The 54,539-nt window shown below is 51.0% G+C and carries 69 protein-coding genes (2 of these 69 running past the window's edge); 11 read left to right on the top strand and 58 right to left on the bottom strand.

Annotation, left to right across the window (positions count from 1 at the left end; translation table 11 throughout):
- From GJV52_RS11510 to terL, 24 genes are all read right to left on the bottom strand, one after another.
- Positions 1-153, bottom strand: the 5' portion of a protein-coding gene (locus GJV52_RS11510) for a hypothetical protein (protein ID WP_097784572.1). It extends 96 nt beyond the left edge of the window; the window shows 153 of its 249 coding nt (coding positions 1-153); the start codon lies at positions 151-153; the stop codon falls past the left edge of the window.
- Positions 153-761: a hypothetical protein gene (locus GJV52_RS11505; protein WP_154212906.1), complete on the bottom strand. Its 609-nt coding sequence runs from the start codon at positions 759-761 to the stop codon at positions 153-155. Before GJV52_RS11505 ends, GJV52_RS11510 begins: the two co-directional genes overlap by 1 nt.
- Positions 762-2,264 carry a tail fiber protein gene (locus tag GJV52_RS11500; protein ID WP_154212905.1) on the bottom strand — a complete coding sequence of 501 codons (1,503 nt, stop codon included), beginning with the start codon at positions 2,262-2,264 and terminating at the stop codon, positions 762-764.
- A complete protein-coding gene (locus GJV52_RS11495) occupies positions 2,261-2,830 on the bottom strand; it encodes a YmfQ family protein (protein WP_100563289.1) in 570 nt (189 codons plus the stop codon). The genes GJV52_RS11500 and GJV52_RS11495 overlap by 4 nt, the downstream gene beginning before the upstream one ends.
- 3 nt (positions 2,831-2,833) lie before the next feature.
- On the bottom strand, positions 2,834-3,886 hold the full coding sequence (locus tag GJV52_RS11490) for a baseplate J/gp47 family protein (RefSeq protein WP_100563291.1): 1,053 nt from the start codon (positions 3,884-3,886) through the stop codon (positions 2,834-2,836).
- A 13-nt stretch (positions 3,887-3,899) separates the two neighbouring features.
- Positions 3,900-4,247 (bottom strand): phage GP46 family protein, encoded by a 348-nt coding sequence (locus GJV52_RS11485; RefSeq protein WP_097784601.1) that lies wholly within the window; start codon positions 4,245-4,247, stop codon positions 3,900-3,902.
- A gap of 133 nt (positions 4,248-4,380) precedes the next feature.
- On the bottom strand, positions 4,381-5,043 hold the full coding sequence (locus GJV52_RS11480) for a phage baseplate assembly protein V (protein ID WP_097784600.1): 663 nt from the start codon (positions 5,041-5,043) through the stop codon (positions 4,381-4,383).
- Positions 5,040-6,248: a phage baseplate assembly protein gene (locus GJV52_RS11475; protein ID WP_229439425.1), complete on the bottom strand. Its 1,209-nt coding sequence runs from the start codon at positions 6,246-6,248 to the stop codon at positions 5,040-5,042. Before GJV52_RS11475 ends, GJV52_RS11480 begins: the two co-directional genes overlap by 4 nt.
- Complete coding sequence (locus GJV52_RS11470; protein ID WP_097784599.1) at positions 6,238-7,569, bottom strand: DNA circularization protein; 1,332 nt, start codon at positions 7,567-7,569, stop codon at positions 6,238-6,240. Before GJV52_RS11470 ends, GJV52_RS11475 begins: the two co-directional genes overlap by 11 nt.
- Complete coding sequence (locus tag GJV52_RS11465; protein WP_100563293.1) at positions 7,566-9,803, bottom strand: phage tail tape measure protein; 2,238 nt, start codon at positions 9,801-9,803, stop codon at positions 7,566-7,568. The genes GJV52_RS11470 and GJV52_RS11465 overlap by 4 nt, the downstream gene beginning before the upstream one ends.
- A gap of 139 nt (positions 9,804-9,942) precedes the next feature.
- The gene (locus tag GJV52_RS11460) at positions 9,943-10,095 is read right to left on the bottom strand and encodes a TetR family transcriptional regulator (protein ID WP_095503837.1); all 153 of its coding nucleotides are present in this window, start codon (positions 10,093-10,095) and stop codon (positions 9,943-9,945) included.
- Positions 10,095-10,502, bottom strand: a complete 408-nt coding sequence (locus GJV52_RS11455) for a hypothetical protein (RefSeq protein ID WP_097784597.1) — start codon at positions 10,500-10,502, stop codon at positions 10,095-10,097. The genes GJV52_RS11460 and GJV52_RS11455 overlap by 1 nt, the downstream gene beginning before the upstream one ends.
- A gap of 3 nt (positions 10,503-10,505) precedes the next feature.
- Complete coding sequence (locus GJV52_RS11450; protein ID WP_097784596.1) at positions 10,506-10,883, bottom strand: phage tail protein; 378 nt, start codon at positions 10,881-10,883, stop codon at positions 10,506-10,508.
- A 65-nt stretch (positions 10,884-10,948) separates the two neighbouring features.
- On the bottom strand, positions 10,949-12,364 hold the full coding sequence (locus GJV52_RS11445; RefSeq protein WP_100563295.1) for a phage tail sheath subtilisin-like domain-containing protein: 1,416 nt from the start codon (positions 12,362-12,364) through the stop codon (positions 10,949-10,951).
- Entirely contained in the window at positions 12,364-12,564 is a 201-nt protein-coding gene (locus GJV52_RS11440) for a DUF2635 domain-containing protein (RefSeq protein WP_097784594.1), read from the bottom strand. Before GJV52_RS11440 ends, GJV52_RS11445 begins: the two co-directional genes overlap by 1 nt.
- Positions 12,551-13,204 (bottom strand): phage protein Gp37, encoded by a 654-nt coding sequence (locus GJV52_RS11435; protein ID WP_097784593.1) that lies wholly within the window; start codon positions 13,202-13,204, stop codon positions 12,551-12,553. The genes GJV52_RS11440 and GJV52_RS11435 overlap by 14 nt, the downstream gene beginning before the upstream one ends.
- Positions 13,188-13,616, bottom strand: a complete 429-nt coding sequence (locus GJV52_RS11430) for a gp436 family protein (RefSeq protein WP_097784592.1) — start codon at positions 13,614-13,616, stop codon at positions 13,188-13,190. Before GJV52_RS11430 ends, GJV52_RS11435 begins: the two co-directional genes overlap by 17 nt.
- The gene (locus GJV52_RS11425) at positions 13,616-14,026 is read right to left on the bottom strand and encodes a hypothetical protein (protein WP_095501704.1); all 411 of its coding nucleotides are present in this window, start codon (positions 14,024-14,026) and stop codon (positions 13,616-13,618) included. The genes GJV52_RS11430 and GJV52_RS11425 overlap by 1 nt, the downstream gene beginning before the upstream one ends.
- Positions 14,027-14,090: 64 nt before the next feature.
- Complete coding sequence (locus GJV52_RS11420; RefSeq protein ID WP_097784591.1) at positions 14,091-14,999, bottom strand: Mu-like prophage major head subunit gpT family protein; 909 nt, start codon at positions 14,997-14,999, stop codon at positions 14,091-14,093.
- Positions 14,999-16,057, bottom strand: coding sequence for a phage protease (locus tag GJV52_RS11415; protein ID WP_100563298.1), 1,059 nt, complete (start codon positions 16,055-16,057; stop codon positions 14,999-15,001). Before GJV52_RS11415 ends, GJV52_RS11420 begins: the two co-directional genes overlap by 1 nt.
- Before the next feature lie 218 nt (positions 16,058-16,275).
- Positions 16,276-16,692 (bottom strand): phage virion morphogenesis protein, encoded by a 417-nt coding sequence (locus GJV52_RS11410; RefSeq protein WP_070749459.1) that lies wholly within the window; start codon positions 16,690-16,692, stop codon positions 16,276-16,278.
- A gap of 110 nt (positions 16,693-16,802) precedes the next feature.
- On the bottom strand, positions 16,803-18,092 hold the full coding sequence (locus GJV52_RS11405) for a phage minor head protein (RefSeq protein WP_097784605.1): 1,290 nt from the start codon (positions 18,090-18,092) through the stop codon (positions 16,803-16,805).
- The gene (locus tag GJV52_RS11400) at positions 18,079-19,638 is read right to left on the bottom strand and encodes a DUF935 domain-containing protein (protein WP_100563300.1); all 1,560 of its coding nucleotides are present in this window, start codon (positions 19,636-19,638) and stop codon (positions 18,079-18,081) included. The genes GJV52_RS11405 and GJV52_RS11400 overlap by 14 nt, the downstream gene beginning before the upstream one ends.
- Positions 19,638-21,272, bottom strand: a complete 1,635-nt coding sequence (gene terL, locus GJV52_RS11395; protein ID WP_097784607.1) for a phage terminase large subunit — start codon at positions 21,270-21,272, stop codon at positions 19,638-19,640. Before terL ends, GJV52_RS11400 begins: the two co-directional genes overlap by 1 nt.
- A gap of 162 nt (positions 21,273-21,434) precedes the next feature.
- On the opposite strand from terL, the gene GJV52_RS11390 reads away from it, so the two are divergent.
- On the top strand, positions 21,435-21,797 hold the full coding sequence (locus GJV52_RS11390) for a hypothetical protein (protein WP_229439423.1): 363 nt from the start codon (positions 21,435-21,437) through the stop codon (positions 21,795-21,797).
- On the opposite strand, the gene GJV52_RS11385 is transcribed toward GJV52_RS11390, so the two are convergent.
- The 26 genes from GJV52_RS11385 to GJV52_RS11275 form a co-directional block, all read right to left on the bottom strand.
- A complete protein-coding gene (locus tag GJV52_RS11385; protein WP_097784608.1) occupies positions 21,794-22,300 on the bottom strand; it encodes a DUF1804 family protein in 507 nt (168 codons plus the stop codon). The two genes, GJV52_RS11390 and GJV52_RS11385, sit on opposite strands and share 4 nt — an antisense overlap.
- A 2-nt stretch (positions 22,301-22,302) precedes the next feature.
- Positions 22,303-22,512 (bottom strand): hypothetical protein, encoded by a 210-nt coding sequence (locus GJV52_RS11380; RefSeq protein ID WP_095503829.1) that lies wholly within the window; start codon positions 22,510-22,512, stop codon positions 22,303-22,305.
- On the bottom strand, positions 22,509-22,763 hold the full coding sequence (locus GJV52_RS11375) for a hypothetical protein (RefSeq protein WP_095503830.1): 255 nt from the start codon (positions 22,761-22,763) through the stop codon (positions 22,509-22,511). Before GJV52_RS11375 ends, GJV52_RS11380 begins: the two co-directional genes overlap by 4 nt.
- Positions 22,763-23,104 carry a hypothetical protein gene (locus GJV52_RS11370; RefSeq protein ID WP_095503828.1) on the bottom strand — a complete coding sequence of 114 codons (342 nt, stop codon included), beginning with the start codon at positions 23,102-23,104 and terminating at the stop codon, positions 22,763-22,765. Before GJV52_RS11370 ends, GJV52_RS11375 begins: the two co-directional genes overlap by 1 nt.
- Positions 23,101-23,295: a hypothetical protein gene (locus tag GJV52_RS13340; protein ID WP_229439421.1), complete on the bottom strand. Its 195-nt coding sequence runs from the start codon at positions 23,293-23,295 to the stop codon at positions 23,101-23,103. The genes GJV52_RS11370 and GJV52_RS13340 overlap by 4 nt, the downstream gene beginning before the upstream one ends.
- Positions 23,296-23,314: 19 nt before the next feature.
- Positions 23,315-23,722: a hypothetical protein gene (locus GJV52_RS11360; protein WP_097784610.1), complete on the bottom strand. Its 408-nt coding sequence runs from the start codon at positions 23,720-23,722 to the stop codon at positions 23,315-23,317.
- Positions 23,700-23,930, bottom strand: coding sequence for a hypothetical protein (locus tag GJV52_RS11355; protein WP_097784611.1), 231 nt, complete (start codon positions 23,928-23,930; stop codon positions 23,700-23,702). Before GJV52_RS11355 ends, GJV52_RS11360 begins: the two co-directional genes overlap by 23 nt.
- A 2-nt stretch (positions 23,931-23,932) precedes the next feature.
- Positions 23,933-24,142 carry a hypothetical protein gene (locus tag GJV52_RS11350; protein WP_097784612.1) on the bottom strand — a complete coding sequence of 70 codons (210 nt, stop codon included), beginning with the start codon at positions 24,140-24,142 and terminating at the stop codon, positions 23,933-23,935.
- Positions 24,142-24,675 carry an N-acetylmuramoyl-L-alanine amidase gene (locus GJV52_RS11345; RefSeq protein WP_097784613.1) on the bottom strand — a complete coding sequence of 178 codons (534 nt, stop codon included), beginning with the start codon at positions 24,673-24,675 and terminating at the stop codon, positions 24,142-24,144. The genes GJV52_RS11350 and GJV52_RS11345 overlap by 1 nt, the downstream gene beginning before the upstream one ends.
- A gap of 154 nt (positions 24,676-24,829) precedes the next feature.
- Positions 24,830-25,264 (bottom strand): Mor transcription activator family protein, encoded by a 435-nt coding sequence (locus GJV52_RS11340; RefSeq protein WP_097784614.1) that lies wholly within the window; start codon positions 25,262-25,264, stop codon positions 24,830-24,832.
- A gap of 10 nt (positions 25,265-25,274) precedes the next feature.
- Positions 25,275-25,673, bottom strand: coding sequence for a gp16 family protein (locus GJV52_RS11335; protein ID WP_097784615.1), 399 nt, complete (start codon positions 25,671-25,673; stop codon positions 25,275-25,277).
- A gap of 210 nt (positions 25,674-25,883) precedes the next feature.
- Positions 25,884-26,414, bottom strand: a complete 531-nt coding sequence (locus GJV52_RS11330; protein ID WP_095503820.1) for a DUF4760 domain-containing protein — start codon at positions 26,412-26,414, stop codon at positions 25,884-25,886.
- Between the two features lie 258 nt (positions 26,415-26,672).
- Positions 26,673-26,867, bottom strand: a complete 195-nt coding sequence (locus tag GJV52_RS11325) for a hypothetical protein (RefSeq protein WP_154212904.1) — start codon at positions 26,865-26,867, stop codon at positions 26,673-26,675.
- Between the two features lie 12 nt (positions 26,868-26,879).
- Entirely contained in the window at positions 26,880-27,470 is a 591-nt protein-coding gene (locus tag GJV52_RS11320) for a BRO family protein (RefSeq protein ID WP_095501884.1), read from the bottom strand.
- Between the two features lie 157 nt (positions 27,471-27,627).
- Entirely contained in the window at positions 27,628-27,798 is a 171-nt protein-coding gene (locus GJV52_RS13120) for a hypothetical protein (protein WP_195690042.1), read from the bottom strand.
- Positions 27,799-28,146: 348 nt separating this feature from the next.
- A complete protein-coding gene (locus GJV52_RS11315) occupies positions 28,147-29,028 on the bottom strand; it encodes a recombination-associated protein RdgC (protein WP_100563304.1) in 882 nt (293 codons plus the stop codon).
- Positions 29,029-29,058: 30 nt separating this feature from the next.
- Entirely contained in the window at positions 29,059-29,583 is a 525-nt protein-coding gene (locus GJV52_RS11310) for a host-nuclease inhibitor Gam family protein (RefSeq protein WP_097784623.1), read from the bottom strand.
- Entirely contained in the window at positions 29,576-29,986 is a 411-nt protein-coding gene (locus tag GJV52_RS11305) for a hypothetical protein (protein ID WP_229436959.1), read from the bottom strand. Before GJV52_RS11305 ends, GJV52_RS11310 begins: the two co-directional genes overlap by 8 nt.
- Positions 29,983-30,468 carry a hypothetical protein gene (locus GJV52_RS11300; RefSeq protein WP_097784622.1) on the bottom strand — a complete coding sequence of 162 codons (486 nt, stop codon included), beginning with the start codon at positions 30,466-30,468 and terminating at the stop codon, positions 29,983-29,985. The genes GJV52_RS11305 and GJV52_RS11300 overlap by 4 nt, the downstream gene beginning before the upstream one ends.
- On the bottom strand, positions 30,465-30,788 hold the full coding sequence (locus GJV52_RS11295; protein ID WP_097784621.1) for a hypothetical protein: 324 nt from the start codon (positions 30,786-30,788) through the stop codon (positions 30,465-30,467). Before GJV52_RS11295 ends, GJV52_RS11300 begins: the two co-directional genes overlap by 4 nt.
- A complete protein-coding gene (locus GJV52_RS13115; protein ID WP_195690041.1) occupies positions 30,788-30,952 on the bottom strand; it encodes a hypothetical protein in 165 nt (54 codons plus the stop codon). Before GJV52_RS13115 ends, GJV52_RS11295 begins: the two co-directional genes overlap by 1 nt.
- Positions 30,949-31,635, bottom strand: a complete 687-nt coding sequence (locus GJV52_RS11290; protein WP_095503824.1) for a DUF2786 domain-containing protein — start codon at positions 31,633-31,635, stop codon at positions 30,949-30,951. Before GJV52_RS11290 ends, GJV52_RS13115 begins: the two co-directional genes overlap by 4 nt.
- 188 nt (positions 31,636-31,823) lie before the next feature.
- Complete coding sequence (locus GJV52_RS13110; RefSeq protein WP_195690040.1) at positions 31,824-31,985, bottom strand: hypothetical protein; 162 nt, start codon at positions 31,983-31,985, stop codon at positions 31,824-31,826.
- A gap of 105 nt (positions 31,986-32,090) precedes the next feature.
- Positions 32,091-32,315, bottom strand: coding sequence for a hypothetical protein (locus GJV52_RS11285; RefSeq protein WP_100563306.1), 225 nt, complete (start codon positions 32,313-32,315; stop codon positions 32,091-32,093).
- Between the two features lie 26 nt (positions 32,316-32,341).
- Positions 32,342-32,584 carry a toxin PIN gene (locus GJV52_RS11280; protein ID WP_100563308.1) on the bottom strand — a complete coding sequence of 81 codons (243 nt, stop codon included), beginning with the start codon at positions 32,582-32,584 and terminating at the stop codon, positions 32,342-32,344.
- Between the two features lie 13 nt (positions 32,585-32,597).
- The gene (locus GJV52_RS11275; protein ID WP_100563310.1) at positions 32,598-33,515 is read right to left on the bottom strand and encodes an AAA family ATPase; all 918 of its coding nucleotides are present in this window, start codon (positions 33,513-33,515) and stop codon (positions 32,598-32,600) included.
- Positions 33,516-33,560: 45 nt separating this feature from the next.
- Between GJV52_RS11275 and GJV52_RS11270 the strand changes: the two genes are divergently transcribed.
- Complete coding sequence (locus GJV52_RS11270) at positions 33,561-33,818, top strand: GntR family transcriptional regulator (protein ID WP_097784618.1); 258 nt, start codon at positions 33,561-33,563, stop codon at positions 33,816-33,818.
- A 70-nt stretch (positions 33,819-33,888) separates the two neighbouring features.
- On the opposite strand, the gene GJV52_RS11265 is transcribed toward GJV52_RS11270, so the two are convergent.
- A complete protein-coding gene (locus GJV52_RS11265) occupies positions 33,889-35,835 on the bottom strand; it encodes a transposase family protein (RefSeq protein ID WP_229439419.1) in 1,947 nt (648 codons plus the stop codon).
- 76 nt (positions 35,836-35,911) lie between these two features.
- Positions 35,912-36,088 (bottom strand): DNA-binding protein, encoded by a 177-nt coding sequence (locus tag GJV52_RS11260; protein ID WP_095501795.1) that lies wholly within the window; start codon positions 36,086-36,088, stop codon positions 35,912-35,914.
- Positions 36,089-36,196: 108 nt separating this feature from the next.
- Here GJV52_RS11260 and GJV52_RS11255 point away from each other — a divergent pair, with 108 nt between their 5' ends.
- Together GJV52_RS11255 and GJV52_RS13335 are read left to right on the top strand one after the other, a co-directional pair.
- Positions 36,197-36,556 (top strand): helix-turn-helix domain-containing protein, encoded by a 360-nt coding sequence (locus tag GJV52_RS11255; RefSeq protein ID WP_095503825.1) that lies wholly within the window; start codon positions 36,197-36,199, stop codon positions 36,554-36,556.
- A 331-nt stretch (positions 36,557-36,887) separates the two neighbouring features.
- Positions 36,888-37,625 carry a LexA family transcriptional regulator gene (locus GJV52_RS13335; RefSeq protein ID WP_229436963.1) on the top strand — a complete coding sequence of 246 codons (738 nt, stop codon included), beginning with the start codon at positions 36,888-36,890 and terminating at the stop codon, positions 37,623-37,625.
- 243 nt (positions 37,626-37,868) lie between these two features.
- Here the strand turns inward: GJV52_RS13335 and GJV52_RS11245 are convergent, their stop codons facing one another.
- Positions 37,869-39,224: a polynucleotide adenylyltransferase PcnB gene (locus GJV52_RS11245; RefSeq protein WP_100563314.1), complete on the bottom strand. Its 1,356-nt coding sequence runs from the start codon at positions 39,222-39,224 to the stop codon at positions 37,869-37,871.
- Between the two features lie 251 nt (positions 39,225-39,475).
- Between GJV52_RS11245 and GJV52_RS11240 the strand changes: the two genes are divergently transcribed.
- From GJV52_RS11240 to purE, 4 genes are all read left to right on the top strand, one after another.
- On the top strand, positions 39,476-39,661 hold the full coding sequence (locus GJV52_RS11240; protein ID WP_095503470.1) for a DUF3460 family protein: 186 nt from the start codon (positions 39,476-39,478) through the stop codon (positions 39,659-39,661).
- Positions 39,662-39,674: 13 nt separating this feature from the next.
- On the top strand, positions 39,675-40,343 hold the full coding sequence (locus GJV52_RS11235) for a class I SAM-dependent methyltransferase (protein WP_095503469.1): 669 nt from the start codon (positions 39,675-39,677) through the stop codon (positions 40,341-40,343).
- 3 nt (positions 40,344-40,346) lie between these two features.
- Positions 40,347-41,117, top strand: a complete 771-nt coding sequence (locus GJV52_RS11230) for a tetratricopeptide repeat protein (protein ID WP_095503468.1) — start codon at positions 40,347-40,349, stop codon at positions 41,115-41,117.
- Between the two features lie 82 nt (positions 41,118-41,199).
- Complete coding sequence (gene purE, locus GJV52_RS11225) at positions 41,200-41,682, top strand: 5-(carboxyamino)imidazole ribonucleotide mutase (RefSeq protein WP_095503467.1); 483 nt, start codon at positions 41,200-41,202, stop codon at positions 41,680-41,682.
- Positions 41,683-41,764: 82 nt separating this feature from the next.
- Here purE and GJV52_RS11220 read toward each other — a convergent pair whose 3' ends face one another.
- The gene (locus tag GJV52_RS11220; RefSeq protein ID WP_154143173.1) at positions 41,765-43,555 is read right to left on the bottom strand and encodes a 2-isopropylmalate synthase; all 1,791 of its coding nucleotides are present in this window, start codon (positions 43,553-43,555) and stop codon (positions 41,765-41,767) included.
- 214 nt (positions 43,556-43,769) lie between these two features.
- Between GJV52_RS11220 and GJV52_RS11215 the strand changes: the two genes are divergently transcribed.
- From GJV52_RS11215 to cysG, 3 genes are all read left to right on the top strand, one after another.
- Positions 43,770-44,885 (top strand): methyltransferase, encoded by a 1,116-nt coding sequence (locus GJV52_RS11215; protein ID WP_100563316.1) that lies wholly within the window; start codon positions 43,770-43,772, stop codon positions 44,883-44,885.
- Positions 44,886-44,950: 65 nt separating this feature from the next.
- Positions 44,951-45,427, top strand: a complete 477-nt coding sequence (locus GJV52_RS11210) for a DUF4112 domain-containing protein (protein WP_100563318.1) — start codon at positions 44,951-44,953, stop codon at positions 45,425-45,427.
- A 128-nt stretch (positions 45,428-45,555) separates the two neighbouring features.
- Complete coding sequence (cysG, locus tag GJV52_RS11205; RefSeq protein ID WP_100563320.1) at positions 45,556-46,938, top strand: siroheme synthase CysG; 1,383 nt, start codon at positions 45,556-45,558, stop codon at positions 46,936-46,938.
- A gap of 101 nt (positions 46,939-47,039) precedes the next feature.
- On the opposite strand, the gene lpdA is transcribed toward cysG, so the two are convergent.
- The 4 genes from lpdA to GJV52_RS11185 form a co-directional block, all read right to left on the bottom strand.
- On the bottom strand, positions 47,040-48,833 hold the full coding sequence (lpdA, locus tag GJV52_RS11200) for a dihydrolipoyl dehydrogenase (protein ID WP_095502800.1): 1,794 nt from the start codon (positions 48,831-48,833) through the stop codon (positions 47,040-47,042).
- 105 nt (positions 48,834-48,938) lie between these two features.
- Complete coding sequence (gene aceF, locus GJV52_RS11195; protein ID WP_100563322.1) at positions 48,939-50,612, bottom strand: dihydrolipoyllysine-residue acetyltransferase; 1,674 nt, start codon at positions 50,610-50,612, stop codon at positions 48,939-48,941.
- Between the two features lie 201 nt (positions 50,613-50,813).
- Complete coding sequence (gene aceE / locus GJV52_RS11190) at positions 50,814-53,483, bottom strand: pyruvate dehydrogenase (acetyl-transferring), homodimeric type (RefSeq protein ID WP_095502802.1); 2,670 nt, start codon at positions 53,481-53,483, stop codon at positions 50,814-50,816.
- Between the two features lie 532 nt (positions 53,484-54,015).
- On the bottom strand, positions 54,016-54,539 hold the end of the coding sequence (locus GJV52_RS11185; RefSeq protein ID WP_154212903.1) for an ISL3-like element ISPpu12 family transposase. It continues 766 nt past the right edge of the window; only the last 524 of its 1,290 coding nucleotides appear in the window; its start codon lies off the right edge, out of view — the gene reads right to left on this strand; the stop codon is at positions 54,016-54,018.

Genomic DNA, 54,539 nt, shown 5'->3' with positions numbered 1-54,539 from the left:
TGCCATTAACCAGCTTTTGGCAGAATCTGGTTTGATGGCATTACGGTAAACGCGCGCAGATAGTGTCTCATCAGGATAACCGCCTAGGAGAGTATTGATGAATTGATCAAAACCAATAGCCGTGAAACGGATGTAATGGATAACTTTAGCCATCAAGTAGCCTCCGGCGGCGCGGTGAACTCAATCTTGATTTTATCGAGCGCATCAACCGTTTTGGCCGCCCCAATCTTGCTTTGCAAGGCTTGACGTTGCCCTGCCACATGGGCAGACAAGGCGGAATAGGCCAAGGCTTTGCGCAAGGCGGCGGCCTTGAGTTTGTCAGGCTCCATGCCACGCGCGGCGGCAATGCGGTCTAACACGGGCGTGGCGGCGGTGTTGTCGGCTGCCCACGCTTGCGCCTCGGCTGATTGCAGCGGCCATGTTTGCAGCTCAAAATCGGGGATGCTATCCAAATCGGCCGCCTGATTTACAAAGGCTTGCGCGGCTGCGTTAAGCTCAACCAGCTTGGCGGCTTTGGCTTGGGCAAGATTGATGGCGGGGCTGTTTTTGGCTTGCAAAATCAGCTCGCCGTTTTTATAAACGGCGGTTTGGTTGCCGCGGCCGCACCATTGCTGATATTGACTGATGCTTAATTCGGGCAGCTCGTCGATGTTGATATCGGGATACAGCTGCGCCAATGTGCGGTCGATTAAGTCAAATTCGCCGGCCTCGTTGTTGATGCGGACGCAATATCCGCTCAGTTGTGTATTAATATCAATCATTTAATAACCCTCTACTTTAATGACCATATCGATTAATTCATCACTGTCGCCAGCCCAGCGGCGCGAGTTAAACGAGACTTTATTTTTATTTGTGCCGCGAGGATTCCAGCTGTATTTATGCTCAGAGGCCTCATGTTGCCATCTTTGCGATATATTCGTATCGGTGGCGCGTACAAATTGGATTGAGGCATAACAGACTTTATTGGGCATAGCTGTCCATAAGTCGATATCTATTAATCTCCCCGCAGTAGTATTCCCATAACCGACGGCAGCCTCTTCGAAATCAAACCAAAAGACCCTAGCATTCTTGATGTGAAAATACTGCACAACGCTGCCATCGGGACTGATGACCGTCTCGCCTGTGACGCGCATGGTTTGTTCGGTATGACCGGATGCTGTGCCGTTAATGGTGCGGCTGTAGCTGCGGCGGGTTGCGGTGGCCGCCTTAACAGCTTTGTCATAGGCGGTTTTGACGGCTCTTGATGATGCCGCTGTGCTACTGGAGGAGCTGTTTACGACATCGGATAATTGGCCGTCAGTTAAAATCGTAGACCATTTCCCCCAGTCGGATGGCTTGCTAATGGGGTTTTTATCACTGCCTCTCACCCACATATTTCCATCTGAGGCGATAATTTGGGTGCTGTCATTTCTATAGCCGATAACCATGCCGGCCACGTCTCCGCCGACTGGCAATGGGGCTGAGGCGGCGGGGTTAGTAAAAAAGCATGGCGTGGTCTGGCTGTCGAGATTGATGCCATTGCGGTTAGTTGGGTTTGCTCCATTGATTTGCTCTTCAACCCATCTCCGATACGCAACATGCTCAATGCCGTTTGGTTGCTTGTACGCAATACGGCCTTTTTCTTTTCCGTCGGCACCGATGAAAACATAGTTAAATCTAATGCCGTTATCCGTAGTCTCGCCTTCGGGGGAGATATCAAATCGCCAATAACCTGATTTTGTTGTGGCGCGCCACCTCTCCCATCGCTCGTAGTCGTTAAAAATTAAAATGCCGTCTAATGTTTGACTGCCGCTGTTGCCAAGCTTTTCATCTTGCAGTTTTTTGCCCATGGCCGCCGTCAACGCTTGGTTGGTTGCGCTGCTGGTCAAGGTATTGTTAAGCTGCACAATACCGGCCGCTGTTGTGCTGGCCTTGTCGATGGCATGGCTGTGTGAACTGGCCGCCACGGTATTGCCGCTGGTTGCGGTAATGGTTGACGGGGTGCCGAGGGCAATGGTGCGGTTGGCGGACAGATTGCCGCCGCCTGTGAGGCCGTTGCCTGCGGTGATGGTGGTGTTGGCGTTGGCTTTTTCTGCTAATGCGTTTGCAATTGCACGATACATTTGGTTTGGCACTGCCCCATTAACTTTGGCGTTCAATCCAGTAATCAAACCAACAATTTCGCCTTGCACTGCATTAAGCCAATCAGCAGTTACTACCGTACCCAACACATCACGGCCGTTACCGTCGACAAACCGTTTATCGGGCGTGTTGATTTCTTTCATTTTGTTGCTCCATAGCTAAAGCCAACCCAAGTATGAGCAGGTTTTAAGTCTTTAAAAACAGTCTCTATCACATCGTCAGAATATTCGGTTAGGCGGCTGCCTGCTACACTGCCACCCGCACGAAAACGCCAAATATTTTGACTCTCCTTCTGTACATGGACACGCCAAGTCCAAATAATATCCTCAGGGGCAACAGCATCGCCTGCACGATTGATACCGGCACGAAAGGGTTGAGGCTCTTCAATTTCAATACGGTATCCGGCGGCCGCGGCCAATTGTATAAAATAGGGTATTGATAATCCGCCAACCGCATTAATTTTAGATACAACCCTGGCTACTCGTTGCTGATAATTTTTGCCGACACCATCAATATCCAGGAGACGCTCCCAAGCAACCAGCAAGAGCCCTGCCAGAAGAGGGGTAATGCTTGCTGATGCATTATCTGCCAACCGCGATACCTGATCTAAAACCCCTCCGTCAATTTTTGCCTGTGCTCTATGGCGATTTGTATTGCGCGCATAGGACACAGGGGGCAACAACCCCAACAAAACCTTTTGGTAATCCATTATTTAAATTTCCGTGACATTTATTTCACCTAAAAAAAACCAATCCATACGGTTACTGATATCGATAATAAGGTTGTTAGTGGGAGAGGTAATGCGGCGATCGGCAATGCCATTAATATTGCTAATGACCGCTTCTATCTTAGACAAAACAAGCTCTTCCCCCGGAGCCAACCCTGCGAAATAGCTTGTTAATGACTCCCGAATGCGTTGTTTCGCCTCAATAATATCGATACCGCTAAGCCGCACCCCTACCACCACCGGCACACTGATGATAGATGGCTTCATGACCAGGACACTTTTGGCTGTGACAGGCCGCATTTTGTCAATATAGGTTTGTGTATTTTTGACGATTTCGTCACTTGGCAAACCTCCTTCCGTAGTAATAACGACATCAACCGTGCCCAGGCCCCGCCGGAGTGGGTAAATATAAGCACTTTCTACCCCGTCTACCTGTTCTGCCCAGTCTTTATAGTCATGTATGTTTCCGCCGGCAGGCGGATGCCGGATGATTCTGAGCAATCGCTTCAGCAATGACGCATCGTTTTCGGCATCGGTGCCGCCTTCGGCATTAACCACACAATCACTTGGCACACCCGCAGGCGCAGCCATAAATTGCGCTTGGCCTTTTGAAACATTGGTATTCAGGCCTTTGTCTACCGCCTTAACTGCCACACGATAATGGCCGTCCGGCTGCACAATAGTCTGCTCGGTCGTAACAAAAAAACGCTCGTCCTGCTTGATTTGCAAACCAACATCAATCACAGCACCTGACAACGCGCCGCTGCCTGTCGCATATCCGGCAGAGCCGGTTGGATTTCGGCGGCGGATACCGCGTAAATTGGCGTGGCGTTCCAGATATTCACTATCTGCCGTGTCCGGAAAAATTTGACGCGTAATCCATGCCTGATGGGCATATTGGCCAACGGCCACGCTGGCCAAACGGCTGGCGTGGACAAAATGGTCGCTGTCGCTGCTGATATCGGCAGTTGGGTCTAAGGATTGTGTGTCGCGCAAAATACTGTCGCGGATTTCCTCAAAAGTCGGAATCTGAAACATCTTTAAAACCTTTTTAAATAACCGGCACGCCGTGGCGGTAATCAAAACCACCGGCCACCGTCTCCACTCTGATATTCAGATACAGCATGCCGTTGTGTGGCTGTTCTGCCGTCACCTCAATGCGTTCGGCACGGCCGTCATCCACAATCGGCTGCAAGGCTTCTTCCGCATATTGCTTGGCTAACAAGCCCACGCGCTCAAGGTCTTTTTCACGCTCGAGCAAATGCAGCAAAGAGCCGATGTTTTTATCCGCCCACCAACTGCCCAAAGGCGTTTTCAGACGGATATAAACCGCGTTTTTCAAGCTGTCGATGGTGCGGCCGGTATAGTCACCGGTTAGCGTGTCGAGTTCTTTATCCATGCTGCCATTTTATTCATCACAAATAAGCACATAGAGCAAAGGCCTTTCAACCCTGCACGCGCAAAAAGGCCGCCTGAAACCAGATATTAAGCATTACTTAAATACTGGTTTTCAGACGGCCTTTAACAACGGTTTAAACCACTTCGCCTGTTGTCGCACCATTGGTTTCGGTGTGTTTATGACCACTGCCCACATCTTTACCGTTGTTGGTCAACGCACCGGTGGTATTCAAATCGCCGACCATCTCCACATTGCCGGTAAATTTTGCGCCGCTGCCGCCTTGCACGGCCATGCCGCCGTTGCCGTTGATTTGGCCTGCGGCCGTTACCTGCTGCGTTGCACTCAGGTTGGGTGTGTCAAACGCTGCGCCACTACTGGCCGACACCTGATAGCTTTTGCAGTTGACTTTATAGACATCGCAATCCGCTTCAATAATCCGCCCTTGCTTAATCACGATTTTGGCTCCTTCGCTGCTGTAAATCGCGGTTTCCCCGGGCTTTAAATTCTTAACCCGAAAACTGCCATGCTCAGTGGCGACAATCACACCATGCGATGTCGCACCGCCCAGCGGAATCACGATGGCTTCCGTTCCCTCCGGTGGGGCACTGGTAAAGCCAAACTCTTGCAACTGCTCCAAATCTTGCAGCGTTTCATCGGCCAAACCGCTCAACTGCACACGTTGCACCGGCTCAGACGACACCACCAGTGTAATTTTGCCGCGAAAGGCCGCGCGCACCACATCACCCACTTCACGCGCCGTCTGCCCGACACGTTTTGCCATTTTTGCCAAACTCATTCAAATACCGCCACGCCGCTTAATTTAGATTTCGACTTAGCTGCTTTGCGCCGCGTTGTGCGGGCTTTGCGCGTTTGCGTGCGCTTATTCGCAGCCGCCTGTTTACTTTTATCGCTCACGCCTTTTTTCTTACCCTTACGGGCACGAGCTTTTTCCGCTTTGGCCTGATAAGCATCCGGTGTCCACACGCCATCTTCTTTAAGGCGCAACTCGGTAATCGTGCCATCCATGCGGCTCAAGCCGAAGCGTCGACCCATCAAGAAAAACACTGCATCAATGCCTTCCTCTTCATCAATCACATGCACACGTTGCCCGGGCTGCCACAACACACCGCTTTGCGTTTTGTGGTCGCCCACCGTAATGGTCAGCGTGAATCCCTCCAGCCGCCAATCCGACAACTGCTTTTTGGCTTGCTTTTGCAAAGCAGCCAAATTTTCCGCATCGTGGATAACCACCGTTTTCGGCTTGTGCAGGCTCATGCTCGGGTCTTTATGCACCCACTTCAAATCATGCTTGCTGCTGTCGCCGCGTTTGGCATGGCTTTGCCCCAAAAAAGTGACCTCCGAATATCGGTTTTCCACGCCGCGCTCAATATTGAGCTGCTGCACATTGCGCCGTTTATCGTCACGGCTCCAGCACAAGGTTGCCACCGGCTCGCTGCTGTAATCCGCACCACCCACAACCAACACGCCATCCGGCGTAAACCAAGGGTGCAGCCCGACCGAGTTGGCAATATGCGTCAACGCCTGCCATACCGTTTCACCGGGCTCGATATCGATTTTATCCAGCGTCTCGTTTTTCTCGGCACGCAGCTCCACCTTGGCAATCTGCGGCCACGGTTCGACCAGCTTTTTCGCCGCCGCCAACACCGTCATGCCTTTAACATTCAGCTGCGGCGCAGAGCAATCGACCAACAAGCCGGCCAAATCCCGACCCGACAAGCGCAAATCACGGCGACCCTTGCTTTTATCATCGCTCTGATTGTCGATAATCCCCGTCATTACGACCTGTTCATTAATCAACACTTCGCAGCTTTCGCCCGACAAATCCGGAATCTCGGTTGCGCCATAATGCAGCCCGACCGTCAAATCAAAGGCATCGGCAGGAATCAGAAAATCACTGTCGATACTGTAAGATTCCCAGTCGCGGTGCTCTTGGTCGCCGACACGAATGGCAATAGTGTTTTGATAACTGTTATTTTGCATAAGCATTCACCAACGTATTGCGCCGGATAAAGGCAGGGTGGGTAATATGCGGATTGAGCCGCACCAACTCATCCGCACGGCCGATATCGGCATAAAACGCAAACGCAATTTGATGAATGGTGCCGTCTAAAGGTGCACGGCGCACAACCAGCGGCGGTTTCTGATTGATGGCCGCCATCACCAACGCATTCAGACGGCCTGCCGTTTCGCGCAAGGCTTCTACCGTTTGATGACATGCGCTATACACCGATTCAGCCGATACCTGTTCAGCCAAAGCCTGTTTTTCCACCTCACGCAGTGTATTAATTGTTTCCTGAATACGGTGCCGCACCGCGCGGTTAATCTGCATTAAATCAGGCGCACTCATGTCTTCACCATAGTCTTCAACCATTTCCGAGGCCATTTCAACCAGCGCACCTGTTACCCACAATGCCAATACCAGCCGCAACGGCTGCAACTGCTTATCGGTCAGGCGGGTTAAATCTGACACCGCATTGCCGTGACGATCTTGCCGCAAACGATTGGGCACAGCCAACACCGATTCCGCCGTCTCCACCGCCTCATCAAAACGTTGGCGCACCGATAAACCACCGCTTTGCACATCCAAAACCGCACCGGCATCCGCCGCCTGACGCAAACCTGCCTCAATCAACTCATCCAATTGCTCAACTGCTGTTTTCGAGGCCGTCTGAAACATGCTTTGACTATAACTGCCACCTTTAAACGGCCAGCCGATGTCATCAAAGCCAAACAGCGAGCGTATCGCCGCAAAAGAGCCGGCCAAGCCACTGTAAATCCCCAATGCGCTGCCCCATAAATCCGATAAGCCGCCTTTAACCGCCAACACCGAATCAATAAAGCCCTCAGCCATGCTGCGGTAGGTGTCGATACGCGCAATCAGCCGTTCCAGCGCCATCAAAAACGAGTTTTCAAACACCAAAATCGGCTGCGCTTCCGTGCCTTCACGAAACGTAATATCAATCGCCGCCCAATCCACATTGTCGGCCTCATGGCGGTAGCTCCAACTGGCCGGCACCATATTGTGCATACGCCCCCAAACAGGATGCACCAGCACGCCGCCGCCACTTTCTTCCAACGCCTCCAACAGCTTCAACAAACGGCTCGAATACTGCCGACCGAAAAACACCGCACTGATATTGACCTCGCGGCCGGTGTTGCCCATGTCTTCCAAATCCACGCCCGACACAAACGGGCGCGCGTGTTCGGCCAACGCCTTGCCGTTGCGCTCTTCAATATGCTCAATATCAAACGGCACGCCTTTAAACGATGCCTCTTGTAAAACTGTATGCCAGCCGCTCATTGACCCGCTCCTCGGCCAAACATGGCCACCTGATAACGCGATACCTCATTGGCAATCACGCGGCCGTCAAGATTGACCGACATATTATTGGTAATCGTCGGATTCACCGCCGCCAAGGCCGCCGATATTTGGTCAATACGCGCACCGACTGCCTCCGCATTCGCCTGTACTGCTGCCGTGTATTCGCCCGTTTGTTGTAAAATCGATGCCTGATAAGTGGCCGTTTGCTGAGTAATTACCGGAGACAGCTTTTCAGGGGGCTCAGTAGGTACAGGCGGCATAGTTGCCGCAGGGGGCGGAGTTGGCGTTTGTGCTGCCTGTGGTACGGGTGGTTTTTCGCGCACCGCATCCGTTACCGCAGCATGAATCAAACCACCCACGCCACCAATAGCCGCACCCACAGCCGTACCGATGACCGGAATCACTGAGCCAACGGCAGCTCCCAGCATGGCACCGCCTGCCGCCGATTGCGCATAACCGGCACCGCGACTATCCAAACCACCTTCGAAAAAGCGTTTATTCTCGTTGCGGTTAATCCGTTGATGAGCATCCCCCAACAGACCACCGCCAGCACCGGCTACCGGCAGCGCAACCGCACCCACTGCACCTAAACCGCCTTTTAATAAGCCACCCAGCCCACCTTTCAACAAGCCACCCGCGCCGACCATGCCGCCAATATTCAGCAAAGACATCACGCCCAGCGCACCGGCCGCAGCCGTGGCCGCAGCCGTTAAGGTTTGCATAGCAAGCGTGGCGTTCGGGTATTCCGCAGTCAGTTGTTTCAGTGCGGTTTCGGCTTCAACGGCGGCAGATACATCTTGTTTTAACAGGGCTTCGGCTTCGGCTTTTTCCTGCTGGAATGCGGCCGAGCTTTGCAATACTTGGTTTTTCTTATCAACCAAACTGGCTGCATCTTCCAAGCCCATCAGGTCTTGCATATATCCTTCTACCTGTGCCATATCTGATGCCGCCAACAGACCACCTTTGGCTTGGATATCAGGCAATAAGCTGGATAACACAACGCCTTTCATGATGTTCATTTGGCTTTCGGCAGTTTTATCGCCTGCGTCTGCTCGTTTTTTATAGGCTTGATATTCGGCATCTTTTTCCAGCATGGTATTGGCCAAGCGCGCTAAAACTTGCACCGCACTCTCACCGTTTTCCCTGCCTTTTAAAACCGAAGCCTGCCAATCGATACCTTGTCCGGGCGCATTGGGGTTGGCCATTTTGGATAACCGTTTAATCGTATCGGCAGACAACGTTTTTTCCAGCAGATTGCGTACATTGTTTGCCGCTTCGCTATTCGAGCCTGCCTTATTGGCCGCCGATTGCAACGTTGAAAGCAGGAAACCAAAACCCTGCAAACCATCCATACCGGCTGCCTTCGCTGCAGGCAACAGGGCCGGCAATTCTCGAACCATATCCGCAATTTCAAAGTTACCCTGCATACCCGATTTCATGGCGTATTCAAAGGCCTTACCCAAATCGTTGCCTTTAAAGCCGAAATCACTCAATACCTTCATCAATCTGGCAGTATCTTCGGGATTGTATTCGCCCACTTTTTCAGCACCCGCAATCATGGCTTTATGCGATGAATGTGCATTGCTTTTTACCTCGTCGTAGCTCATGCCGTTGGCCATCATACTGTTGACCAAATTCAGCGCGGCATCAGCATTGCCACCGTTGGCCTGCACCAATTCCAGCGCAAGGGCTTTGATGTCTGCCTTGCCTTGCGTGGCAATCCATTCAGCAGATTTGCTGTTGTCTTCGCCATAAGCCTGCCACGCCACTTGCGTGATATTTGCGTCTAATTGCTTGGCGTTGTTCATGGCCGGTTGCAGCACACCATAAGCCGCCATGCCACCCGCCAACATTGCACCGCCGACCGCCATACCTTTGCCAAACTTAGACTGCAAACCGAGCCCTTGATGGAGTTCGGCATTTAATTCGCGAATCTTATTGCGCGTGGCTACTGCCGCACGTTGTAAATCATTCTGTGAAGCGGTACCGCTACGCGCTAAACGACGGAAAGAAGCTTCAGTCTGTAAAATTTCACGGCGGATGGCACGCTCAGAGCGAATGCCGGCAGCCTCATAAGGCTTATTGGCACGCGCCAATTGCTGACGGCTTAATGCCGCGCGCGCAAGTTGTCGCTCGGTATCCTGCAATAAACGGACTGCACCGTTGTCTTTACCTGTTAGTGATAACACCAGATTCATGTTTCCGGCAGCCATAAAAAAGCCCTTAAACTTAAATTAACTCAAGGTCAATTATCGTTTAAAGGCTTGCCAAATCGGGATATAAGGCTTTTCAATCCTACTGCTGCAAAAAAGCCGTCTGAGAACAGTTTAAAAGCTGTTTCAGACGGCCTTTTCATTCCGGCTTCTTCCGCCGCTGCGAAATAATCACATCACCACCGCTCTCAGGCTTAACCCCCAAGCTCAGCAATACATCATCCGCCCACGCGGCGGCTTCTGCATGGCTCATGGCGGCGACTTCGGCGGCGGTCAATCCGGCTTTCGCCATTAAGATGACGCTGCGGCGGTAGCTTCGGTGGACGTGTCGGTAGTCGTAGGGGTCTCGTCGGCCGCTGCGGTGGGTTTTGGGTTCACCGAAGCGGCGGCGGATTTTGCACGCAAATCGTCCATTGCGGCCATGATCAGGCGGTAATCTTCGCCGACTAGATTATCCATCAGGTAATCGACCGTCAAGGCTTCAGACGGCAAACCGTCAATGCTGACTTGTTGTGTCCAATACGCCAATGTCAGCGCAACCGATAACGCGCTTTCGGTGAGCTCTTTACCCTCGGCATAATCGTCAAACGCCGCCAGCGCATTCAATTCACCGCCGATGGTCAAGGGGCGGCAAACGGCGTTTTTACACACTTCGCCGTCATGCGGCAAACCCCAAATCAAGGTTAAAGGCTGCTTCATGGTTTATTCCTGAATTTTATGCAACGCCTGCATCTCAATGTCGATACGCGCTTCATTGTCGGCTTCGTATTGCTCTGAAATTTCCACGGTAAAGCAGTCGAGATAAGACGTGCGGCGGTCTTCTTTGTTAATCGGGTAAATCGTGATTTTGGCCTTGGTGATGTTTGCCCAGTCGATTTTCGTGCCATCAATCGGAATGGCCGCCGTTACCGACAATTTATGCTCAGTAATGCCGTCGGCGTAGCCCAATACACGGCCTTTGCGGTTCATCGTTTTGACCGGTTTGCGGCCGGTGGTGGTTTGCGGCTTCAGGCTGACGATGTCGATTTCCGCACCGTTGACTTCCATCACAATCGCGCCTGCGTAAGTAGCGTCGCTCATGCTGTTTCCTTTTTCGTTGTTTCAGACGGCCTTTAAAGCGGCTTTAAAGGCCGTCTGAACAGGGTTTACAAAATCAAATCAATGCGACCGGCGAAAACGTGCAAGCCGTTGACCACATCAGCCGGAATCACTGCATTCAGACGGTTCGGGTCGTTTTCGGCGCGCACCATCTGCAATTTGCCTTTATTGGCTTCGGCGTTTTCGATGATTTCTGCGTCTTCCAGCTTAATCAACACGTCCAGCACTTCCGATTTCACTTTAGGCACCAAGGTATCCGACAGTTTGGCGCGTGGGAAACGCAGCGCAATACGCTCTTTCACAGCTTTGCGTGTGTAGTCGAGCGTGCGGATGGTGGTGATGTCCAGCAGGCTCGGGTCGTCCACATCGGCGGCCGACTTGGTGTAGGTCGACACCGCGCGCATAATCTGCACCTTGTTGTTGACCACGGTCAGCGGAGTCATGCCGTTGAACAGGGCGTTGTTGCACTCGGTAAACAGCGGCCAATCGGCATCCGGTGTCACGGTCAAGTCGTGTACTTCCAGCGTATTGAGTGGTTTGGCCGGGTCTTGCTCGGCGGCCAGTTGCGCCGCATAGCCTGCCGCAATCAACGCATTACCTTCAATCGCGCCTTTGTACCAAGCGCAAGTCACACGGCCGTCATTGAGTTTGGCGGCAAAGGCAATACCGGTGGCCAACGTGCCGCGCCAACCAAAGACACCAATACTGCCGCGCTGCTCAATGGCATTGGATACATCGGTCAAATGGGTGCTCAAGGCCTTGGCATTGGCATCATCCACAAACGGGCAGACAATCACATGGTAGTGTTTACCGGCCACCACAGTCAGGGCTTCGCTAATATCGGCATTTTTCTGGCCATTCGCCAACGCCGTTACATTGAAGCTCAAACCGGCCGCACCGGAATGTACCGATACGGTAATTTCATTGCCGATTTCGCCTTTGTTTTTGGCGGTTAGGCTCACCGTTGCGCCCGAGCCGCTGCCCGTTACCAAGCAGGCAGGCGAAGCAGCAAGTTTGGCGCGCAGCTTGTCGGCTACGGATTCAGCAGTGGCACCGGCGGTAACCGCAATACTGTACTCCACACCGCCAATCACCAAATCCACCGCACCGGCGGTTGTCGCCTCACCCGATACCGCCACGCTGCCAACCGCCGCCACACCGGCTTCATGGTCAGGCACACCGATAACGGTCACATCCAAATAGGCATTATTGCTGAATACCTGTTTGACCATCGCTTGCGCCCAAGAGCCTTGGCCAAACAGCTCGCCTGCCTGTGCATCGCTATACAGTTGCACCGGCGTGCGTTCAGGCTGTTTGCCGTCAGCCAACATCGGGCCGATAATCAGCAGCTTTTGCGGATTCTGCGGCAAACCCTGCACGGCAGTGCGGGTGTTGAACTCGATGTATTGGCCGGGTACGCGCACTGCGCCCGGAATCGTATCGAAAGAGATTTCTTCAGCCATTATTCAGCACCTTTTTTCTTGGCGGTTTTCAGGTCGGCCGCAAGGCCGTCTGAAACCTGAATCAAATCACCCTCGGCAATCAGGCGGCGGTAGTAGAGCGCATTGTCCACTTCCACCGGCGTATCGCCGATGTATTCGTAAGGGTTGTGCGCCATTGGCACACGCAAGCCGTCGGCGGCTTTGACTTTAATCTTGTTCATCGGATTTCCTTAAATCAAAGTGATGCGGCAGTTTTGCACCGCTGGTCGGGTCAATAATCAGGCCGTCCATGATTTCAAACGGCGCATAAGGCTCGGAAAGCTCGCCTTTGTATTTGGTAAACAGATAATCGCGGTCAGCAGGATCGTGTGTCTCTTCGGGGAAACGGCCGTTTTCCAAGGCCACGCTGTCCCAATTCAATTGGTATTCCACCGCATAAATCGATACGGCCGCATTGCTCACCAACACATGATTGGCAATCGGGCGCACCGCCTTGGGAATCAGACCGCGTGAATCATTACCGGCCACACGCTGCCCGTCGAGCAGACGGCGTACGGCGGTAATCAAATCGTTGCTGCCAATTTCGCGGCGGTCGATACCGCCTTGGCGCAAGGCCTGCTCATTACGCAGCGAGCGCGTAGCGCACATCACCACAAATTCGCCGATATTTCGATAACGAAAATTACCGCTGTCGGCCTTTTCCGTTTTGCAGCCGCCGAATGTTACCCACACCGCAGGCAGGGTATTGATTTGGCCGGCCAAATCGTCAGCCTCGCCGTTGTAGCTTTTTACACTGCGCACCATTTGCCCCAAACCGCGTGTCAGGCGGTCGGTTATCGCTTGCTCAATCTGTGTGATCACGGGTAAAAATCCTGTTTTTCGCGTTCACAAACACAATACCGTCTGCATCTGTTTCAATTTCCGCGCCATCATCATCGATGCCAAGCTGCAATTCGCCTTTGGCCAAAGCACGCAACAAATCCAGCACATCGATTTTGTAGCGATTGCGGATTTCTTCCGTAATCAAGACACCATTGGCAGCGGTCAGCCGATAGCGGGCAATGTCGCAACACAGTCGCACCAATATGGGCGGCGTTTCAGCAAATGGCCGTTTGAAGCGGCCGAGATAGGCATCGATTTCCGCTGTTGCGTCATCCAACGCCACCAACGCCACATCATCATCAATCAAGCCGTCTTGGTTGCGGTCGGTCATCTGAATCACTTCCAAATCACCAAATCGCGCCACCATATCGGCAATGCCCGCATAAGCCATTAATTGACCTCTTCGCGTTGCAAGGCAGGCTCGTCAACAATGCGCTGCCACGCTGTTTCACCGACTTCGGCACGTTTCACCACTTGCCATTGGTCGGTAAACAGCACACCGCCGCGCCACAGCTCTTTGCCTTTGGCCGCACGCACGCGCAGGGCTTCGCGGCTGTCGGTTGCCGTATCGGCCTTTACGGATTGGCCGCGCAGTGCAGCCAACTCACGCGCCAAGGCTTCTTTGCCGTCTTCGGCTTCGGCCAGTTTGGCGGTCAGGTCTTCGATTTCGGCACGCGCGGCAGCCAGTTCGGCCTGTGCTTCGTCCAGCTTTTGCTGCAAAACCGCTTCCACGCCCAAGTCTTCAGGTTTGGTTTCTGCCGTTGCAGCAACATTCACTTCTTTTTTAACGTTTTTTGTCATCGCAGACTCCCTTTTCAGACGGCCTTTAAAACCTGATTAAAGGCCGTCTGAAATCAGTTGAAAGTTACAGGTGTACCGAAACGTGCAGCTTCAGGCGGCCTTTGAAGGTGTTGGTCGTACCGTTGATTTTGTCGGCTTCCAACAGTTCGCGTGCCGTGCCTTCCAGCTCCGGCGGAACCACCAGCAGGCCCGGCTTCACATCGAGCTTGTAGCCGCCGTTGGCTTCCAAACGCTGCATCTTCACGATGATTTTTTCCAAGTTTGCCTTGTTCAAGGCCGTTTTCTCGGCCATGTGCGCCAGTTGCCACAGGCCGAAACCGGCAGCGCAGCGGCGGCGCGAACCATAGAGGTACACGTCTTCCATAAACACTTTGTCCGATTTGGCTGGGTCGAACTTGGTTTCAAATTCCGGCTCGGTGCGGCTTTGAAACACCAATGGCTTGAGCGTTTTGGTGTCGTCAATCACATACCAGGTCAAGGCATTTTCATCCGTGCCGGTGGTGATATTGGCGGTCGGCGTGTTGTCGCCTTTGCCATCTGTTTTGCTGTTGACCGGATGGTCGGTGTCGAAGAAATACTGGCCGTCATAGCAAGTGGTGGTTTTGCCTTTTTTCAACAAACCCCACACCAAATCATCGGGCAATGCTGCCGCTGATTCACCCATCGCCTGCATCATCGGGCGATACATGCCGACCTGATCGTCTTCGATATCGGTGCGCTCCACACCAACGGTCGCTTCGTATTTTTTATTGGCAATGCTCATGGCCTCAGTTGCCATTTTTTCGATTTGGCGCTCACCCACCCATTCGCGCATTTTCGGGAACTTGCCCAGCCAGCCGTAAGTATTGATTGCGGTGGTCGATGGCACAGTCATGGCGATGGTTTGGTAAGACGGTTTTACCGATTCAATACCGGTTTGAAATTCTTTGCGGAAAGCGGCGGTAATCGCCGTTAAGATGGCTGCTTTATCCATTATTCAGCTTCCTTTTCTTTGATTTTCATAAATTCGGCATGGCTCATACCGAGCATTTTGGCGGCATGTTCTTCTTCCGCCGTCAACGCGACCACCTTTTCAGGTACTTTGCCATCGGTTTGCGTGCCGGTCAGCGCAGCCACCGGTTGCGCGTTGTGAATAAAGCCGGTTAAAAATGCCAAGCCGTTTGGCTGTTTCAATACGCCTTCGGCCCATTCTTTTTGTGCCGGCAGCAATTTACCTGCACTCAAAGCAGCGGTAATCAGCTCTTGGCCTTTATCCGCTTCACGTTCGGCAGTCAGCGCGGCAACTTGTTTTTGCAGCTCGGATACCACCGACACCGGCGCGTATTGGGTCAAATCAGGCTGGCCGCCTTGCGCAGACAGCGCGGCGATTTTGTCGTCTTTATCGGCCAAATCTTTAAAGATAGCGGCAGACAAAGCCACGTCTTTCGGTTTGGCCTGCAAAAGTGCAGTCAGGGCTGCGGTTAATTCGGCTTCCTCTGCCTGCGGCAGGCCGAGCAGTTGTTGCAACAACTCTTTCATCGGGGTTTGCTCCGTTTCAGGTTTGATAAACTGTGCCGACGCAGCCGCCAACACCTCGTCCATGCCGTCCAACGCAGGATAATTGGTCAGCGCGGCATGGTAGATTTTGCGGACGTAGCCTTTATTGTCGTAAGAAAACACCGCCGAGACATAGCGGTATTCCTTGGCCGCAATCGCAGCCGCCGCTTTATCCGTCCACTCGACATCGGCGAACAAGCCTTTAGGCGTAAAATTCAGCCAGCGCATCCAACCGGCGGCAGGTGCGGGCTGGCCGTTTTTTTCCTTATAAAGCGTCTGGTGCTCATAATCGACCACCAACTGATTACGCGAAGCATTGGCCAAAGCCACGACATCATTGCCGTTTTCCTCAGTTAAAAACCAAGCCGGCACATCATTCGGGCGGCCGTCCACCGCGCGAAACTCACCATAGGGCAGCAGCTGAATGCGGCCGTCTTTCGGCTGCACTTCAAAGCTGCACGCAGCGAGACTCAGTTGTTGTTTGTCTTTAGGCATATCCACTCCTTGTCGATAGTGGCCATTTTCCGGCTTTTTTCACACCATAAAGAGCGGACACGCTTCAAACCTGCCGCCGACATTCAGCCGATAGAATTAAATCCGTTTCAGAGCCTTTTTAAATTCGCCTAGGATTGCATTTAAATCTTCTGATAGGGGTTTGCCTTACCGTCATAAAAAAACGCGCTAAAAAGCGCGTTTTTCAGGCCGTCTGAAAATCAGCCGATCAGATTGGCGAAATAATCCTGCACATCATCCATTAAAGCCTGCTTGTCGTCGTTGCTCAAAACCAAAAATTCACGCTGCGGAATGCGCACCTTGCGGCCACGTCCCGCCATGCCGCCAAAATTGTGAATCGCAGCATAAACCAGATTGGTGCCGACCAGCGCGGTATCGTTGTCGGAAAAGGTACTGAAGCTGTTGCGCAGCGCACCGGTATCGTTCAGCGGCTTGCCGTTGCGGTATTTCAGCCCCAACCATTTCGGACGGCCGCCCGCGCGGAAATTATCACGCACGCCTTTGTGCATGGTTTCCGATAAGCGGCGCATAAGCAGATAGCGGTTTTCCACGCCACTGCCCAAACGTTCGAGCTGGTTTTGCACCACAAACAGGTTGTCGATTTGGACTTCAATCATGCTATAATCATCTCAAGACATCGGAAAAGCGGTGATAATCTCGATACCGCAGCCTACCCGAAAGGGTGACCGAGAGCGTGTGCAAGTGATTTCGAGCCTTGCCCGATGTCTTACTTCAACACTTCTTTCTTTTCCATTAGTTTTCTGATTTCTTTCTCATTACTGATTCGGTACGACTGCAAATATACTTCTTCCACGTCGTCGATATACTTCAAAACCGCCCATAAATATTCCTGATTGCGTTGAGTTGTAAAAATCAACTCTCTGCCATCTCTGATAATATGGTCTGGATTAGCCAAAAATTCAGGCAGAAAAGCGTAATAATCCTCCGCAAAACCTTGCCCCTCTCGGCTATCCACCTGCTTAATCAGTGTATCGTCCGATAACCAAACAGTCGCCCGCTTCAACCCCGTACGTTGTTGCACTTCTTTACTCAACACGCCTGCCGCAAATTTCACTTGCCGAGACAACTTGTTGCGGATGTCGATTTTTTCGGCATTATCAGGCTTGCCGTCAATTTTCAGACGGCCTTTCACTGCGTAAAACTCTTCCGAAAGCTGTTTAAACACCGCCTTAAATTCCGCACCGCCCATTTCCGCCTTTGCAAACTCATGCGCCAAAGCGCGGTCGTATTGGTCTAAATTCGGCCGGTAATTCATGCGGCCGGCATTGTAGCCAAAACCACGGTCGGTGGTGTACAGGCTGCCGTCGGGTGCTTTATAGGCAATCGTCGGGTAGCTGTCGCCTTTTTTGTTGTAGACCTTATGGGTCTCCACCAAATTATGTTCGCCCGACTGGCTCAACACTTTGCCTTCACGCTGCATATCGCGCTCACTCAGCGCAATCACCGAGCAGCGGCAGCGGTAGCCGTTGGGCGGATAAAACGTTGCCCAAAACGGGTCATCATAGCGATAAACCAAGCCATCCATCGCCGCGTGTGCCGGTCGTGTGCGGTGGTCGCCCACTGCGTCATACATCCAATACGGGCGGCTGTCGATGTTGGCCATATAGCCTTGATATTGGCCGGCATTGTAAGCCGTCTGCATATTGGTGCGGTAGATATTTTCCAACCGGCGCGGCGCACCAAATACTTCGCCGCTGGTCGGGTCAATAATAACTTTGCCATCGTGGCCGTTAGGGTGCAGCCAGCCTTTGTTTTGCAGATGCTGCAAAATGCCTTTGTTCCAATCGGCAAATGATTGGCCGTCTGAAGCTGCCTTAACCATGCTCTGCTTGATGTCGTTGAGCATATCCAAGTCGGTCATACGCGCAATGGTGTATACCTTGGCAATTTCCGAATCGGTCAGATTGCGGTAATTTTCCGCCGTGACCTGCTTGGTTTTCAGCCATTCAATGGCTTTTTCAGGGGCTGAACCGAGAGCGAAGTTAATTTTTGGCATCGGCCTGTCCCAGTAAATCGCTCAAAAACAGCGCATTGCGCATATAGGTTTCCAGCTCGCGGTTGTCGAGATTCGGATACAGCGCAGTCAGCGCGGCATCGGCTTCTTCATAGCTTTCGCACGCCGCCAAAACCGCTACCGCTTGGCGCACAATCGGATTGAGTTGGGCATTAAAATCAGGCTGTGCAAACGCTTCATCGGCCGCAGCATCCAAGACTGCCTGCTCATGCGATACCGCCGCTTGTTGCGGCATGCGCGCCGACAAAGCCGCCAACGCCGCACGATTAACCGGATTATCTGCCACCGCACGCGCCAATACCTTTTCGCCTTCCGCCGCTTCCGGGATCACCAGCTTATCGCGCACCCAGCCTTCAGGGATTTGTACTCCCACATCCACCAATTTCGGCAATGCCTCGGCAAACACCGCAATATCCGCCGCTTCGCGCGTATCAAACTCAAAACGAGGCGGGCGGCCGATGTCGCCGAAATTAACCTGTAAAAACGGCAGGATAATTTGCTGTGTAATGGTTTGGGCGATTTGTTTCGCGTCCGACACCAGCAAATCACGGCGCACCTCATTGTGGATCATACCCAGCGCATGGGTGCTGGATTTGCCGTCCGCGCCACTGGTCAAGGTCTGACCTAAAATCAAACGTGCAGCCGATTTTTCGCACCAGTCGGCCATTTGTAAAAACGGATTACTGGTGGCTGTCGTGCCATTGGCCGCAGTGTGCAGCTCGATTTCCATGCCTTCCGGCATAATACCGGCAGCGTTGTGGCCGATTTCCGCCACTGCCCGTAACAGCGTGCGTTTCTCTTCTTTGGTTGCCCCAGCGCCGTATTTACCAATGCGAATTGGCATGCCATACAACTCTAAAAACTCGGCAAAGTCATGCACCGCATAATGTTTAAACATATACAGCCATGCCAGCGTGCGGAATAAACCATTACGCGCCTGTTGCACACTGCGTGATTTATGGCTGTGTACCACCCAGCCCAGCGGCCACAATGCCACGCCCATCGGGTTGTCGGGTGTTTTCAACAGCAGCGCATCGTTTTTATCCCATTTAAACCAGCCTTGCGGACGATGGGTAAAACGATGGGGCAAATACAGGCCGTCTGAAAGCCGCCACTCGATTTCGAGCGCAGCAAAGCCGTGCCCGACGGCATCCATCAGGTCAATCAGCAAATCATCAAAACCGCCCAAGCCGTCCATCATCTCAAAAGCGGCTTCGGCCAGCTTTTCTTCCTGCGGCGTGGCATTGCGCGGCGGCGATACACGCCAATCCAAGGTCAGCAACGCACGTTTGCGTGTGCCCATGTTTGCCCCGATGTCGCTGTCGCGCTCCTCAATATCTGCAAACAGTTCATGCTGGGCAGTAATGTCGCCGCTCTCCGCGTCTTCAAACAGCGCGCGCATTTTGGCGGGCGTGATAAAGTTGGACGGATGATCCGCAATCACGCGGCCGGTGGCGGTAATCTGCGCCACATCGGTTTGCAAAGCCACTTCGGGCTTTATCTTTCTGTTTTTGTCTTGTTTAGCCATTATCTCGCCCACTTACTTTTAATATCGTCGTAATCCACATCGTCATCAGCCAAGCTCTCCCACTCAATCGGGGCGGAATTGGCCGTTGCACCTGCCCACAACATCTGCACCGCATCTGGGCCGTCGTCGTGGTCGGCCATCGGAAAATGACGGAATTGCTGTTCCAAAGCCGAGTGGCTTGAATGCAGTAAAATCAGGCCATTGGCCATATGCGGCTGCAAAGTCTCAATACGCAACAGCTTGTCGGTAATCGGCTTCACCGCACGCGCCGGTACCGGTACACCACGCGCCGCGCTGCGCTTGACCAGCTCGTCTTTCAAAAATTCCTGAAACTGCACCGTCTCCACAAACCACAGCTTGCAGCGGTACTGTTTATGCAGGCGGATAACGTCTTCAATAATTAAATCAGGCAGACGTTTTTTAATCTGCGCCTCCACGATATACAGCTTGCCGGTGGCGCGATGATAGCCGCCCACAATAATGGCACTCGGGTCGCGGCTCGCACCGGCTTTACCCAGCGATGGGTCAAGCGCACCAAAGTAAATCAGGTCGTGCGGCAAATCCGTCCAGTATTGCAAGGCAGACGCAAACGGCGCAGCTTCGCCGCTCACCGGGTCATTTTGATACTCGCTGTCAAAGGTCGCATGGCCGTCGCGGGCGCGGATGTTCATCAAGGCCAGCACACCGCGCGCCGCCCATGACGTTTGCGCGCCTGCGTCCATTTCCGCCTGATTCGCCTGATAAAACGCATCGGCCATCGCTTCACCGGCTTTACCGTTATTCCGCAGAATAGCTTCCCATTCGTCCCACAACGCCATATTGTGCGGCCATTGCAGCATGGCTTTGAATTTGACACTATGCCAAAACGGATTATTCAGCGTGCGATTGAGTACGCTGTCGTAATGAAGGATGGTGCCGATATACACCACATCGTATTTCTGACCGACACCGCCGAGCGGCAACACGGTTTTCTTCAACCACGCGTCGAGTTTGTCGCGCTGGTCGGGATTGCGGACTTGCTCATCGTTTTCAATATCGTCCAACACAGTCAGATCGGGGCGGTATGGGCCGTGGCGCAAACCACGCAGCTTTTTGCCGCTACCGGCTACTTGCACCTTAATGTCGTTGGCCGTCACAATCGTACCGGCCTGCCACACACGGCCTTGACCGCAGGCTTCGGCAAAGTCGGTTTTTAAACGCGGGTTAAATTCGAGTTCGGCCTTAATCGCTTCGAGCATCGGATAGGCTTGGTCGATGCTGTCCATCACAATCACGCAGTAATGCTTTTGCGCGGTAATAATGCAATACAGGGTAAAAAGCTGCGTCACCAGCGTGGATTTCGCTTCACCACGCGGCGCGGCAATGGCTTCATGGCGGCCTTGCGGCGATTGCAAGACTTGCGGCAGTATGTTAAACAGATATTCATGCAGCTGTGATTTGCTCGCGCTGCGTACATAGTGGGGGAAATAAGTATTCACGAAATACTCATAGCCGCCCACCGGATCAAATACCTTGGCACGCCGTTCGGCGATGGCCTTGGGCGAAGCGTCAAAGCCGTCTACTTCCGCCTCAATGACTTGGCGCAGGCTGGCCGCAAGTTCGGCAAGGGATTTGAGAAATTCTTTATTTTTCATTACGGAGTGCTCAAAATGGATTGGTTAGACAGAAACATGCAACACGAATTTTTGTCAGAGCTTTATAAGGTTTATCCCGACAGTACTACTCATGACTATTATATAAATACCGCTATCGCCCAAACTAATGGCGTTATAGAATAAGAAGATGATGTTTTGTATGTGTTGAAACAATCCGCAAATCTGCAATACTTAGCTGAGCATGGTTTGGTTGTTTGTGAAGATAAGACTTTAATAACCGCTACTGTTAAAATCACAGCCAAAGGTATAGATTTCCTTGCCGACGATGGCGGCCTATCCGCCATTCTTGGTGTTGTGACCGTCAAACTGCACAGCGACACCATTCAAGCTTTGATTGCGGCAAAAATTGACCAAGCAGAGATTCCCGATGAAGAAAAAGGCCGTCTGAAAACGGAATTGGGTAAAATCAAAGACACCGCATTAAGCACGCTTACAGAAAATGCGATTAATGCCATTCCTGCTACCCAGCTCATCGCATTTTTAAAATCAGCTATCGGCGTTTAACCAAACTTCCGTTCCACTTCCACCCCAAACGGCTCCAACACTTCCACAAAAGCAGCCAAATGTTTGGGGTGTTTTTCCTGCACAAACACCATCAGAAATTCAATCAGCTCCAACGCCGTTGCCAGCTTCGATGTTTCCGGCATCACACGCGCATTGGCCGCAACCGTTTTCGTAAACGCATCAGCCAAACTCGCCAGCATTTTGGCGCGGTCGGACGGGGTTAAATCTTCGATACTCGAATCCTGCAACATCGTCATGGTGCTGTTGTATTGCACCATAAAACCGGCCAACATCGCGCGGCTCAGGTCTTCAATGCCGCCACCGGCCAGCGTGTAGGCAGCGCGCAATTTGTCCCAATCGTTGCCTTTTTCCTTGTCGGCACGTTTCCACGAGCGAGCGGTGGCCTGTGGCACCTCGCACATAATGGCAGCCGTTTCCAGCGTTTGCGCGCCCGAAACATAGAGCTGGCGCAGACGTTCGCGTTTTTCTTGCGGGTGCGCCATGATTAAAATCCCATCTTGGCTTTAATCAGCTGCCAGCCCACCGACACAATGCCGCCGCCGACCGCACCGGATACGCCGCCGACCACCGCCGCCGTGCGTTTGGTGTCTTGGCGGATTTGGGCAATTTCGGCCTTCATCTCATTTTGGTTTTGCAGGGTTTGGTCGGTCTTGACTTCGATTCGCGCCAAGGCTTCTAAAATAGGGTCTTTCATTTGTCTGCCTTTCTTTCGGCTAACTTGTCGATTTTTTCTTCAATACGGTGCAGGCTGGCGACCATCGTCTTGCGGTCGGCGACTGCATCGGCCTTGGTCTGATAGCCGATTTTCACGTCATGCAGTTTTTCGGTTAAATCGTCCATCCGTTTGTCGGTCTCTTTCAGACGGCCTGACAAGTTGTTGACCCAAAACCAAAAAGCAGCAACTGCAATAGGCCACAGGGTTTTAAAACCAAATTCAAAATCCATCATTGCGGCACATCTCCAAAAACAATACGGCAGCCGTACCCGTCGGGTCGCACGCTGTCCACTTCGATCACGTCGCCGTAACGATGCACGGGGTAGGTTGCTGCCACTGTCTGCCACAGCGCGCGGATTTGCGTTTCAAAATCGCCGCCGTCCCACTCGACCGCAAACGTCACGTTAAACGCCGAGTCCATGCGCACGCGGTATGTCCAGCCGCCTTTATCTAGCAGCCGCGACACATTCAGGATAAATCCCTCCTGCTCACGCGCGCGACCCAAGCCCAATTCGGTATCCGCATGGCGGCAGGCCAACACGCGCTGCACTAACTCTCGGTAAGTCGTCATGGCGTAACCTCCGAGCTGTCAACTTTAAGTTGACCACTCACCCAATCCCGCCAGCTTTGATTTTGCACCTCCAGCTTTTGCACATAGTTGCCAAAGCGCACCGCATGGCGCAGCAGCTCTTGCGGCTCGCCCGATTCGGGCGGCTCAGGACGCAGCGGCATGTCCAGCAGTGCAGCAGGCACAGGCGGCATCACCGGCTTTTCCACCGTCTTAATCGGCGTAACCGAGGGCTTGGCGGTAGAGGCGCAGGCTGTCAGCACCAAGGCCGTCAACACAATGGCCACCGTTTGCGCTTTTGTCTTTTTCGATAACATGATGGATTTCTTTCTCAATGGCCGCCGCGCGGCGGTCGAGTTCGTGGTTGGCGCGTGCCAGTTTCGCGCTTTGGTCTTGGGCAAAATCCTGCCATTTTTTCTGTTCGGCAAGGGCTTTTTCGAGTTCGGCAGCATAGGCTTGTTCGGCTTTCAGACGGCCTTTGTCCGCTTCGGCTTTGATTTGCTCAATCACAACCTGCTGACGCTTAAAGGCCGTCTGAAAACCGCCATACCACACACCGCCCAGCAACACCGCAGCAGCCAAAGCCGCCAGCGCATACTTAATCATCTTGGTCTGCGGCATGTTCGACTTCCTGACGTTTGACTGACACATACGAGCGGGCAACGGCGTATCCGCCGACAATGCCCAAATAAATCGCCCAGATTTCAGACGGCGCATCCGGCGCAATGACAAATTTATAAGTCGCCGCCGCGCAGGCTACGTTTGCCCACAATTTGCTGTGCGATACCTTGCCCGTGGCAGGATTGCGGATAATGTCCAAAACAGCCATGCCTAAGCCTTTCTGCGTGCCTTACGCGCCGCACGCTTGGCCGCTGCCACACCCGAAAAGCGGTGCGGCTGCTTATTGCGGCCTTTGCCGGTGTGGCGCAGAAAACGCGGCGTATCCAATACCGGCAAGGCTTTTACATCGGTTTCAGACGGCTTGTTGCCCAATGCCCATGCCAACGCCGCCAGCGCATATTTTTTAATCTTGCCAAACATCAGCCCAGCTCCTTCGCAATCGCATTGGCAATCGCACGGCAAATCGGCCATTTACGCTGCTTAAACAAGGCCAAATCCGCGTCATTGCTGATAAAGAAAGGCTCAAACACAATGCCGCCATGTTGCGCGTAGGCCAAGCGGCTGTGCTGGCCGGCGTTATCCGGCTTATAGCCCTTGTCCCCACGCAATTTCCAGCCGGTCGCCTCAGCCACTGCTTGGCTCAATACCTGACACCAGCGTTTGTTTTTCGCTGTGGCCAAGGCTTCAATGCCCGTGGCGGCCTTATTCGCCGCCGCATTGCAATGAAACTCAACCGCCACCGCCGAGCCGCGAATCAGCGGCAACGCTTTGGCCAAAGGCAGATTGCCTTTACCCTCGCCGTCAGTGCGCACGGTCAGGCCGTAGTCGTTGCGTAAAATCGATGCCACGATATTGCGCATATCCTGCGCCAAATCCGCCTCACGGTCGCTGCCGTTGACCGCACCGGGATCGCGCTCGCTGTGTCCTGCGGTCAAACAAATAATCTTGCTCATAAAGCCCCTTTAAAATCGGTTTAAACAATTCTTCAGAAAGCCTTATCGTAAATTTCCGCCGCAAATCCGCTAATCCTATGCTTTTCAACCCTGCCACCGTTTCACAAACGCAAAAAAGCCCCGCACAGAGCGGGGCAAAGTCCTTGGTCACACGTCAAAATAAATGCTGCTGGTCGGCAGCCTGTGTACGGCTGCCTACAATGTTATAACCCGTGCGGTCGCTGATTTGATAGCGCGGGCAAAGCGCACTCATGGCCATCAGGCGGCTCACTCCTTGCCGCTCGGTCAAATCAAAAAATTCACTGCGAAATTGCTCATTACGCAGCTCACGCAACGCTTCCTCACAACGTGGCACATACAATTCCTCACCACCGAATACGCGTAAAAGCTCATAAGTTTTTTCCTCACCAATGGCCGTAAACAGCATATTCAAACGCGGCGTATCGTTTTTGCCCTTACCAAACTTAAAGCGCGCACCGCCAATGGCCTTAACCAAATCCAATGCCGCCTTTACGCCGATGGTATCCACAATCTGCACCATCGTCTCCGGCAGCAAATGGCGCACACGGCTCAAATCAACTTCCTGCATATTGCCCCCCTTAAACAGCCTTTTTCTTGCGGTTGGCCGCAATCTGCAACGCCGCCACCAGCTTGTGCATATTGTCGTCTGAAAGCCATTCCACACGGTCAACCTTAAACATCTTCTTCGCCGTACCGTGCGCATAATTCCACGACCAGCCGTTATCCAGCAGCAACGCTTCAATCTTGCGCATCATCGGGTCGGCAGAGTCACGGCGGTTCGGACGGCGGCCTGCCGATTTGGTCGGCTTAAAACCGTGTTGGCGCAAATCTTCCACCACGCGCTCCAATTCAGGGATACTGCATTGCGTGCACGACGATTTGCCGGTCACACGCAGCAGCACCGAGCGATAAGCCGGGTCATCCAAACCCAGCTCCTTTTGCGCTATCTTGATTTTGGCAATCAAGCTGCGGCGCAGGTTTGTCACGTTACTCATCTCAAAAATCCTAAAACACAATATATTGTGTATTTTAAGATATTTTATGCATAAAATATACTATATATTGATTTAAGCGGCTGTTTTTTTGTGAAAGGTTGGAATGTAAAAAGGCCGTCTGAAACAGCTTTGATACTGTTTTCAGACGGCCTTTCCAACATTGGTACAGCAGTATACCAACGCCCAAAATGTTTACATCTTTTTCAAAGTTTTCCGTTTCCAACGTTTGGCCAATTTTTCAAAATCCTGAAAATTGGTAGCATGCCCTTTTTCGCTGTTGCGGATGGCTTCTATGGTTTGGCAGAGCATTTTCCAGTCGCGGATAATGATGTTGCAAAATGAGCGTTTATATATCTTTTCATCAATCACCCCGGTATTGATGCCGACTGCCACAAATTCCCGATAATTCAACAAGGTAAGAATAGCTTTTCGTTCTTCAGGATATTGCTTTTTGTCGAGATATTGGTGCAGACTGGGAAAATCCCCTTGAATCAGGTTATAGACGGTTTCTACTGATTTATTCAATTCTTCATTAAATCGCTGCCTTAAGATTAAATCCACAGTAGCCATGCGGCGGTTGTCGTTTTTGTTGTTACGAATAGATAAAGCGGTAAATCCCAATCCTAAGAAGAGAATTACCGCTTGTATAATCAGCAGCCAATCTGCCAGAGTTATCGAATTAGTTGTCGTCGTATCCATCAAAAAAGCCCCTTGTAAATGCATTTTTTTTCATACGTCCTCCTTCTGTTGTTTGTTAATAACAACGTTAATCACATCACAATTTTAATACAATCCGAAAAATATGGCCAATTCGGCTGGTTCGTCTAGTTTGCCAACATCTGAATAAAACACAATATTTTGTGTTTATAAATTTTTTTCAACAAAAAAATACCATATTTAGTATTGTAAAATTTGCACATTGCCAACAAAAAGACCGTCTGAAACAGCGTTAAATCTGTTTCAGACGGCCTTTAAACAATCCTATTCTGCCTTGTGTGCAAACCGCACATCATCCATAACTTCTTTCAAGCCCGAAATGGGAAACGACAGCAGCGCGGCGATATTTTCCGTATCAAAGCAGGCATTGCTGCTTTCGGTTTCATACATCAGCATATGCAGTGTATCTAAAGCGGTATAGGCGCGGCAAAGCGTTTCGTAGCCATCTTCACTCATCATATAATTCATCGCTTAGCCCTCCAAGCCTAAAGATTGTTGACCGTTTGCCGATGCCAGCGCATGGCGGTTGCGGTATTTCGGGTCGGGCCGGTAGTCGGTCAAGCCCAAATCGGCCAACTGTTTCAGGCGCAGGCGCACATTCGACGGCGCAATCCCCAGCAGTTTGGCGGCTTCCGCCTGATTCAAGCCCATATCCACATAGCGCAGCAGACGCGCCATATCGGGGCGGGTGGCCAGATAAGCCGCTTTCAGCTTTTCAAGAGTGTAGGCATCGGCAGCCGGCTCGGCCAGTTTTTCTTTTGCCCAAGCGCGGAAGGCTTTGGCGTTGGGCGTATTGGCAAAGAAGCTCAACAGGTTGCAGCCGGAATGGGAGAAAATGCGGGTTTTACGGCCTTGACCCTGAACCATCAAATTGATGGTGCAGCTATCTTTCTCTGTAAATTCATCGATATGACGGTTATAAAGATTGGTTACGCCGTCGCGGGCGCGTTTGTCGGAGAAACCCAAAGCCAAGCCGAGCTGTTCGGCGGTCAGCCATTTGCCGCCGTTGTGGTCGATAATGGCAATTTGGGAAGGGTTGAATTGTGATACAAGTGTGTTCATGGTATGATTACCTTTCTTTTAGAGTGCATTTAAAAGACAGAGAAAGAATGTTTCCGCATTGCTTTCTCATACTCCCCACCAAGTTTCCGCTTGGTGGGGATTTCATTACAGCGGTGTTTTGCTGTTGAGATAATGATATTGCGTGGACACGCAAAAGTCAAGTGTTTTTGAATTCATCTTTCAATTTTTCTTTAACCCATTGAGAAAAATCTAATTTATTTGCTGCTTCCAGCAGTTCTTTCTCGGTTTCAGTATTGAAAGACACCTTTTTGATGACACGTTTTGCTTCATATCGCTTGCGATATTCCACCCATTTTTCATCAGCCATAGGCATACTCCTTGATTTTCTGCACGGGTTATTTTAAGATTGGGACTAGGCGGCGTGCCGGCCGCCTAGCTGGTTAGCCCTAGTAAGCGTTACCGCTTACCGTTAACAGGATAACCAAGATAAGAATTTGAAGGGTGAGCTTCATTTTCTTCTCCCAGTAGAGCCCCGCTTCGGTGGGGCTTTTCCCGCATCGGCCTTACTGCACCGATGAATTGAATTATATTGCGTGGGCACGAAAAAGTCAAGTATTTCCCCAAAAAAACACGCAAAAAGGCCGTCTGAAACAGCGTTAAATCTGTTTCAGACGGCCTTTAATCCTACCTTAAACGTCCCAGCCCTCCATCATTCCTACCAGCCTCCCAGCAGCTCCATCAGCTCAGCCAGCAGCTCACTCAACGCGGCAGACATCAGCAGCTGCGTGGCATAGGCTTGGCTTTCGGCATCATCGCCGTGGTCTTCAGCTTCTTCCTGCACCACGTCCAGCCATTGGATGCGTTTCAGCGTAAGATCCCGTGTCAGGATAAACGCCACGCGTTCGTGCCACACCAAGCCCAGCTCGGTTACGGTCATGCCGTTTTTGGCGTGTTGCGCCACATCGTCGGCGGTCAGGTCTTTGCGGCTGATTTTGACTTTGGGGGCAACGTCGCCCGCGCCGACCAAGGTTACATCGCTGTCCAACTCAAAACGGCCTTGCGCTTGGCCTGCCAGCAGCCAGTCGGTCATCAGCGATGACGGCGATTGGCGGGTAACCGGCCTTTGAGCAGGCAGGCCGCCGAGGGCTTCGCGCAGTTTGGTGAGCAGGTTTTCGGCTTTTTTGGGGCTGGCCGTATCCGTCCACAGCCAGCCTTTAGCGATCAGTCCTTTGGTGCAGCTGGATTTGGTCAGGGCTTTGGGCAGCAGGTCATCGATAATCGCTTGGCGCAGTTCCTGTTTCTCTTTGCGGCCGACATTGCGGCCTTCGGCGGTTTGGATTTTGGCGATCTGCTTATCCAGATTGTTTTTAATTACCGCGCCCGGCAATACTTTTTCTTCGCGCCGCAAGCTGATAAGCATGGTTTTTTGTGCTTTAAAAACAACAGGATTGCCAAACGGCACAGGCACATAAAAACCCTCGCTAAACCATTCTGAGCCGAGTGGCGAGCTAAACCAGTTTTCGGCAATCGCTGTTTCCAAGCGTTCCACGTCGGGCAGTTCCGGCAGGCGGAATGGGGTAAGTTGTTTAAACCACATGATTTTTTTCCTTTTCAAAAATGGCAGGCATCAGCCCAACTCCTGTTCCGTCGGTTCAATCACAAAATCCTCCACGCCGCTCACAATCTTAATCCCCGGCACCTGACCATCTGAAAAACGCTCTTTCTGATTCAGGATGGCATCTTTGTCGATTTCCTTTTTGGTTCGGACAAACTCGGCAAAGGCGGATTTTTCGGAGAGCCATGCCAATACGGCGGCCACACCCGTCACCTTGACCGACGGCGGGCGGATGCGCCATTTAATCAGGCCGGTGGTGAAGTCCACAGTTTTGGTTTTGCCGTTGTCGGTCAGCTCATCTTTATGCGCCTCACAGTAAGCGGCCACACGCTCGGTCAGACTGGTGATTTCGGCGCACAACGGGGCAGCATATGCGGCGTACTCTTCTTCGATAGCGGCTTTCTTGTCACCGGCTTCGGTTTCCAGCCGTTTGACTTCGCGTTGTAAATCGCCGATTCGGCGGATAAACGCGGTAACTTCCGCTTTGTCTTGTGCCGCCTCGATGGCGGGCTGTTTGATTCGGGTGGTTTTAGCCATTTTGATTTCCTTTCGGGTTGGTTAAAGATTTGCTGTTTAAAATGCTTTTAATGCTGCTTTTAATCTGCTTTAAAGCCGCTTTGCCTTCGGCTTTCTGCGCCGCCGTGCGCTGGTAGCGGTGTTCCAGTTTCAGCGACTCCGGCGGTGGCGGCAGATTGTCCAAAAAATCTTTCGGGCTCGGCCAGCGGTTCATTTCGTTGGCCAACACCATAAAGGCCGTCTGAAACCGCTTAACATCGCGTACATCGTCCCACTCGCGGCCATGTGCCAACACACGGCTCCATGTTTGCGCCGTGGCGGCCACTGTATCGGCGGCGGGCGACCCGGCAAGGCGCAAGGTCAGCAGCATGGTCAGGCCGTCTATCATCGTGTTGTGCAGTTGGGTCGGTAACTCCTTATTCATTTTTTCAATCCTTGCAGCGACGCGGCTGCGGTTAAAGTTTGGCTCGCTTTGGCAGGCGGTGCCGCACGGTGAATGTGTTGGGCTGCTGTCGATACCGCGCCGCCTTGTCCTTGCCATCCGGCGATAATCTCGTACAAATAACCATGCGACTTCAGCGGCGTTTTCAGACGGCCTGCTTCGCGTGCGGCCAACACTTCGTGTAGGGCATAGAGCCATGCTTCCAGCGGTGCGGCGTAGGCCGTGCCGTCTCGTTCGATGGTGGCGGTTTGGATTTGCAGCAGCAGCTCCTTCATCAGTTTCTCTGTACGTCCCCAAGAGAGCTGATTTTTTGCCGGTCTGAACAGCCCGATATAGCGGATAAGTACTTGGCTGATGTCGGCATCCAGCCCTAAAAACATTTTCATGATTTCGGCGGCTGACGCGTCGTTGACCAGACTGTCCAAGCTGTTGACCGCACCGCAGTTGGGGCAGCGGCAAATCATGATTCCTTCCCTTCTTGCAACCCATCCAAGCAAGCCTTCAGCCGCGGATGGAATTCCAATGTATATGCCTCTTGGTTCACAATGCCGTTTATCGGAGAGAGCAGCGTTTCAAGTGCCGTCATCAGCCAGCCCAAGTTGCAGTTGTCGTAGGCCTCAATCACGGCATCCAGCACGGCGGCCTTGTCTTTATCTTCCAGCCACTCGTAATCGCCGTCGCCAGCCGGCTTTAACGGATTGAGTTCATAGCTCACGTTATCGATCATACGGATAAGATTCCACGCGGCCGCCAAATCTTGTTTTTCAGGTTTTGCGATGTTCATCACGCTTCCTCCCACAACATAATCGCTCTTTCCAAAGTAGCCGCTTCCGCCGTTTTCATCACGCCGCCTTGCCGCGCCACCACCACAAAATTACCGCCGTCCGACTTGCTGACGACCAACTCGCCACGGTCTTCGAGCCATTCGATAAGTTGTTTGTTGGTCATGATTTATCCTCCAGTTTTTGGTTTTCTGTGCTGTTCATCGCATGGTTGAGCGCAGCCTCTTGGCCTTTTTCCCAGCCGTTTACACGGTCGCGCAGGGATTTGCCTTTGCTCAACTTCAATTTGCTTGTTGTCAGCCCTTTGTTTTCTTTCCAGAGCTCCAGCAGCTCCGTTTCTCGTTCGCCATTGGCGAAAACATCTACCTTTTTACTTACAACGGCAATCCAGCCTAAGCAAAACTCGTCGGCACGCATGGTTTTGTTTTTGGCAAGACGAACTCGTGCAAGCTGCGTTTTGATGTAGTCGGCGCGGGCTGCTTTGAGTTGGCGCAGCAATACTTGATAAGCGTACTCCGCCAATTCGTTGCGGGGATTCATACCGTAAAATTTCAGACGGCCTTCCACTTTCATTTTTTTGGGGTTAAATGCGTAGTCAACATAACTGCACACCCCGAAACTTCTCGCTACCACACCGGCCAAATAACCCTGCCATTGCGGTAACGTCTGCGCACAAGCCAAGCCCTCTGTTTCCTGTATGGCCGACAGTTCAATATCCTGCTCGTTAATGCCGTATTGCTTCATCAACGCCTGTGCCTGCTTCAATGCTTGCGCCGCTTCATGCTCGTTGGCCGACTTACTCAAGGCCAAACACTTTTTGATTTTGTTTAAGGCTTTTTCCTTATCCATTTTTAAAATCCTTTTAAATCAACACCTTACAATTTTCACAAGGCAAAAAATATATAGCCGTATCAACAGCTTGCCGTTTTAATGGTCGTCGTAACCGTCGCCGATCATCCGCAGCACCACCAGCCGCGCCAAAAATTCCAGCAGCAAGCCTAAGCAGACCAATGCCGCCAATCCCAAAGCGATCCACATCATTTTTCCTGCTCCTTTTTCATCAATTCTTCCGTTTCCCGCTTCATCCGCGCCTGATATTCCTCCGCCGTTTCCTGCTTCTTCCGCGCCTGCCATGTCCAAACGCGGCGGCGGTGTTGGCCGTAGGCTTGCCAATCCTGATTGCGTCTGCCGAAACTCATTTTCGCCATCCTTTCTGTATCGCCTTATCCCCAAAGCGGCGTTTGATGTCCGCCACCGCCTGTTTCAATGCCAGCTCACGCGCCTTGCGTGTCGGGCGTTTCGGCTTATTCATAGACGATTCCTTCCATCTTGCTGTCCGCGCTCATGCTGTCGTATTGCGCTTCCACCTTCATCACTTCCGCCTGCGCCGCCATGTCCGCCGAGCGTTCCAAACTTGCCCCTTGCGCCTGCACCGGCTGCGCCGTACAGGTATGCAGTAACACCCCCGCAGCAAACAACAACACCGCGCTCACCATGCCCGCCAGCAAATGTTTCACATACTCAATCATTTTTCAAATCCTTATAAATCAAATACTTAATATTTTCGTAAGGCAAAAAAATTATTCCGCATCCAATCCGCCTTAACCTGATCCGCCCATTCTTTGGCTTCCTCCTTACACTCAAAACGCTTTCGAGCGCGGCGGATTTGCAGCCATGCAAAGCCTTCCTTGCGCTTGGCGCGCACATCCGCCCGCCAAATCTTGTGCCGCTTATGAGTGGCATAATCATGCCAAGTATCTTCGTACACCCCTGCGTGTACCGTATATTCACGCTTCATTTCAGACGGCCTTTTAACGGATAATTAACGTGCTGTACTTTTTCACGATCCCAGCCTGAAGCTGGATACCGTTTTTATTTGCGGTGCGCACCGCACCACACATCAGCTTACTCATGCGGCGCGTATTACCGTTGGCTTGTTTCACAACTTCCGCCAACGTTTCTGCATCCGCTTCCGGCAACGCAGTTTGTGCAATCGCCATCAACTCATCGTCCGGCAGGCTGTCGCCAAGCGGCAGGGCAACCGATACGCGGCTGTAAAGCTGCACCAGCTCGCCATGCTTACCGCGCAGGTTGACTACCAGTCGCGGCATACCGCTCATCACCAAGCCGCAGCCCGTTTCATCGTGCAGGCGGCGCAAAATCTCTAAGGCACGCAAAGGCAGGTTTTCCGCTTCATCCACCACAATCAGACGACCTGAATCACGCAAACGGTCGGCCACCGCTTCAAACAAATCATTCAGGCTGCCCGTATTGACCAGCTTGCACGCCGTTGCCAATTTGCGCATCAACACCAGCGCATTAAAGCTCGGATTCGCTTCAATTAAGATGGCGGTCGGATTTTTTTCGCAGTAGCGTTTTACCGCCTGCGTTTTGCCCAAACCGGCCTGACCGTAAATCACCACCACCTCACCGCCTTCGTGCGCTTCCAGCATGGTGCCCATAATGCGGCGCATGGTAGGCGTAGACACAAAGCCGATGTTCAGTTCTTCACGTTGTGCCTTGCTTTCCTGCACGTCCAAATAGGTTTCGATTTTTTTCTCGACTGTTTCATATTTGCCGCCGTGTTCGGCATAATTGCCCTTTAAATACATATTGATTTGCGACACGGAGCTGCCGATGGCTCGGGCAAGCTGGCTTTGGCTCAAGCCCGAGCGCTCTTTAAATTCGATAAAACGCTGTTGTAATGCCTTGTTGATTTGGTTTTTCATTTTTACTATCCTTAAATTTTCAACAACCCTTAAAGGCCGTCTGAAATGAATGATTTGCCCGACTTGGAAAAACGTCTGAATATGATTGAAATCAGTCTTCAGGAATTGGAGCAGATTTCCATCGCCGATACTGCCGTCCTGGCTTGGCTGCTTCAGCGGATTACCCGCCAAGAGCCGACTTCGATTGAACAGGTTCGCCGCTTTCTAACTGCTCAGGTTGCTCACTTACCTGAAGATGACCCAATACGTGAACATTTCGATTCATTGCTTCTACTCGTTGCCGACGCAGAGTCTCTCGCTTAGTCTGTTCTGCCCGTAATGTTTCCGCCGAGAAACACTCGGGCTTTTTTACTGTCTGTTCCATCTCCATCTCCTACATATCTGCTTCAAAAAGTTCAAAATCATCCGTTCCTGTTTTCGGCAATACCGCATATTCCGCTTCAATCACATCAAGGGCTGCCCCCAAATTGCCCAGCTCATCCCACGTTTGCGCGTGTTCCAAAGCAGGATTGATTTCCGCATTTGCCAGTTTGATGACGTTTTCCGCACGTTTAACCTTACCTTTACGGCGGTTTTCCGCCAGTTGGTCGCGGCGCGAAATCGGCATTGCAGGGCGTTTGTTGCCGTCGAGTTTGGCCTTGCATAAAAACTTACCGGCCATGTCATACACCAACACACTCTGAGCATCGTCTAAGTCATAAGCCACACGTACCTCGTCTTTGTGATACTCAGCCAAATCCACGCTGAAATACTGGTTGTTAAACAAATCCAACCAACCACGCTGCACCTTGCGGATTTCCTGCGGACGGAACAGCGTTTCTTCTTCCTCCTCCGCCAAGAAATCAGGGGTCAGGCCGTCTGAAATCATGCGTGCATCACGGTATTGCTTCGGCGTATAGTGCGACCCGTCTGCCGTTTTCGGCAGCTCGCGGTGTGGGCGGTTGTTGTATTCCTCAATACAGGCCAACACATCAGCGATAAACTGCTTCCAGCTAGGCAGCTTCGCCGCCCATTTCTGCTGTTCCGCCGTCAACTCCTTACCTTGCTCCAGCGCATTAAACGCACTTTCCAACTTACGGTAAGTCAGGTTTTTCGTGCTGCTGTCCATCCCTTCGCCGGTAAACGTCTCATACTGTCGCGCCATCCGAATCAAATTGTCTTTCCACCAGCGTTCGATAATGCCGCGCCCCTGCGGATTGCCCGGCAACCCCGTCTCATGATGGATACCCAGCCGTGCCGCAATACCCGTAATCTCATGGTCGATGGTTTTACCCGTTTGGCCGCCACCGTTATCCGAGTAATACATCAACGGCACACCAAAATGCTTGACCCCAATCCGCAGCGCATCACACACCGCCACACAACTTTCTGCCAAACTCACCGAAAACCCCATCACCATCCGCGTGCAGCCGTCCAAAATCACCGTCACTTCCGGCTTAAACGGCCTGCCGTGTACAGGGTGCGCCACCTTCGCCTTAAAGCTGTGGCCGTCGCCAATCCAAACATCATTCGGCTTCAACGCCCCCCAGTCACGCTTCACATAAGGCATCAACGCCTTATATGCCGCGCCGGTTCGGCGACCACGTTCCTGCATAATCATCGGCAATTTCTCCCAAACACGTCGCACCTGGCTTTCAGTTGGCATTTCATTAATCGGCATATGCTTTTCCCACCAATCCGCAAACAACCCATAGCTGTGCGCCAATTTCGGCGCGCTCGGCACATTGTGAAAACGGATAAAATGCGGCAACCAACGGTATTCCGACAGCGGCACCGCCTTGCGTGTCGACTTCGGTGCCAACGCCATCAACCGCTCGTTGGGTGTAGCCGCCTTACGGTAAGCAATCGTCCATTCCTTTAAAGAGCGCATAGACAACTTCACTTCACCACCGCTTCGCGCATTCGCCAACGGCAACAAATCCACCAAATACTGCGGCAATCTGCCTTGCTCCAACTGCTCCAGCACATAAGCCTGCGCATAACTGATTTTCAAGCCGCCGATACGGTGCATTTTCAACACCTCCGCCACAATCGACATCCGCGCATGAGCACATTGCCGTTGCTTTTCCGTCAAACCGCCGACTGCTTCATCAATCGGCAGACCAAGCTGCGTATTCGCTTGTTTGGCCGGTGCTTTGCCGACTGCCGCAGGCAGCGTTTCCACCAAATTCTCACTTTCAGCCAACAAACTTTCCGCCTGTTTCTGCTGGATCGCATTGCGGATTTCGGGGGGTAGGCTGGAGATTAGGTATTGCTTGACTTTTCCGCCTTTCCCTTGGCCGTCTGAAAATTTATAGGTCCAGTTCTGCCTTATTGCCATTTTGTCTAACGCCTGTCTTGACTTATTCAAGACGACCGACAACTCTCGGCTAGATATTTTTTCCATAAAATCAACCTCATTTCAGCCCTAGCTTTCGTGCGATCTCGAAACCCTTGCCGTATTTGGCTTTATTTTGACCGCCGACAACTAAGTAAACTTCACGCGGCTTGTAGCCGTTTTCACGTGCCCAAGAAGCCAGTGTTTTTCCTTCTTTTTCAAAGTTTTCTTTTAATTTTTCTATAGTTATCGTCATAGATAGTCCTTTTTCTTTGTGCTAAAATACTGCACTAACTAAGTGTTAGTACTGCCCTGTTTTTTTTGAATTATGAGAAAAATATTTCTCTTTTGCAAGGATTATTTTGTGGAAAACATTTCTCTTTTTGGTAGTCGATTGAAAGTAGAAAGAAAAAAGTTGGGTTTGACTCAGTCTCAACTTGCTGAGAAATGTGGAATTACACGTGAGATGTGGGGAAAATATGAGCGCGGCGTGTTTATGCCAAACTGTGAAATTATTTTCTCTTTTTATGGACTAGGTGCAGATGTGAATTTTCTTTTCACAGGAAATAGGCCGTCTGAAAATTCAAACGAACTCAGCAAAGATGAACTAGAGCTGCTTCAAAACTATCGGCAATCAACAGATAAAAGCCGTGAAATCATTTTGACTATCGCCAAAACACAGGAGAAAAAAGAAGTCGGTATTACGGCTGGTGAAGTAGCCTGACGGGAAGAACTAAGCAACCATTTTGCAAGAAATAGGTTGCTTAGTCACAAATTTAGCCAAAAATCATATTTTATTTATCCATATGATTTAAAAATAATTTTAATTAAGCAACTGAAAAAATTTGGTTGCTTATTCGGTTGCTTAGTCATCATCAGACAAGAATTTGATACTACGGGGCTGACTTAATAACCAAAATGCCAAATTTTGGTTATTAAGCCTTAGTTCCATCCTAAATCTATAAATTGTTAGTGTTTTGATTTTAAATGAATTCTCATTTAACAACCCAAAATAAAAGGTTATTAATCAGATTATTAAGTCCAGCTCAATTTAATTGGCTGCTGAAAAGAAAGGGGTAAGTATGTTCACGGGAAATGAATGGCTTGATGTAGCTGAAATCTCCGTCTGCCGACGGATTGACCGAGTGATAAAAGAATATGGGATAACGGCTGAAAGCTTCTCAGAAATAGCAAATATCCCAATAATAGAAGCTAGAAAGATGTTGAATGGAAAGAAAAAATATTCTATTCCAACCATATCGGCAATCTGCCTTTACTATGATATAAATGCGAATTGGTTATTTTCTGAACAAGGCAAAATGTATAAAGAGCCTGATATGGTTGATACTGATGGCTTATGCATTGAAATAGATGAATATGCCTTCATTTCGCATTACACTTTCCCTATTTTTAAAGATGGCCAAGAATCATTTTATCGGACTGATAAAGGAGGAAGCCCAATCCCTTTTCGTCGTGACTGGCTAGATAAAAATATTTCAACTTCAATCAATAATTTATCGGTATTTGAAGTATTGGGCGACTCGATGGAAGGCGTGCTCAACCATGGCGATTCGATTTTGATTAATCACGCCGAAACCGAGCCGCGCGACGGCCTGTACGTCTTAAGAATCGGTAACGACCTGTTTGTCAAACGCGTGCAGCGCATACCCGGCAAACTGCTCGTAACGTCCGAAAACCCACGCTACGCGCCATTTGAAATAGATTTAAGCCATACCGACGACGACATAGCCATCATCGGCCGCGTGGAGTGGTATGGCCGCAGCATTGATTGAGCTTTTTAAACCCGTTTTAAAAAAGTCTTAAAACCATTTTAAATTTGATAATTCCCCGCCAGCTTTCGTCCAAAAAAATGCGCATTTTTGCCCATTTTGTTGCAAAAGCTGGCGTAAATTTTTTTAGACGCAAAAAAGGCCGAAATCCACGTCTTTTCAGGATTTCAGCCTTTTTTATTGGTTTGATGTTCCGGTGCAAAAACTAACAGTACCCCACAATTTTCAATCAATATGCAACAGAAATTATTCAGCCGCAACCATTTTCTTTTTTCTCGGCTTGCGACGGCGTTTGCGCTTCGGTGTTTCGCCACCTTCGCGATATTCCTGCTGCTGGCGTTGTTGCGCCGCCATGCCCATTTGGCTGCGGGTTTCGTCATCAGCGTGTTGGAAAGTTGTCCACCATTGTACGATGTCATTATCCACTTCGCCGACTTGACCGCGCAGCACCAGAAAATCATAAGCGGCACGGAAGCGCGGTTGGCTTAATAATTTATATGGACGGGCACCGCGCATATTGTCAAATTGCGGTTGCAACTGCCAGATTTCGCGCATGGTAGCGGAAAAGCGTTGTGGCACCCCCCAGCCTTTTTCAACCGTTTCACGCAAGGTGGTGATGGCATCGTTTAAGGCCGGAGCCGATTTTTGGCCTTGTTGCTGGTATTCTTGCCAATAGGCGTTAAGCTGCGGCCACAAAATCGCTGCCAGTACGAAACCGACCGACACGGATTTATCGGCGCGCAAACGCTCGTCGGTGTTTTTCAGCGCAATGGCGATGATGCGGTTTTCGGTTTTATCGGCGGATTTCAAAGCAGTAAGCAGCGGATGAATGTCGTTGCTCACGCCTAAGGTATTCAGCTTTTGCAGGCATTGGCGGGCATGACCTGAAAACAGCAGCTTCATGATTTCGTCAAACAAGCGGGCCACCGGCTCGTTTTTCAGACGGCCTGCATATTGCGGAATCGGCGCGGCGGTGTGTTCTTCCACATCAAAACCGAGTTTGCCCGATAATCGAACCGCACGCAAAATCCGCACCGGATCTTCTTGATAACGCTCGGCCGCATCGCCGATCATCACCAGTTTCCGGTCGGCAATATCGCTCACGCCTTGATGGAAATCGAGAATTTCTTCATGAATCGGGTCGTAATAAAGCGCATTGCAGGTGAAGTCGCGGCGCATGGCATCTTCTTCGATGCTGCCGTAGGTGTTGTCTTTCATGATGCGGCCGTGCGCGTTTTGCACGGCTTTGTTGCCGCCGCGGAAAGTGGTCACTTCAATGGTTTCGGGGCCGACCATCACATGCACAATTTGAAAACGGCGGCCGATGATGCGGCTGCGACGGAAAATTTTATGTACTTGCTCAGGCGTGGCGTTGGTGGCAACGTCAAAATCTTTCGGTTCCACGCCCAACAATAAATCGCGCACCGCACCACCAACCACATAGGCTTGGAAGCCTTCTTTATTCAATTGCTTCACCACTTTTTCAGCGGCAAAGCTCAACATATCCGCGCTGATGCGGTGTTCACTATACGGTAAAACCGTTTTTTGCACCGCTTTGCTCGCTTTCGATGGCAAAACTTTGTGCAACCATTTTTTCAACATACTTAAGATTCTTTTCAATTGAGGCCGTCTGAAACGCTGACGGTTGAAAGCAACCTTTGCACAATATTCTGTGGGCAAAACATTGTGCAAAGGTTTCAGACGGCCTGACATGTAAAATTCAAACTGCAAAACACCTTGAATCGACGTTTTGCAACAATAATCCGCCATTATACCCGAAACCCTGTTTTCCCCAACAAAATCAGCTATAATATCGGCCTTAACGCATTTTACGCGCCTTTGGAGCAACAAAAATGTATCAATACAAATCCGATGCCACCCAATTTTTAGACCAATTGGTTGCCGACAACCCTGAGCTGGAGCAAGAGCGTTTGGCCAACCGCGATTTATTGTGGGATGTCGAGCTCAAGCCCGAAGAGCAAGCCGGTTTTGAAGCGGCGAAAGTGGCAAAAAAACCTTACACTTACTACCAAGATTGATGGTTCAGACGGCATGACCACCCACACGCACAATATCGCGCCCGAATTACAAGATTATCTCAATGCCATCGGCGAAGCAGAGCATCCCGTGCTTACTGCCTTACGCGAGCGCACAGCACATCACCGCTTGGGCAAAATGGCGATTGCGCGCGAGCAGGCGGCTTTGCTGACTTGGTTGGCGCGTTTGCTTAAGGTGGAAAACTATCTGGAAGTGGGTGTATTCACCGGCTACAGCAGCACCGCAATGGCCTTAACCCTGCCCGAAACCGGCCGCATTACCGCCTGCGATATTAATGTCACTTTTACCGACATTGCCCGCGAAACCTGGCAGGCTGCTGGCGTGGCGCACAAAATCAGCCTGCATTTGCAGCCTGCTTTGCTCACGCTCGATGATTTAATTGCCGAAGGCAAAAGTAGCCACTACGATTTGGCATTGATCGATGCCGATAAACCGCCAACACCGCAATATTTCGAGCGCTGCCTGCAATTGGTGCGCAGCGGTGGCGTGGTCGCGATTGATAATGTGTTGCTCAATGGCCGCGTGATGCACGAAGCGGATGACAACGCGCCACCAAGCCTGCATATTTTGCAACAATTCAACCGCAATCTGCCGAATGATCTCCGCATTGTGCCGATTACCCTACCCGTCGGCGACGGCTTAACCCTGTTATTAAAAAAATAAAAAATGACAACATTCAAGCTCACCCTTACCGTTTTATCTGCACTCGCTTTAAGCGCGTGTGCCGCCACCCAACCTGTGCCTTATCAGGAAGAATCGTTTATTCTGCCGGACATTCCGGATGAACCTTTGCCACCGCCAAGCGGCATTCCTTATCCGCAATTAAACCAGCAGACCCAAATCGACCAACTCGGCATTCAGGTAGCACGTTTAGAGCGCGACATGAGCACGCTGCAAACCCGCATCGAGGAACTTGAGCGCGTCAACAAAATCCGCCCGAAACCGGCAGCCAAACCAATTATTACGGTTAAAAAACCGGCTACAACCCAGCGCTTAAACGATGCCAAACTCAAAGCGGCTTATCTGAAAAACGATGGCGTGGCCGTCAGCGATGCCGATGCCGTGGCACTGAATGAAACACGCTTATACAACCAAGCCTTGAAATACTACCAGCGCGGCAATTATGTAGCAGCGGCGGCGGTATTGCGCGGGGCAGACGGCGGTAATGGCAGCGAAGCAGCGCGCCGCAATATGTATTTGCTGCTGCAAAGCCAACAGCGCATCGGCAATTGCGAATCGGTGATTGAAATCGGCGGCCGCTATGCCAACCGTTTCCTCGGCAGCGCGCAAGCACCGGAAGCGCTCTTCAGCATCGGTCATTGCCAATATCAAATGCAGCAAAAAGACATTGCCCGCAGCACATGGCGCAAACTGATTCAAACTTACCCTGAAAGCGATGCCGCCAAACGCGCCGCAATCAGAATCAAACAACGCTAAACGGTTTTCAGACGGCCTTTTGCATCATGCAGGCCGTCTGAAATTTTTATTTATTTGAAAGCTTTATTTTTGGAGAAAAATCATGATTCAAGTCGGCATTATTATGGGCAGCAACAGCGATTGGCCGGTTATGCAGCAGGCTGCGCAATTTTTAAAAGAATTTGGCGTAGAATTTGAAGCGCGTGTGGTTTCTGCACACCGCACGCCGGATTTGATGTTTGAATACGCCGAAACTGCACGCGAGCGCGGCATCAAAGCCATTATCGCCGGTGCCGGTGGCGCAGCGCACTTACCGGGTATGGTGGCAGCGAAAACAACTGTGCCGGTGTTGGGCGTGCCGGTGCCAAGCAAATACTTACGCGGCGAAGATTCTTTACTCTCTATCGTGCAAATGCCAAAAGGCGTGCCGGTAGCAACATTTGCCATTGGTGAAGCCGGTGCGGCCAACGCTGCCTTGTTTGCCATTTCTTTATTAGCGAATGAAAACGCTGAATTGGCGCAAAAGCTGGCCGATTTCCGAGCCAAACAAGAGCAAACTGTTTTGGCTATGACACTGGAAGATTAAGCCCGTTAACATTTCAAATGCAGCAAAAAGGCCGTCTGAAAAACATTTCTGCTTTTCAGACGGCCTTTGTTTATACGTTAACTTAAATCAAACCACTACCCTGCGCTTTTTGCTTAGCTTGACCAAATTCCAATTTACTCAATGCCGACAAATAAGCCTTAGCTGTTGCCACCAATACATCGGTATCCGCGCCTTGGCCGTTCACCACGCGATCACCGCGTTGCAAGCGAACCGATGTTTCGCCTTGGCTTTCCGTGCCTTGGGTCACGGCATTTACCGAATAAATCTGCAACGTCGCTTGGCTTTGCGCCACGCTTTCGATGGCTTTGAAAATCGCATCGACAGGACCTGAACCATTGGCCGTTGCGCGATGCTCGCTGCCATTTACGCTGAACACGATTTCGGCAGTCGGCAATTCGCCGGTTTCGGTATGAATTTTTTGCGAAATAAATTTGTATTGCTCGGTCGCCAAGGTCATTTCGTCGGATACCAAAGCATGCAAATCTTCATCGAAAATTTCGCGTTTTTTATCAGCCAGCTCTTTAAAGCGGGCAAACGCGGCATTCAGCGCTTCTTCACTCTCCAATTCAATGCCCAATTCTTGCAGCTTGGTTTTGAAGGCATTGCGACCAGACAATTTACCCAAGCTCAAGCGGTTGGTTGACCAGCCTACCGATTCGGCTGACATGATTTCGTAGGTTTCACGGTGTTTCAACACACCGTCTTGGTGGATACCTGATTCGTGGGCAAACGCATTGGCGCCGACGATGGCTTTGTTTGGCTGCACCGGATAGCCGGTGACGGTCGAAACCAATTTGGAAGAAGGCACGATTTGCGTGGTGTCGATGCCGGTTTCCAAGCCGAACAAATCACTGCGTACTTTCAGTGCCATCACGATTTCTTCGATAGACGCATTGCCCGCGCGCTCGCCCAAGCCGTTGACGGTACATTCCACTTGACGCGCGCCGCCTTTCAATGCGGCCAATGAGTTGGCTACAGCCAAGCCCAAATCGTTGTGGCAGTGTGCCGACCAAACCACCCGGTCGCTGCCCGGAGTTTTGGCAATCAGTTCACGGAAAAATTCTTCAGTTTTGTAAGGAATCGAGTAGCCGACAGTATCCGGAATATTGATGGTGGTCGCACCGGCTTCAATTACCGCGCCACAAATTTCGGCCAAAAAGTCGATTTCGCTGCGCAATGCATCTTCACATGAAAATTCAACATCATCGGTGTATTCTTTGGCAATTTTCACGGCTTTTACTGCAGCTTCCACCACTTGCTTCGGCTTCATTTTCAGCTTGTATTCCATGTGGATCGGGCTGGTGGCAATGAAGGTGTGAATGCGCTTGTTTGGCGCCGGCGCAATCGCTTCACCGGCTTTGCGGATGTCGTTTTCAACTGCACGAGACAACGAACAAACCGTTGATTTGGTGATGATTTTGGCAATCGAATTTACCGCATCCCAGTCACCCGGGCTGGCAGCGGCAAAGCCGGCTTCAATCACATCAACACCCAATTTTTCCAATTGACGGGCAATGCGGATTTTCTCTTCTTTGGTCATCGCGGCGCCGGGTGATTGCTCGCCGTCACGCAGGGTGGTATCAAAAATAATTACGCGGTTTGTTTGTGTCATGTCATTTCTCTCCAGAGAATCTTGTTTTTTTAAAAAAGCATTCAAGTCTAAGCGGCGGCCTTGTGCTTCGGCTAGGGCGGTTAATTTTTGCAATTGTGCCAAAGGCAATGAGCCTCGGGTGCGCCATTTATAGATGGCGGCAGTGGTTGCGGCATTTTCGGGATCGTGTTGCTTCAGCGCTTCGGCCAACGCGTTCACTCCGCCGAAATAAGCAACCAAGCGGTCGATGTCCAGTTGCATGATGTTCCTTGTCTAAAACTTTAGAAATTTTTTAGTTGAGTTGAAAAGCATTATACGCAAATTGGACAAAACGACAATAATTTTTTGCTAAAAACCGCATAAATATTTTTATGAAGCTAAATTTTTTATACATATTGTCTAATTTAATCATTATTAATGAGGCCGTCTGAAAAATATAGTACACTCTGCGATCTCTGCAAATATATGATTTACCATGAATTCGCTGATTCCCACTTCTCAACATACCGAAATCGAATGGCGCAACCAAAGCACGCAAAAGCCGCCGCAAAAAGCAGTTTATCTGCACGACGCCAATACCGACACGGTATTAAAAGCTGCCTACGAACACACCGCCACGGTTTGGACAGGCGATTTTCACCAAGCCAAACAAGTGTTGGCAGCCATGAAAAAGCGTGTACGCAAACCGGCTAAATCGAAGAAGACACCAGCAGATGTTCAGACGGCCTTTCATACCCACCGCATGCAGCAGGCGCAACAAAGTCGCGTAATCAATATGTTGGCAGTAGAAATCGGCGCAGGATTCACGCTCAACATTTCCCGCGCGCCCGACATCCGCCCTGCGCTGCTGGACGTGTTTGGCGAAGAAAACGACCATGCTTTTTTATTGCCGCTGAATCAGCTGCTCGGTTTTATCGGCGCGCATGAATGGCACAAAAAAGGCATTCATCTCGAAGCTTTAGGCGGCAAGATTCATGTGCCCTTTGGCGTATTTTCGCCTTTGCGCGGCGAATATTTAGACTTAATCGCCGCCGCACCACTCAACCCAAACGTTCAGACGGCCTTTGACATCGGCACAGGCTCAGGCGTGATTGCCGCCCTGTTGGCCAAACGCGGCATCGCCCACATCACCGCCACCGACACCAATCCCCAAGCCATCGCTTGCGCCACAAAAAATATTCGCAATCTTGGCTATGAACAGCAAGTTAACATTCAGGCGGTAAACCTGTTCCCTGAAGGGTGTGCCGATTTAATCGTCTGCAATCCGCCTTGGCTGCCCGCGAAACCCACTTCGACCATCGAAACCGCCTTATACGACCCCGAACACGGTATGCTCAAAGCGTTTCTCAACGGTGTGGGCAAACATTTAAACGAAAGCGGCGAAGCGTGGCTGATTATTTCCGACTTGGCTGAGCATTTACACCTGCGTCACGCCGACGATTTACGCACATGGTTTCAGACGGCCTCATTAGCAATCATCGATGTGCTGCACATCAAACCGCAACACAGTAAAGCCACCAATCCCAACGATCCGCTTGCTTTTGCCCGCCTGCAAGAAACCACTTTCCTCTACCGCTTGAAAGTGGCTTAAAACGCGCCATATACAGGCCGTCTGAACGTTTCAGACGGCCTATTTCATTTTTTAAGAAAGCAAGCATGAACACTGCTCTTATCCGCCCCGATATTGAAAACAGCCGCAGCTACCGCTTAAGCCGCCTGCTCAAGCGCTATCTTGATGATTATTATCTCGATGGCTTTATCGGGCTGTTCCCCGTGGCGGGCGATGTGTTCAGCCAAACATTTAATTTGGTGTTTGTGTATATTTCGCTGTTTAAAATCCGCTCGATTCCGCTCACGCTGGTGGTGATTTTCAACAGCCTGCTGGATTTGTTGATTGGCTTGATACCGGTAGTGGGCACAGTTTTGGATTTTTTCCACCGCTCTTACAAACGCAATTTTCTGCTGGTAGAAGGCTTTAGCCAAAACAATCCGCATATTATCCGCAAGGTTCACGGACAAGCTATTTTTGCGGCGGTGGGTATTGTGGCCGTGGGTGCGGCTTGTGTTTGGCTGATTCAAAACCTGTTTATGCTGCTGGAACAAGGCTGGCAAATGTTGTTGAATTGGCTGTAAAACCTGCCTTACTGATACATCGGCACAACTTATAACCAAACACCATAAGATAAGCAAAATCGATTCTTTCCTATTTTTTCAGACGGCCTTTAACATGCCGACATTGCCAAAATAAGAAAGAACACAACATGAGCCATTATCCTATTTTTGCCGATTTGCACGGCCGCGCTGTTTTGCTGGCGGGGGCTGGCAAGGTTGCCGAGCGTAAGGCGGAAAGCTTATTGAAAGCCGGTGCCGCTATCCGCGTGGTGGCGCAAAAGCTGAATCCAACTTTTCAGGCATGGCAAAGCGAAGGCAGGATTACTTGGCTGGGCGGCGTGTTTCACGATTTTTATTTGGACGATGTGTTTTTAGCTGTTGCTGCTACCGATGACCATGGCTTCAACCAACGGATTTTCCAAGCGGCGGAAGCACGCGGCAAATTCTGCAACACAGTCGATACCGCCGATTTATGCTCGTATATCGTGCCGGCCATTATTGACCGTAGCCCGATTCAAATCGCCATTTCCAGCGGCGGCACTTCGCCTGTGTTGGCACGAAAATGGCGGCAAATCATCGAAACGCTGCTGCCGCTACACACCGGAAAAATGGCGGCCATCGCGGGCAAATGGCGTAGTCGCGTAAAAGAAAAAATCGACGGCACGGAACACCGCCGTCGCTTTTGGGAACATTTGTTCGACAGCCGCTTTAACGCGTTAACCGCACAAGGCAACCTCGAAGCCGCGGAAGCCGAATTATCCGCCCAGCTTGACGGCTACCAGCCTGCCAAAGGCGAAGTGGTCTTGGTTGGTGCGGGGCCGGGTGATGCCGGTTTGTTGACCATTCACGCTTTGCAGGCGATTCAGGCGGCGGATATTGTGTTGTATGATGCGTTGGTGTCAGATGAAATTCTGGACATGGTGCGCAAGGATGCGGAAAAAATCAGCGTCGGCAAGCGCGCGGGCTGCCATCATGTACAGCAGGAAGAAACCAATCAATTGTTGGTGAAATACACCTTACAAGGTTTACGCGTGGTGCGTTTGAAAGGCGGCGACCCGTTTGTTTTCGGGCGCGGCGGCGAAGAAGCGCAAGTACTGCGTGCAGCCGGTGTGCCTTATCGCATTGTACCGGGCGTAACCGCTGCTTTGGGCGCGACGGCATATGCCGGCATTCCACTGACGCATCGTGACTGTGCGCAAAGTGCGTTATTTGTTACCGGACACAGCAAACACGACGGCGACCAGCCTGATTGGCGCACTTTGGCATTAAGCCATCAAACTTTAGCAATTTATATGGGCACACTACGCGCTTCGGTGATTGCAGAAAAATTGGTTGAATACGGCCGCAGCGAAGATACGCCTGTTGCTATTATTTCCAACGGCACCCTGCCGAACCAATTGGTACAAACAGGCTGTTTGAAAGATTTACCGCAAATGGCAGAAAACGCGCCGCGCCCTGCTTTGATGATTATCGGCGAAGTGGCGGCATTGCGTGATGAATTGAAATGGTTTCAAGAAGGTTATGCTGCTTAATCGTTAATAAGTATAGCTCACAAATCAAAAAGGCCGTCTGAATTTTCAGACGGCCTTGTGTTTCATAGGGTTAGGCAGCAATTAATGCTGCCGTATGCCTATTATTTTTTCTTCTGCGCCGGCAAGTCGGTACAAATACCCAATGCCACTTCGGCAGCCATACCGATCGATTCACCCAAAGTCGGATGCGGATGGATGGTTTTGCCGATGTCTTCGGCATCACAGCCCATCTCGATAGCCAGACAGATTTCACCAATCATGTCGCCACCGTTTGGACCGACAATACCGCCACCAATAATTTTGCCGGTTTCGGCATCAAAAATCAGTTTGGTAAAGCCGTTGTCGCAGCCGTTGGCAATGGCACGACCAGAAGCCGCCCAAGGGAAGTTGGCTTTGGTGATTTTGCGGCCTTCTGCTTTGGCAGACAACTCGGTTACACCCACCCAAGCCACTTCAGGCGCAGTGTAGGCAACACCCGGAATCACGCGCGCATCGAAGAATGCTTTGTGACCGGCACAGTTTTCTGCGGCAACGTGGCCTTCGTGAACGGCTTTGTGCGCCAACATAGGCTGGCCGACAATATCACCAATCGCATAAATGTGCGGCACATTGGTACGCATTTGTTTGTCGACTTCGATAAAGCCGCGGTCGGTCACAGCCACACCGGCTTTTTCCGCACCAATCAGCTTACCGTTAGGTGCACGGCCTGCAGCGACCAACACAGCATCGTAGCGTTGCGGCTCTTTCGGTGCGTTTTCGCCTTCAAAAGTCACATACACGCCGTCTTCTTTAGGCTCGACAGCCACGGTTTTGGTGTTGATCATGATGTTGTCGAAACGGTATTCGTTGGCTTTTTGCCATACTTTGACCAAATCACGGTCGGCACCTTGCATCAAGCCGTCCATCATTTCAACCACGTCTAAGCGTGTGCCCAAAGTGCTGTATACCGTACCCATCTCCAAGCCGATGATACCGCCGCCGATAATCAACATTTTGCCCGGCACTTCTTTCAGCGCCAATGCGCCGGTTGAATCGAAAATGCGCGGATCTTCAGGGATAAACGGTAACTTGGTGACGCGGCTGCCCGCAGCGATGATACAGTTTTTGAACGCAACGGTTTTCTTCTCGCCGGTTTGCGTGGCTTGTTCGTATTCGTCGCTGGTGGTCAACGCCACTTCCATGTGGTTAGGACCAACGAATTGGCCTTCGCCTTGGATAATATCGACTTTACGACCTTTGGCCATGCCTTTCAGGCCGGTGGTTAAACGATTCACTACGCCTTCTTTGTAGCCGCGCAGCATGTCGATATCCAATTCTGGCTCAGGATATTTAATGCCGTTGGCTGCCAAGTGGCGCACTTCATCAATCACGGCTGCATTGTGCAGCAAAGCTTTTGATGGAATACAACCTACGTTCAGGCAGACACCGCCCAAGGTGCTGTAGCGCTCAACGATGGCTACTTTTAAGCCTTCGTCAGCAGCGGCAAATGCAGCTGAATAGCCGCCAGGGCCGCCGCCCAAAACGACTACATCGTATTCGGCATCAGCAGTACCGGCAAATTGCGCGGCTTGTGGTGCAGGCGCAGCTTGTTTCGGTGCTTCTTGTGCCGGCGCTTCGGCTTTAGGGGCTTCCGCTTTTGGTGTTTCCGCAGCTGCGCCTTCGGCCTCGATAACAGCAATCAAGCCGCCTTCGGAAATTTTATCGCCGACTTTGACTTTCACTTCTTTTACCACACCCGCAGCTTCAGCAGGCACATCCATGGTGGCCTTATCGGTTTCCAAGGTAATCAGCGTGTCTTCCAGCGCGATGGTGTCACCCGCTTTAATTTCCACGGCAATAATATCTACATTTTCGTGACCGCCGATGTCGGGCACTTTCAATTCGATTAAGCTCATTTTTAGCCTTTCTGGTTAGCCGTCTGAAAGATTTCAGACGGCATCAACATCATTCAAACTTAGCGTGTTGCGGCAAGCCTTGAAGCCCGCCGCACACTTCGCCGATTACAAACTAATGCGGCGGAAGTCTTTCAACAGGTTGGCCAAGAATACGGTGAAACGCATACCGGCCGCGCCGTCGATTACACGGTGGTCGAAAGACAGGCTCAATGGGCACATCAAACGCGGCTCGAATTCTTTACCGTTCCAAACCGGTTTCATTTGCGATTTGCACACACCCAAAATAGCCACTTCAGGCGCGTTCACAATCGGGGTAAAGCCGGTGCCGCCAATACCGCCCAAGCTAGAAATGGTAAAGCATGCACCTTGCATTTCTTGCGGTTTCAGCTTGCCTTCGCGGGCTTTTTTCGACAATTCGGTCAACTCTTGGCTGATTTGTTTCAAGCCTTTTTGATCCACATCTTTAATCACCGGCACAACCAAACCGTTTGGTGTGTCGGCAGCAAAACCGATATTGAAGTAGTTTTTCAATACCAAGTTGTCGCCGTCTAAAGAAGCGTTGAACTCAGGGAATTGTTTCAAGGCTGCAACGGAAGCTTTGATGATGAAGGCCAAAGGCGACAATTTCACGCCTTCGCGTTCCCATTCTTTATTCAGCTGTTTGCGGAATTCTTCCAATTCGGTCATGTCCGCATCTTCGTTTACGGTCACGTGTGGAATCACCACCCAGTTGCGCGACAGGTTTTGGCCTGAAATTTTCTTAATGCGCGACAACTCTTTGACTTCAATCGAACCGAATTTGCTGAAATCCACTTTCGGCCATGGCAACAAGTCCAAACCACCGCCCAAAGATGCGCCGGCTGCAGCAGGAGCAGCTTTGCCCGCACCACCTTGCATGGCAGCTTTAACGAATGCTTTAATGTCGTCGCCAACGATACGGCCTTTCAAGCCAGTACCTTTTACTTGACCTAAGTCCACACCCAATTCACGCGCCAATTTACGCGCTGATGGGCCTGCGTGTGCTTTGGCAAAAGCAGCTTCATCAACCGGTGTGCTGCCGAATGCAGCAACTGGTGCAGAAGAAGCAGCAGGTGCAGGTGCAGCGGCTTTAAGGGCTTCTTGAGCAGGAGCCGGAGCAGCTTCGGCAGCTTTCGGTGCTTCAGCAGCAGGTGCAGGGGCGGCGGCAGCGCCACCGGCAACTTCAACTTCAATAATTGCCGAACCTTCAGATACTTTATCGCCCACTTTAATCAACACAGATTTCACCACACCGGCAGCAGTAGATGGCACATCCATGGTGGCTTTATCGGTTTCCAAGGTAATCAGCGTGTCGTCTTCGGCAACGGTGTCGCCGACTTTGATTTCAACGGCAATCACGTCAACATTTTCATGACCGCCGATGTCTGGTACAGCCACGGTTACTGTACCACCTGCAGTAGGTGCAGCAGCTTGAGCCAGCGCAGGTGCAGGTGCTTCTGCTTTGGCTTCTTCCGCTTTAGGCGCTTCTGCAGCAGCCGGTTTTTCTTCGGCCGCTGCAGCACCGGTTTCCACCAGCAAAATCACGCCGCCTTCAGAAATTTTGTCGCCAACGCTGACTTTCACTTCTTTCACCACGCCCGCGGCATCGGCAGGTACGTCCATGGTGGCTTTGTCGGTTTCCAAAGTAATCAGGGTATCGTCAACCGCGATGGTGTCGCCAGCTTTGACTTCTACGGCGATAATGTCCACGTTTTCGTGACCACCGATATCGGGTACTTTAATTTCTACGATTTGACTCATCGTTTTATTCCTTAGTTGTGCTGCAACGTTTATCGTCGCAGTAAGGTTTTTTGAAACAGATACGTTTGTTTTCAGACGGCCTTTATTTTCAAGGCCGTCTGAAACATCAGCCTTGCATGTTTAACGCTTGATTTTGAATAAGAATAACATTCAAAATCTGTTTTCAGACGGCCTGTTTATCACGAGGCCGTCTGAAACGTTTTAGCGTTCCCAGCTTGGTGCGGTATCAGTGGCGATACCGTATTTCTCAATGGCTTGTTGTACGGTTTCTTTGCTTACTTTACCTTCATCGGCCAAGGCAGCCAAAGCGGTAACGGCTACGTTGTAGCGGTCAACTTCAAAGAAGCGGCGCAGATTTGCACGGCTGTCGGAACGGCCGAAACCGTCGGTACCCAACACGTGGAAATCGTTTGGAATGTAGGCGCGGATGCGTTCTGCAAAGCTGCGGATGTAGTCGGTAGCAGCAACGACCGGGCCTTCATGGCCTTTCAATTGTTGCGCCACAAACGGCAACTTAGCTTCCTCCAACGGATGCAGACGGTTGTAACGTTCTACTTCCATGGCATCGCGGTGCAATTCGTTGAATGAAGGACAAGACCACACGTTGGCTTCCACGCCGAAATCTTCTTTCAGCAATTTCGCGCCGGCCATCACTTCTTGCAAAATGGTGCCCGAACCCATCAATTGAACTTTCTTGTCAGATTTGCCGCCTTCTTCCAGCAAGTACATACCTTTCAAGATTTCTTGCTCAATGCCTTTACGTTGTGGCAAGGCCGGGTGGGTGTAGTTTTCATTCATCAAAGTCAGGTAGTAGAACACGTCTTCGTTTTCTACATACATGCGGCGCAATGCATCTTGAATAATAACCGCCAATTCGTATTGGAAAGTCGGATCGTAAGATACACAGTTTGGAATCAGATCAGCTTGAATTTGGCTGTGACCGTCTTCGTGTTGCAAGCCTTCACCGTTCAAGGTTGTACGACCGGCAGTACCGCCCAACAAGAAACCGCGTGCGTGCATGTCACCTGCTGCCCATGCCAAGTCGCCAACGCGTTGGAAACCGAACATTGAGTAGTAGATGTAGAACGGAATCATGGCATAGCGGCTGTTGGCGTATGATGTTGCCGCAGCAATCCAGTCGGCCATTGCGCCCGGCTCATTAATACCTTCTTGCAGAATTTGACCGTCAACTGATTCTTTATAAAACATCAATTGGTCTTTATCTTGCGGAGTGTATTGTTGGCCTTTAGGATTCCAAATACCGTATTGGCGGAACATGCCTTCCATACCAAAGGTACGACTTTCATCCGGCACGATCGGCACAATACGTTTACCAATTTGCTTGTCTTTCAACAAAGTTGACAAGATGCGGACAAACGCCATAGTGGTCGAGAACTCACGATCGCCGCTTGATTGCAATTGACCGTCAAATGCGCTCAATTCAGGAATCGGCAAGGCTTCGTTGTTCGGGTTGCGTTGCGGCAGGTAACCACCCAAGGCGTTACGGCGTTCGCGCAAGTATTTCATTTCTTCGCTGTCTTCGGCAAAGCGGTAGTATGGCAAGTCACCGCTGTCGATTTGCTCGTCAGTAACATCGATGCCGAAACGGTCGCGGAATTGTTTCAGCGATTTTACGTCCATTTTTTTGGCTTGGTGGGCAACGTTTTGACCTTCACCTGAAGCACCCATGCCGTAACCTTTAATGGTTTTTGCCAAAATCACAGTCGGACGACCACCGGCATTGTTTACCGCTTCATGGTAAGCTGCATACACTTTGTGTGGGTCGTGACCACCGCGGTTCAATGCCCAAACTTCTTCGTCAGACATATTGGCAACCAAGGCTTTCAATTCAGGCGTATTGAAGAAATGCTCGCGCACATACGCACCGTCTTTAGATTTGTAGGTTTGGTAGTCACCGTCCAACACCTCTTCCATGCGTTGTTTCAAGGCATTATTGGTATCGCGCGCTAACAAGGCATCCCATTTACTGCCCCAAATCACTTTTAATACGTTCCAACCGGCTCCGCGGAAGTTGCCTTCCAATTCTTGGATGATTTTGCCGTTACCGCGTACCGGGCCGTCCAAGCGTTGCAAGTTACAGTTGATGACGAAAATCAAGTTGTCCAAACCTTCGCGGGCAGCCAATGCAATCGCACCTTGAGATTCCGGTTCGTCCATTTCACCGTCGCCACAGAATACCCAAACTTTACGGCCTTTGGTTTTGCTCAAGCCGCGTGAATCCAAGTATTTCAAGAAACGTGCTTGGTAAATCGCCATCAACGGACCCAAGCCCATTGATACGGTTGGGAATTGCCAGAAATCAGGCATCAAGTGTGGGTGTGGGTAAGAAGGAATACCTTTACCGTCCACTTCTTGACGGAAGTTGTCCAGTTGTTCTTGAGTCAAGCGACCTTCAACGAATGCGCGGGCATAAATACCTGGCGCAGCGTGACCTTGGAAGAACACCAAATCGCCTTCTTCACCTTCACCTTTAGCGCGCCAGAAGTGGTTGAAACCGACGTCATACAGCGTAGCAGCCGATTGGAAAGATGCGATATGACCACCCAATTCCAAATCTTTTTTACCTGCACGCAACACCATGGCAGCTGCATTCCAACGAATCGCAGAGCGGATGCGGTGTTCCAATTCGTGGTTACCCGGAGATTTCTGCTCTTTACCCACAGGAATGGTGTTCAAGTACGCAGTGGTGGCATCAAACGGCATGTGAACGCCGCGACGACGGGTGTATTTCACCAAATTTTCCAGCAGGAAGTGGGCGCGTTCGGTACCTTCAGTTTCTAAAACCGAGCTTAATGCATCCAACCATTCCTGTGTTTCAATCGGATCTACATCGTGCAATTGAGTGGACATATCAGTATCCTTATATTGGGTTACAAACACCGACTTCGAAAGCATTCTTTCGAGTCGATTCGTATATTTTCAATTTAGAAAATTTAGTTTTCTAAATTGAATATTTAAGCGAAACATATGACGGTTTTCCCGCCAAAACATCTGATTTACAGGTAAAATTTACCAATGCTGCTTGATGACAGCATTTGTCACAATTACCCTACTTAAAAAGACGACTTAAATCCTATCAGTATTTATTCCGACTGGCAAACCAATCGGATGAATTATTCAATAAAAATCAAATTTTTTCGGCCTAAATTTTTGTGCAATTTTCCAGAAAATTCATATTCGAAATAAATCGAATATTTTATTTTCGTATTGAGCGTCATTACCACCATTTAAGAAAAAGAGTATCTTCGCTTTAACTTTCGTTTTCTAAGCAAAAAAGCGTAAAGATTTAAATAGGTAAAATTCTCATTTGCATTTTAAATACATGGGTATACGGATTTAATGGTTGATGGGTCACCTTCACCCCATCAATCTGATACCACCCTCAGATGGTTGATAGATCGACTCCGTAGTTGAGTTCCTCTGCGAAGTCCGGCAGTCCGTAACCGATGGTTTTCTTGTAGAAAGGAGAGACCTTCGCAGTCGGTGCCTTCTTCTTGTGCTTCGTGGTGTAGAGCATTCGTGCCCGCATCACCTCGAAGGAGTAACCGCACCCTTCACGGTTCTTGTCCTTGGCCAGTCGGTTGATGGACTCCGTGTAAGCGTTGGTGACGGGCATGTCCGTCTCGAAGTCGGTCATGGTCTCTTCGCGCCAGTTTCCCACTGCCCTGACCAGATCGCTCCAGACTTCCTTTTGGCCCTTCGGGATGGTGGCTATCCACTCGTCCAGGGCGGCTTCTGCCTGGAGCCGTGTGGTGGCGTCCCAGATGCCGTAGAAGCGCTCCTTGTGCTCGTAGGCGGCCAGCAGTTGCGGGAACGCGCCTGTCCAGGTCTCCATGATGAGGCGCTCCCGGTCTGAGACTTCGTGAGCGCGTTTCAGCAGGATTTTCCGGTCTCCCTTGAGAGTCC

This window comes from Neisseria brasiliensis, from assembly GCF_009671065.1.
Lineage (GTDB): Bacteria > Pseudomonadota > Gammaproteobacteria > Burkholderiales > Neisseriaceae > Neisseria > Neisseria brasiliensis.
Note: the sequence above shows the minus strand (reverse complement) of the source record. Positions and strands in the feature narration are given on the sequence as shown.

Bases quoted from the DNA above. Each gene is read 5' to 3' on its own strand.
- aceE (WP_095502802.1), bottom strand. From the start codon at position 53,483: ATGTCCACTCAATTGCACGATGTAGATCCGATTGAAACACAGGAATGG.
- GJV52_RS11360 (WP_097784610.1), bottom strand. From the start codon at position 23,722: ATGCCGCAGACCAAGATGATTAAGTATGCGCTGGCGGCTTTGGCTGCT.
- GJV52_RS11315 (WP_100563304.1), bottom strand. From the start codon at position 29,028: ATGTGGTTTAAACAACTTACCCCATTCCGCCTGCCGGAACTGCCCGAC.
- GJV52_RS11455 (WP_097784597.1), bottom strand. From the start codon at position 10,502: ATGAAGCAGCCTTTAACCTTGATTTGGGGTTTGCCGCATGACGGCGAA.
- GJV52_RS11245 (WP_100563314.1), bottom strand. From the start codon at position 39,224: ATGTTGAAAAAATGGTTGCACAAAGTTTTGCCATCGAAAGCGAGCAAA.
- purE (WP_095503467.1), top strand. From the start codon at position 41,200: ATGATTCAAGTCGGCATTATTATGGGCAGCAACAGCGATTGGCCGGTT.
- GJV52_RS13120 (WP_195690042.1), bottom strand. From the start codon at position 27,798: ATGGCTGATGAAAAATGGGTGGAATATCGCAAGCGATATGAAGCAAAA.
- GJV52_RS11310 (WP_097784623.1), bottom strand. From the start codon at position 29,583: ATGGCTAAAACCACCCGAATCAAACAGCCCGCCATCGAGGCGGCACAA.
- GJV52_RS11440 (WP_097784594.1), bottom strand. From the start codon at position 12,564: ATGAACAAGATTAAAGTCAAAGCCGCCGACGGCTTGCGTGTGCCAATG.
- GJV52_RS11380 (WP_095503829.1), bottom strand. From the start codon at position 22,512: ATGAAAGACCCTATTTTAGAAGCCTTGGCGCGAATCGAAGTCAAGACC.
- GJV52_RS11230 (WP_095503468.1), top strand. From the start codon at position 40,347: ATGACAACATTCAAGCTCACCCTTACCGTTTTATCTGCACTCGCTTTA.
- GJV52_RS11320 (WP_095501884.1), bottom strand. From the start codon at position 27,470: ATGAACACACTTGTATCACAATTCAACCCTTCCCAAATTGCCATTATC.
- GJV52_RS11450 (WP_097784596.1), bottom strand. From the start codon at position 10,883: ATGAGCGACGCTACTTACGCAGGCGCGATTGTGATGGAAGTCAACGGT.
- GJV52_RS11375 (WP_095503830.1), bottom strand. From the start codon at position 22,763: ATGGATTTTGAATTTGGTTTTAAAACCCTGTGGCCTATTGCAGTTGCT.
- GJV52_RS11275 (WP_100563310.1), bottom strand. From the start codon at position 33,515: ATGAAAAACCAAATCAACAAGGCATTACAACAGCGTTTTATCGAATTT.
- GJV52_RS11355 (WP_097784611.1), bottom strand. From the start codon at position 23,930: ATGGCTGTTTTGGACATTATCCGCAATCCTGCCACGGGCAAGGTATCG.
- GJV52_RS11485 (WP_097784601.1), bottom strand. From the start codon at position 4,247: ATGGATAAAGAACTCGACACGCTAACCGGTGACTATACCGGCCGCACC.
- GJV52_RS11290 (WP_095503824.1), bottom strand. From the start codon at position 31,635: ATGGATAAGGAAAAAGCCTTAAACAAAATCAAAAAGTGTTTGGCCTTG.
- GJV52_RS11465 (WP_100563293.1), bottom strand. From the start codon at position 9,803: ATGGCTGCCGGAAACATGAATCTGGTGTTATCACTAACAGGTAAAGAC.
- GJV52_RS11400 (WP_100563300.1), bottom strand. From the start codon at position 19,638: ATGGCTAAACAAGACAAAAACAGAAAGATAAAGCCCGAAGTGGCTTTG.
- aceF (WP_100563322.1), bottom strand. From the start codon at position 50,612: ATGAGTCAAATCGTAGAAATTAAAGTACCCGATATCGGTGGTCACGAA.
- GJV52_RS11350 (WP_097784612.1), bottom strand. From the start codon at position 24,142: ATGTTTGGCAAGATTAAAAAATATGCGCTGGCGGCGTTGGCATGGGCA.
- GJV52_RS11430 (WP_097784592.1), bottom strand. From the start codon at position 13,616: ATGGCTTATGCGGGCATTGCCGATATGGTGGCGCGATTTGGTGATTTG.
- GJV52_RS13340 (WP_229439421.1), bottom strand. From the start codon at position 23,295: ATGCCGCCTGTGCCTGCTGCACTGCTGGACATGCCGCTGCGTCCTGAG.
- GJV52_RS13115 (WP_195690041.1), bottom strand. From the start codon at position 30,952: ATGACCAACAAACAACTTATCGAATGGCTCGAAGACCGTGGCGAGTTG.
- GJV52_RS11420 (WP_097784591.1), bottom strand. From the start codon at position 14,999: ATGGATAAAGCAGCCATCTTAACGGCGATTACCGCCGCTTTCCGCAAA.
- GJV52_RS13110 (WP_195690040.1), bottom strand. From the start codon at position 31,985: ATGAGTTTCGGCAGACGCAATCAGGATTGGCAAGCCTACGGCCAACAC.
- GJV52_RS11235 (WP_095503469.1), top strand. From the start codon at position 39,675: ATGACCACCCACACGCACAATATCGCGCCCGAATTACAAGATTATCTC.
- GJV52_RS11460 (WP_095503837.1), bottom strand. From the start codon at position 10,095: ATGGCGAAAGCCGGATTGACCGCCGCCGAAGTCGCCGCCATGAGCCAT.
- GJV52_RS11265 (WP_229439419.1), bottom strand. From the start codon at position 35,835: ATGGCAATAAGGCAGAACTGGACCTATAAATTTTCAGACGGCCAAGGG.
- GJV52_RS11220 (WP_154143173.1), bottom strand. From the start codon at position 43,555: ATGCAACTGGACATCGACCGCTTGGTTGCTTATTTCGGCGGAGTGAAC.
- GJV52_RS11490 (WP_100563291.1), bottom strand. From the start codon at position 3,886: ATGTTTCAGATTCCGACTTTTGAGGAAATCCGCGACAGTATTTTGCGC.
- GJV52_RS11240 (WP_095503470.1), top strand. From the start codon at position 39,476: ATGTATCAATACAAATCCGATGCCACCCAATTTTTAGACCAATTGGTT.
- GJV52_RS11215 (WP_100563316.1), top strand. From the start codon at position 43,770: ATGAATTCGCTGATTCCCACTTCTCAACATACCGAAATCGAATGGCGC.
- GJV52_RS11370 (WP_095503828.1), bottom strand. From the start codon at position 23,104: ATGACGACTTACCGAGAGTTAGTGCAGCGCGTGTTGGCCTGCCGCCAT.
- GJV52_RS11280 (WP_100563308.1), bottom strand. From the start codon at position 32,584: ATGAAGCGTGAATATACGGTACACGCAGGGGTGTACGAAGATACTTGG.
- GJV52_RS11500 (WP_154212905.1), bottom strand. From the start codon at position 2,264: ATGAAAGAAATCAACACGCCCGATAAACGGTTTGTCGACGGTAACGGC.
- GJV52_RS11340 (WP_097784614.1), bottom strand. From the start codon at position 25,264: ATGCAGGAAGTTGATTTGAGCCGTGTGCGCCATTTGCTGCCGGAGACG.
- GJV52_RS11405 (WP_097784605.1), bottom strand. From the start codon at position 18,092: ATGCCAAAAATTAACTTCGCTCTCGGTTCAGCCCCTGAAAAAGCCATT.
- GJV52_RS11495 (WP_100563289.1), bottom strand. From the start codon at position 2,830: ATGGATTACCAAAAGGTTTTGTTGGGGTTGTTGCCCCCTGTGTCCTAT.
- GJV52_RS11300 (WP_097784622.1), bottom strand. From the start codon at position 30,468: ATGATTTGCCGCTGCCCCAACTGCGGTGCGGTCAACAGCTTGGACAGT.
- GJV52_RS11305 (WP_229436959.1), bottom strand. From the start codon at position 29,986: ATGAATAAGGAGTTACCGACCCAACTGCACAACACGATGATAGACGGC.
- GJV52_RS11260 (WP_095501795.1), bottom strand. From the start codon at position 36,088: ATGACGATAACTATAGAAAAATTAAAAGAAAACTTTGAAAAAGAAGGA.
- GJV52_RS11210 (WP_100563318.1), top strand. From the start codon at position 44,951: ATGAACACTGCTCTTATCCGCCCCGATATTGAAAACAGCCGCAGCTAC.
- GJV52_RS11475 (WP_229439425.1), bottom strand. From the start codon at position 6,248: ATGCAAAATAACAGTTATCAAAACACTATTGCCATTCGTGTCGGCGAC.
- cysG (WP_100563320.1), top strand. From the start codon at position 45,556: ATGAGCCATTATCCTATTTTTGCCGATTTGCACGGCCGCGCTGTTTTG.
- terL (WP_097784607.1), bottom strand. From the start codon at position 21,272: ATGAAAAATAAAGAATTTCTCAAATCCCTTGCCGAACTTGCGGCCAGC.
- GJV52_RS11415 (WP_100563298.1), bottom strand. From the start codon at position 16,057: ATGCCTAAAGACAAACAACAACTGAGTCTCGCTGCGTGCAGCTTTGAA.
- GJV52_RS11285 (WP_100563306.1), bottom strand. From the start codon at position 32,315: ATGATTGAGTATGTGAAACATTTGCTGGCGGGCATGGTGAGCGCGGTG.
- GJV52_RS11385 (WP_097784608.1), bottom strand. From the start codon at position 22,300: ATGGCGCACCCGCAAGAAAAACGCGAACGTCTGCGCCAGCTCTATGTT.
- GJV52_RS11345 (WP_097784613.1), bottom strand. From the start codon at position 24,675: ATGAGCAAGATTATTTGTTTGACCGCAGGACACAGCGAGCGCGATCCC.
- GJV52_RS11505 (WP_154212906.1), bottom strand. From the start codon at position 761: ATGATTGATATTAATACACAACTGAGCGGATATTGCGTCCGCATCAAC.
- GJV52_RS11425 (WP_095501704.1), bottom strand. From the start codon at position 14,026: ATGACAAAAAACGTTAAAAAAGAAGTGAATGTTGCTGCAACGGCAGAA.
- GJV52_RS11410 (WP_070749459.1), bottom strand. From the start codon at position 16,692: ATGATTGAAGTCCAAATCGACAACCTGTTTGTGGTGCAAAACCAGCTC.
- GJV52_RS11325 (WP_154212904.1), bottom strand. From the start codon at position 26,867: ATGATGAGTGAAGATGGCTACGAAACGCTTTGCCGCGCCTATACCGCT.
- GJV52_RS11480 (WP_097784600.1), bottom strand. From the start codon at position 5,043: ATGAGTTTGGCAAAAATGGCAAAACGTGTCGGGCAGACGGCGCGTGAA.
- GJV52_RS11295 (WP_097784621.1), bottom strand. From the start codon at position 30,788: ATGAACATCGCAAAACCTGAAAAACAAGATTTGGCGGCCGCGTGGAAT.
- GJV52_RS11270 (WP_097784618.1), top strand. From the start codon at position 33,561: ATGAATGATTTGCCCGACTTGGAAAAACGTCTGAATATGATTGAAATC.
- GJV52_RS11330 (WP_095503820.1), bottom strand. From the start codon at position 26,414: ATGCATTTACAAGGGGCTTTTTTGATGGATACGACGACAACTAATTCG.
- lpdA (WP_095502800.1), bottom strand. From the start codon at position 48,833: ATGAGCTTAATCGAATTGAAAGTGCCCGACATCGGCGGTCACGAAAAT.
- GJV52_RS11470 (WP_097784599.1), bottom strand. From the start codon at position 7,569: ATGAGCGGCTGGCATACAGTTTTACAAGAGGCATCGTTTAAAGGCGTG.
- GJV52_RS11445 (WP_100563295.1), bottom strand. From the start codon at position 12,364: ATGGCTGAAGAAATCTCTTTCGATACGATTCCGGGCGCAGTGCGCGTA.